Annotated in this window: 33 protein-coding genes, 3 tRNA genes, 3 rRNA genes and 2 pseudogenes; 31 read left to right on the forward strand and 10 right to left on the reverse strand. The window is 43.6% G+C overall.

The genetic code is table 11. The annotated features are described in order from the left end of the window. The 3 genes and pseudogenes from F557_RS22545 to F557_RS0102000 form a co-directional block, all read right to left on the reverse strand. A pseudogene (locus tag F557_RS22545) lies at window positions 1-188 on the reverse strand (hypothetical protein); the annotation flags it as partial. Window positions 189-291: 103 nt separating this feature from the next. Next, window positions 292-438, reverse strand: coding sequence for a hypothetical protein (locus F557_RS22095; protein ID WP_019000589.1), 147 nt, complete (start codon window positions 436-438; stop codon window positions 292-294). Then, a complete protein-coding gene (locus F557_RS0102000) occupies window positions 435-1,541 on the reverse strand; it encodes a response regulator (RefSeq protein WP_026297694.1) in 1,107 nt (368 codons plus the stop codon). Before F557_RS0102000 ends, F557_RS22095 begins: the two co-directional genes overlap by 4 nt. 1,222 nt (window positions 1,542-2,763) lie before the next feature. Between F557_RS0102000 and F557_RS0102005 the strand changes: the two genes are divergently transcribed. The 5 genes from F557_RS0102005 to lptB all read left to right on the forward strand — a co-directional run bounded on the left by F557_RS0102005 (window position 2,764) and on the right by lptB (window position 6,233). Beyond that, window positions 2,764-3,738 (forward strand): KpsF/GutQ family sugar-phosphate isomerase, encoded by a 975-nt coding sequence (locus F557_RS0102005; RefSeq protein WP_019000591.1) that lies wholly within the window; start codon window positions 2,764-2,766, stop codon window positions 3,736-3,738. Next, the gene (kdsC, locus tag F557_RS0102010; RefSeq protein WP_019000592.1) at window positions 3,738-4,286 is read left to right on the forward strand and encodes a 3-deoxy-manno-octulosonate-8-phosphatase KdsC; all 549 of its coding nucleotides are present in this window, start codon (window positions 3,738-3,740) and stop codon (window positions 4,284-4,286) included. The genes F557_RS0102005 and kdsC overlap by 1 nt, the downstream gene beginning before the upstream one ends. Further along, window positions 4,283-4,885: an LPS export ABC transporter periplasmic protein LptC gene (lptC, locus tag F557_RS0102015; protein WP_019000593.1), complete on the forward strand. Its 603-nt coding sequence runs from the start codon at window positions 4,283-4,285 to the stop codon at window positions 4,883-4,885. Before kdsC ends, lptC begins: the two co-directional genes overlap by 4 nt. Continuing rightward, window positions 4,854-5,384: a lipopolysaccharide transport periplasmic protein LptA gene (lptA, locus tag F557_RS0102020; RefSeq protein WP_026297696.1), complete on the forward strand. Its 531-nt coding sequence runs from the start codon at window positions 4,854-4,856 to the stop codon at window positions 5,382-5,384. The genes lptC and lptA overlap by 32 nt, the downstream gene beginning before the upstream one ends. A 120-nt stretch (window positions 5,385-5,504) precedes the next feature. Next, window positions 5,505-6,233, forward strand: coding sequence for an LPS export ABC transporter ATP-binding protein (gene lptB, locus F557_RS0102025; RefSeq protein WP_019000595.1), 729 nt, complete (start codon window positions 5,505-5,507; stop codon window positions 6,231-6,233). A gap of 113 nt (window positions 6,234-6,346) precedes the next feature. Here the strand turns inward: lptB and glyS are convergent, their stop codons facing one another. From glyS to F557_RS0102040, 3 genes are all read right to left on the reverse strand, one after another. Continuing rightward, entirely contained in the window at window positions 6,347-8,410 is a 2,064-nt protein-coding gene (gene glyS, locus F557_RS0102030) for a glycine--tRNA ligase subunit beta (RefSeq protein WP_019000596.1), read from the reverse strand. A gap of 2 nt (window positions 8,411-8,412) precedes the next feature. After that, a complete protein-coding gene (gene glyQ / locus F557_RS0102035; protein ID WP_019000597.1) occupies window positions 8,413-9,342 on the reverse strand; it encodes a glycine--tRNA ligase subunit alpha in 930 nt (309 codons plus the stop codon). Window positions 9,343-9,532: 190 nt separating this feature from the next. After that, window positions 9,533-9,763: a sulfurtransferase TusA family protein gene (locus tag F557_RS0102040; RefSeq protein WP_019000598.1), complete on the reverse strand. Its 231-nt coding sequence runs from the start codon at window positions 9,761-9,763 to the stop codon at window positions 9,533-9,535. A 440-nt stretch (window positions 9,764-10,203) separates the two neighbouring features. Between F557_RS0102040 and F557_RS0102045 the strand changes: the two genes are divergently transcribed. From F557_RS0102045 to F557_RS0102070, 6 genes are all read left to right on the forward strand, one after another. Continuing rightward, window positions 10,204-11,742: ribosomal RNA gene (locus F557_RS0102045) — 16S ribosomal RNA — on the forward strand. A gap of 96 nt (window positions 11,743-11,838) precedes the next feature. After that, window positions 11,839-11,915: transfer RNA gene (locus F557_RS0102050), tRNA-Ile, on the forward strand. A gap of 27 nt (window positions 11,916-11,942) precedes the next feature. Beyond that, window positions 11,943-12,018: transfer RNA gene (locus F557_RS0102055), tRNA-Ala, on the forward strand. 257 nt (window positions 12,019-12,275) lie between these two features. Beyond that, a 23S ribosomal RNA gene (locus tag F557_RS0102060) occupies window positions 12,276-15,127 on the forward strand. Between the two features lie 81 nt (window positions 15,128-15,208). Beyond that, window positions 15,209-15,323, forward strand: a 5S ribosomal RNA gene (gene rrf, locus F557_RS0102065). Together the 16S, 23S and 5S rRNA genes with 3 tRNA genes alongside form the textbook arrangement of a ribosomal RNA operon. A 15-nt stretch (window positions 15,324-15,338) precedes the next feature. Then, window positions 15,339-15,415, forward strand: a tRNA-Asp gene (locus F557_RS0102070). Between the two features lie 105 nt (window positions 15,416-15,520). On the opposite strand, the gene F557_RS18440 is transcribed toward F557_RS0102070, so the two are convergent. Beyond that, window positions 15,521-16,105: a histidine phosphatase family protein gene (locus F557_RS18440; protein WP_019000599.1), complete on the reverse strand. Its 585-nt coding sequence runs from the start codon at window positions 16,103-16,105 to the stop codon at window positions 15,521-15,523. Between the two features lie 94 nt (window positions 16,106-16,199). On the opposite strand from F557_RS18440, the gene F557_RS0102080 reads away from it, so the two are divergent. Both F557_RS0102080 and F557_RS18445 read left to right on the forward strand, forming a co-directional pair. Beyond that, window positions 16,200-17,252 (forward strand): phytoene/squalene synthase family protein, encoded by a 1,053-nt coding sequence (locus tag F557_RS0102080; RefSeq protein WP_019000600.1) that lies wholly within the window; start codon window positions 16,200-16,202, stop codon window positions 17,250-17,252. Between the two features lie 14 nt (window positions 17,253-17,266). Beyond that, the gene (locus tag F557_RS18445) at window positions 17,267-18,025 is read left to right on the forward strand and encodes a thiol:disulfide interchange protein DsbA/DsbL (protein WP_084761379.1); all 759 of its coding nucleotides are present in this window, start codon (window positions 17,267-17,269) and stop codon (window positions 18,023-18,025) included. Window positions 18,026-18,125: 100 nt separating this feature from the next. Here the strand turns inward: F557_RS18445 and F557_RS0102090 are convergent, their stop codons facing one another. Beyond that, complete coding sequence (locus F557_RS0102090; RefSeq protein ID WP_026297697.1) at window positions 18,126-19,070, reverse strand: acetyltransferase; 945 nt, start codon at window positions 19,068-19,070, stop codon at window positions 18,126-18,128. 370 nt (window positions 19,071-19,440) lie between these two features. Here F557_RS0102090 and F557_RS0102095 point away from each other — a divergent pair, with 370 nt between their 5' ends. From F557_RS0102095 to F557_RS0102175, 17 genes are all read left to right on the forward strand, one after another. Continuing rightward, the gene (locus F557_RS0102095) at window positions 19,441-20,370 is read left to right on the forward strand and encodes a branched-chain amino acid transaminase (RefSeq protein ID WP_019000603.1); all 930 of its coding nucleotides are present in this window, start codon (window positions 19,441-19,443) and stop codon (window positions 20,368-20,370) included. 117 nt (window positions 20,371-20,487) lie between these two features. Next, window positions 20,488-22,338, forward strand: coding sequence for a dihydroxy-acid dehydratase (ilvD, locus tag F557_RS0102100; RefSeq protein ID WP_019000604.1), 1,851 nt, complete (start codon window positions 20,488-20,490; stop codon window positions 22,336-22,338). A gap of 86 nt (window positions 22,339-22,424) precedes the next feature. After that, complete coding sequence (gene ilvA / locus F557_RS0102105; protein WP_026297698.1) at window positions 22,425-23,963, forward strand: threonine ammonia-lyase, biosynthetic; 1,539 nt, start codon at window positions 22,425-22,427, stop codon at window positions 23,961-23,963. After that, window positions 23,941-24,366 (forward strand): hypothetical protein, encoded by a 426-nt coding sequence (locus F557_RS0102110; RefSeq protein WP_019000606.1) that lies wholly within the window; start codon window positions 23,941-23,943, stop codon window positions 24,364-24,366. Before ilvA ends, F557_RS0102110 begins: the two co-directional genes overlap by 23 nt. A 393-nt stretch (window positions 24,367-24,759) precedes the next feature. Then, complete coding sequence (locus F557_RS0102115) at window positions 24,760-26,031, forward strand: uroporphyrinogen-III C-methyltransferase (protein WP_019000607.1); 1,272 nt, start codon at window positions 24,760-24,762, stop codon at window positions 26,029-26,031. Between the two features lie 27 nt (window positions 26,032-26,058). Continuing rightward, complete coding sequence (locus F557_RS0102120; protein WP_019000608.1) at window positions 26,059-27,231, forward strand: heme biosynthesis HemY N-terminal domain-containing protein; 1,173 nt, start codon at window positions 26,059-26,061, stop codon at window positions 27,229-27,231. A 49-nt stretch (window positions 27,232-27,280) separates the two neighbouring features. Further along, window positions 27,281-29,728 carry a class I adenylate cyclase gene (locus F557_RS0102125; protein WP_019000609.1) on the forward strand — a complete coding sequence of 816 codons (2,448 nt, stop codon included), beginning with the start codon at window positions 27,281-27,283 and terminating at the stop codon, window positions 29,726-29,728. Between the two features lie 42 nt (window positions 29,729-29,770). Continuing rightward, the gene (lptM, locus tag F557_RS0102130) at window positions 29,771-29,956 is read left to right on the forward strand and encodes an LPS translocon maturation chaperone LptM (protein WP_019000610.1); all 186 of its coding nucleotides are present in this window, start codon (window positions 29,771-29,773) and stop codon (window positions 29,954-29,956) included. A 90-nt stretch (window positions 29,957-30,046) separates the two neighbouring features. After that, window positions 30,047-31,291 (forward strand): diaminopimelate decarboxylase, encoded by a 1,245-nt coding sequence (gene lysA, locus F557_RS0102135; protein ID WP_019000611.1) that lies wholly within the window; start codon window positions 30,047-30,049, stop codon window positions 31,289-31,291. 36 nt (window positions 31,292-31,327) lie between these two features. Further along, entirely contained in the window at window positions 31,328-32,155 is an 828-nt protein-coding gene (dapF, locus tag F557_RS0102140) for a diaminopimelate epimerase (protein WP_019000612.1), read from the forward strand. 69 nt (window positions 32,156-32,224) lie between these two features. Further along, on the forward strand, window positions 32,225-33,193 hold the full coding sequence (locus F557_RS0102145; RefSeq protein WP_019000613.1) for a tyrosine-type recombinase/integrase: 969 nt from the start codon (window positions 32,225-32,227) through the stop codon (window positions 33,191-33,193). Between the two features lie 33 nt (window positions 33,194-33,226). Then, the gene (locus tag F557_RS0102150; RefSeq protein ID WP_157617727.1) at window positions 33,227-33,937 is read left to right on the forward strand and encodes an HAD family hydrolase; all 711 of its coding nucleotides are present in this window, start codon (window positions 33,227-33,229) and stop codon (window positions 33,935-33,937) included. 138 nt (window positions 33,938-34,075) lie between these two features. Continuing rightward, window positions 34,076-36,211, forward strand: a complete 2,136-nt coding sequence (locus F557_RS18450) for an ATP-dependent helicase (protein ID WP_019000615.1) — start codon at window positions 34,076-34,078, stop codon at window positions 36,209-36,211. Window positions 36,212-36,623: 412 nt separating this feature from the next. After that, window positions 36,624-37,232 (forward strand): TetR/AcrR family transcriptional regulator, encoded by a 609-nt coding sequence (locus F557_RS20880; RefSeq protein ID WP_019000616.1) that lies wholly within the window; start codon window positions 36,624-36,626, stop codon window positions 37,230-37,232. A 42-nt stretch (window positions 37,233-37,274) separates the two neighbouring features. Further along, window positions 37,275-38,267 carry an aldo/keto reductase gene (locus tag F557_RS0102165; RefSeq protein ID WP_019000617.1) on the forward strand — a complete coding sequence of 331 codons (993 nt, stop codon included), beginning with the start codon at window positions 37,275-37,277 and terminating at the stop codon, window positions 38,265-38,267. A gap of 62 nt (window positions 38,268-38,329) precedes the next feature. Continuing rightward, a complete protein-coding gene (locus tag F557_RS0102170) occupies window positions 38,330-38,848 on the forward strand; it encodes a flavodoxin (RefSeq protein WP_019000618.1) in 519 nt (172 codons plus the stop codon). A gap of 133 nt (window positions 38,849-38,981) precedes the next feature. Next, window positions 38,982-39,971: an aldo/keto reductase gene (locus F557_RS0102175; protein ID WP_019000619.1), complete on the forward strand. Its 990-nt coding sequence runs from the start codon at window positions 38,982-38,984 to the stop codon at window positions 39,969-39,971. A 728-nt stretch (window positions 39,972-40,699) separates the two neighbouring features. Here F557_RS0102175 and F557_RS0102180 read toward each other — a convergent pair. Both F557_RS0102180 and F557_RS0102185 read right to left on the reverse strand, forming a co-directional pair. Continuing rightward, on the reverse strand, window positions 40,700-41,083 hold the full coding sequence (locus F557_RS0102180; RefSeq protein ID WP_019000620.1) for a hypothetical protein: 384 nt from the start codon (window positions 41,081-41,083) through the stop codon (window positions 40,700-40,702). Between the two features lie 86 nt (window positions 41,084-41,169). Next, window positions 41,170-41,538 carry a hypothetical protein gene (locus F557_RS0102185; RefSeq protein WP_019000621.1) on the reverse strand — a complete coding sequence of 123 codons (369 nt, stop codon included), beginning with the start codon at window positions 41,536-41,538 and terminating at the stop codon, window positions 41,170-41,172. A gap of 186 nt (window positions 41,539-41,724) precedes the next feature. Between F557_RS0102185 and F557_RS22550 the strand changes: the two are divergent. Continuing rightward, a pseudogene (locus tag F557_RS22550) lies at window positions 41,725-41,904 on the forward strand (lipase chaperone); the annotation flags it as partial.

Raw genomic sequence — 41,904 nt, forward strand, 5'->3', positions numbered from 1 at the left:
GCTTCAGTCTGCTTCTGAATGGTTGAAGTCTGCTTCTGAATGGTTGAGGTCTGCTCTTGAATGGTTGAGGTCTGTTCTTGAATGGTTGATGTAAGTTTTTCGATTAACGAGTAAAGGTTGTCCAGTTTGGAAGGAGCAGTATCGTGCTGATTAGCAGGAAGATTGTTATTTGTGATCTTCGCTTCCATTGCAAATTCCTTCAACACATCCCGATTTTTGTGTGCGATATGGTACGGATTCACCAGCACTTTTGTCAAGAATCCCTGAAGCCTTAAAAAGACGGTTTAAGACCTAATACTTAACTTCCATAAAGCTGTTCCACACCTTCACTGTGTAGTTTGTATCCAGGACGACCACACCAACATTAATATCCTGAATTATGGAGAGTAAACGGTGAATATCCCTGAGTTCTGAAATGTCTGATTTTTGGGGGGTCATTCTGAAAACTCCATGAGCTGCATAACTTTTTTAACAGTGTTATCAGTAAACAGCATATCAAGTCGTACGGTCATTCCTTGTCCCTTAACGTCAAAATTGAACTCTACGGAAAGAATATTCCCGTCCTTGTAGGTCGGTGAGGCAATGTTATAGGGCATAAAAGGATCTTCAGGCTGTTCCTGATTTTCGTCTTCTTTTGCTGTTTTTGCGGGATCATCTCCTCTGATAAATGATTCATCAATCAGAATGTTCGGAACTAGTGCGGGGTGTGTGGTTCTGATTACAGTATTAAACTGAGTAGCCAAAACTCTGATAAGAGTACCCGAGATCAATCCGGCCAGATCGATCATAATGCCGACTTTTTCTTCGTATGTGGTTTTAGCGTCGCATACCAAGTGTGCATAATTATTCATGTCTTCAGGAGAGAAATAGAGAAGATTTTCTCCGAGTACTCCATCTCCTACAAAGCCTTGACTGACAATGATATGATTTTTCTGGTTGTCATTATCTCTCATGTTAAGCCAGTGAACGATATCCCGAGTTACTTCTATACCTTTTTTTAGTTTTACATCCGGAACAGGCATGGTAATGAAGAGATTCAGTATTTCTGCCATTCTACTAGCTGTTACACCGGCGGCTATGTTTAGTTTTTCGCGGAGAGAATCAAAAATATTGCTACGATCCTGTCTTTCGGAATCCGTTTCAACAATCTGTACGGTTTCGGTATCGTTGGGATCCATAAGACCGTAGTTTGTAAGAAGATCGAGCAGCTTGTTCTTATCCAAAGGCTTGGGGATAAATTCAAGCACGTTTTCGTAGCTGAGGATTATTTTTCTGGCTTCGGGCTGGATGTCGGCACTGACAACAATGGTCATGATGTTTATATGTTCGTTTTTTATGGCCTCAAGAACCTGATATCCATCCATTCCTGGCATGGTAAGATCCAGGAAAAGAAGCTCTCCCTTGTGTTCTCTCAGACACTCCATTGCTTCCAGCCCGTTACCAGCCTGGTAGAGATTGTTAACCAAAGACCTTGGCAGAGTTCTGATGAGCTGTTTGCGTGCGAAGCTAGAATCGTCACAAACAATGACATCTAGGGACATAAAGAAATTCCTTAATACTCGACAAACTACTGGGTGATGGCTGTTATTCGCATTTTCTGTGAGAAATCAAAAACCGTTTTTATGCAGTGAGCAGGAAATGAACGGCCTATTCCCGGGAGATCATTCTTGTTTTCGTTTGCGGAAGGTAGAAACAACAGGATAATCGATACTATTTTAGACTATCGGAGAGTGTTATCAGTTGATCGTATGATGGGTGAAATTCAAATATGTGAACTTAACTCATTTTTTCAATCGTGATGATAATAATGATACATGAAGGTCTTTGATCTATTTTTTAGATATTGAACAGTATCATGTCGTTAATTATGAAAGAAAGTGTCACTGTGAATGAATAAAAACGACGGCCGCTAAGTCTCATTCAGAACGTAGCTTCCCATAAAGAAGTGTTGACACGGATCTTTTTCGGGAAATTCCATTACAGCCCACTCTTTTTTCAGGTTCGCTAAACCCAAATTTCCTGTAGTTTCTGGTAACTACATCTAGTTCTGCATCACTACGGCATACTTTAAGCTGATTACTTTTATATCGATCGCTAATTTTGCTTTGCATGCTCAGTACTTCATTATTTCATTATTTGTTCTGGCTTTGGCGATGTCATGTCTGATGATGATCCATACTGGTTTTTGCCAGCAACTGAAGAGTCCCGTTATAAATCTCATCGCTCAAACTGTGAGGATTGTTTGATCTTTCAACGACCAGATGATATCTAGCATACTGGTTTAGTGGGCTCTTCTGATGTCATTGTCGCTGTCGGCAGATGTTGTCGATGACCAGATAACCTATTATTCTTTGTATCAGTTATTTTCAGATGATCTTTTATGTGGCAGAGGTACTTCCGAGAAACGAAGCTACAAGAAAAACATCGGTTTTGAAGTATGATTTTATTGTTTGTAATGTTTATTTTGATCTGACTAGGTTTCATATAGCTGCTTTAAAAAGCCACGGTCTAAGTATTGTTGCTCTTCTTTCGAAAAGCTCGAAAGGTGCGGATTTTTGGCTATGACACAACTTGTTCCTTGATCCATACGTAACTCATATATGCTCCTTAATTCTGCTCTGGAAGAAAGTTCTGACATGTATTCAAACTGTCAGACTTACTACCTATTTATGGGATCTGTTTAACCAACCATTGGGTGATTTAAGGTAAAATAAACCGGAGTGTTTTTCAGCATACAAATGATCCGAAAAGGAGAGAAGGGTTTTGTCTATCGGTGCTTTTAATTTTGAAGATATTGCTCGGAATGTTATAAACGAAGAGATTTCGGGGCTCAGACAGCTTCATTCGGAAATAGATCACAGTTTTACGGAAGCCTGCAATATTATTCTGGAATGTCCTGGAAAAATTGTTGTTACGGGAATGGGGAAATCTGGGCATATTGGTTCTAAAATTGCGGCTACTTTGGCTAGTACAGGGACACCTTCTTTTTTTGTTCATCCGGGAGAGGCTAGTCATGGCGATTTGGGCATGATAGACAGTGAAGATGTTGTAATAGCCATTTCAAATTCTGGAGAAAGCGGAGAGGTTATTCAAATTCTTCCTGTTCTTAAAAGACGAGGTATTGTTATTATCGGGATGAGCGGTAATCCTGACAGTACGCTTGCAAGGTATTCCACGGTTCATCTCAGCTTTCATGTGGAAAGAGAGGCTTGTCCTTTGAATTTAGTCCCAACCACCAGTACAACAAGTACTTTGGTACTTGGAGACGCTCTGGCAGTGGCTCTTCTTGAAGCTAGGGGGTTTACGGCAGAGGATTTTGCACTTAGTCATCCAGGAGGAGCATTAGGAAGAAAGCTCCTTACAACCTGTGCTGATGTTATGCATTCCGGTGATGATTGTCCATGTGTATACATAGATGGAACCATCAAGGATGCCATTTTTGAGATGACCTCCAAAGGGTTGGGAATGTCTGTGGTTATCGAAGAAGACGGAACTCTTTATGGCATTTTTACCGACGGTGATTTAAGAAGAGCATTTGAAAGGATGCTGGATGTGACTACACCGCTCCGTAAAATAATAAAAAAAGGGTGTCTTACTGTGAAAAAGGAAACATTAGCTGCGGAAACGGTCAGGATAATTCATACCAGAAAGGTAAATTCCCTAGTTGTGGTTGATGACAGTAACAGACCTCTGGGGGCTTTTAATATTCACGATTTACTTAATAAAGGCGTTATGTGATGCATCCTACTTTGTACAGTCCGGTTTCAGATGATTTTTATGAAAAACTTACACGGATTCGTTTTCTTTTTTGTGATGTTGATGGAGTGTTGTCTGACGGAAGTGTGTACCTGACAAATAGCGGGGATGAAATTAAGGCTTTTAATGCTAAGGACGGTTATGGGTTAGTAGCTCTCCAGCATGCCGATGTCAAAATCGGGATAATTACTGGCAGACAATCAATACTTCTTGAACGAAGAGCTGGTGAATTAGGAATAGACTATCTTGCTCAGGGAGTTAAAGATAAGATTTCGGAAATGAGGAAAATGCTACATAACTTAAATATTGAAGCTGTGGAATCTGCCTATATAGGTGATGATGTTCCTGATATTCCGGTGATGAATATGGCTGGGGTTTCTTTTTGTCCAGGAGACGGACATCCTCTGGTGAAAGCTACGGCTGATTATGTTTGTACAATGAACGGTGGAAAAGGGGCGGTACGAGAAGTCTGTGATTTAATTATGCAGGCTCATGGAAAGCTGGAGATCCCCGGGGTTGCATCGGTATGATGAAATATGCAAGTCTTGTTGTTCTGACATTGTTTTCTTATTTTTGTTACCATTGGTATTCTGTTAAAAAGGATGCTGTGGATCCTGAAAAAACAGAAGCGCAGCCCAATTTTATCGCTAAAAATTTCACAACATACAGATATAATCAGCACGGCTACCTTTACGAGATTATACATGCCGATCATGCTGAAACTTATATAAGTGCTGATTTAATTGAGATGACTTATCCTTCGCTGACATACTATCCAGCTAGGGATCTTTCTTCAAAAAAAGTTATAAAGAATCAAAAAAATATTCAAGAAAGCGATTATTGGCATATTAAAGCGGAAAGCGGTAGTTTTAACAGTAAAGACAGTATAAATCTCAGAAAAAACGTTAAGGTTCAGAATCATGGTGTTGAAACACTGATTAGCAGTATTGAATCTGATTATCTGGAGCTTGATTTTACCACTAATGAGGTTAGAACACCGGAGATGGTTTATATTAACGGAAAGGATTTTTCCAATAGTTGCAAGGGGTTAAACGGAAATCTTGATACAAAATATTTCGAACTTATGGAGGACTGCCATGCGATTTATACCGGTACTGTTAACAGGTAGTTTGGTTGCGTTTATTTCTTCAAATGCCTATTCCAAGCAGTCTGATTTCAAGGAACCTATAAGTGTTAATTCGGATCGTCAGATAGCAGAGCTCGCAGAGAACAGAGTAACCTTTATGGATAATGTGGTTATTACCCAGGGAACCATAAAAATCAAGGCTGATAAAGTTGTGGTCACAAGACTTCCTGCCGGTGATGTGGATAAGGTCACTGCCTATGGAAATCTGGCATCATTTGATCAGATTATGGATAATGGAAAGCCGATACATGCCGAGGCCAAAACTATTTCCTACACTATTAAAACTCAAGATATCACTCTGTCTTCACATGCGTTTATTCAGCAGGAAAATTCCAAATTGTCCAGCGATATTATCTCCTATAACGTTAAAAAAGAGGTGATGGAGGCAAAGAGTAACGAATCCACGGGCGGTCGTGTTACTACTGTTTTTATCCCGGATCAGCTTAAAAAGCAAATTGAGGCAACAAAGAAAAACAAATAACGTAAAGATGCGGCTTTACGGTGTCAACTGTGATGAAAAATTACAGTTACAAGAACTTCAGAATGCTGCTTTTGCATGTTTCAAGCGGCGGTCATTTATATAAGGTGATGGGATTTTTTCATGTCAACGCTGAGAGCAGAACATTTATTTAAACAGTTTAAGACACGGGTTGTTGTTAATGATGTTAGTTTAAGTGTCAAAAGTGGAGAAATTGTCGGTCTTCTTGGTCCTAATGGTGCGGGAAAAACCACCTCATTTTATATGATTGTCGGCATTATTAAAGTCGATGACGGGCGGGTGTTTATTGATGATGCAGAAATAACACATAAGCCTATGGATAAAAGAGCTTTAGCTGGGCTAGGATATCTTCCTCAGGAAGCGAGTATTTGGAGGAAGTTAACAGTTAAGGAAAATATTATCGGAGCATTAGAGCTTAATAAAAATGTAAAAAGCAGGGATGAAAGACGTAAGCGAATGAAGGATCTTTTGTCTGAATTTAGAATTGAGCACATTCGGGACAGCCTGGGAATGAGTCTTTCTGGAGGGGAAAGGCGCCGAGTGGAAATAGCTAGAGCCCTGGCGTCAGATCCTCAGTTTGTATTGCTTGATGAGCCGTTTGCTGGTGTAGATCCAATTTCTGTTGGGGAAATTAAAGGTATTATAAAACAGCTTAGAGAACGAGGGATTGGTGTATTGATTACTGATCACAATGTTCGGGAAACATTGGATGTCTGCGAGAGAGCCTATATTGTGAATCAGGGAAAACTGATTGCTTATGGAAGTCCGCAGGATGTTCTGAACAATGAGCTGGTCAAAAAGGTATATTTGGGGGAGAATTTTTCAATTTGATATTCTTTTGTGTTCAAACATAAAACACATTGCAGAAAAAAGCCACACTCTTGAGTTTTTTCGGTGTGGCTTTGTTGTTTTTGCTTTAAATCCGAATCAGAACTTAGACAGTACTATTTCTGAAGCAGGGAAATATCAGCGATATGAGTAAATAGTTCGCTGAGTCTTTTAAGAAGAGCTAAGCGATTTTGACGGATTTCCGGATTTTCATCGTTGACCATCACCTTCTCAAAGAAATCGTCAACAGGCTTTTTGATTTGTGAAAGATGAGTCAGAGCATCCTTGTAATCGCCTTTGTCAAACAGACTATTAACATCTGTGCTCACCTTATCAATGGCCGCAGATAAAGTTCTTTCTTCGTCGTTAACCATTAGTTCGGTTTTAAAAGCTGATACGGTACCGGCTTTGGAAAGAATGTTACCTACCCGTTTATTAGCTTCAGCTAGTGAGTTTGACTCAGGAATATTCTTGAACTCTTGTACAGCCTTGATACGCTTGTCAAAGTCAAGAAGATTTGTAATCCTTCTGGAAAGCACGGATTGTATAACATCTGTTCCAACTCCCATATCTTGATAAAAAGATTTGAATCTGGCTAGAACATAATCAACAACGTCATTAACGGTGTTAGGATTTGTGAGTTTAGATCCGAAAAGTTCTGTTGCGTATTCAACAAGCTCTTTGATATCGAAGTTTAGTGATTTTTCAACTGCAATTCTGATAAGGCCGATGGAAGCTCTTCTGAGGCCATACGGATCCTTATCCCCCTTAGGAATCATATTTACTCCGAATATCCCTGTCAGCGTTGTGACCTTTTCGGCAATGCTTAATGCCTGAGATACCGGATTATTCGGAAGCTCATCTCCGGAAAACCTAGGTAAATACTGATCACTGAGTGCCTGAGCAACTTCTTCAGGTTCTCCGTCAATACGGGCGTAATGCATTCCCATTATCCCTTGTGTATCGGTGAATTCAGTCACCATATTGGTCACAAGATCGCATTTTGAAAGAATGCCGGCACGTTTGGCGTTAGCTTGATTGGCACCTATAATTTGAGCAATTTTGGCTGCAAGCTCAGCAACAATTTCAGATTTCTCTGCAAGAGATCCCAGCTGCTTTTGATAAGTAACAGATTTAAGACTGTCAAAACGGGAGAAAAGAGACTGCTTTTTATCTGTATTGAAGAAAAATTCTGCATCTGAAAGTCTTGGTCTTACCACCCTTTCATTACCTGCAATAACAAGTTCCGGATGCAATGATTGTATATTGCTGATAAATATGAAATTGGGAAGCAATTTTCCATCACGGTAAACTGGGAAGTATTTCTGGTCCCCCTTCATTGTGTGTACTAGTGCTTCTGCAGGAACTTTTAGGAATTTTTCTTCAAATCTGGCAGTGAGAAGAACCGGATACTCAACAAGAGATGTTACTTCATCAATAAGATCTGGATCCATATCGGCAATACCACCGATTTTATCGGCTTCTGACTTGATTGCAGCGGTAATCATTTCTTTTCTGCGATTGTAATCGGCTATTACCATTCCCTTGCATTCCAGAAGTTCCGGATATTCATCGGCTGAAGAAAGATCAAATTCCGGAGTTCCCATATAACGATGTCCTTTTATGGTACGTCCTGACTGTAGTCCCAGTATCTCCCCCGGTATAACATCACTTCCGAAGAGCATGGTAAGAGTGTGCACTGGTCTTACAAAGAGAACATTGCTCGATCCCCAGTGCATCAGCTTTGGAACAGGAAGTTTGGAAAGAGCTTCCTGAACAAATCCGGGGATCAGGGACACTGTTTTGGCACCATGTTCAACAGTACGGTATACTAGCCATTCTCCTTTTGGAGTGGATATTCTGTCGGCTTTGTCGATGGAGATGCCATTAGACTGAGCCCATTTAAGTCCTACATTGTTAGGGGTTCCGTCGGAATTGAAAGCAGCCTTTACTGATGGCCCTTTTTTCTCAACAGGGGTGTCTGGCTGCTGTTCGTCAAGATTGATAATTTTTACGGCCATTCTTCTAGGCGTCGCGAACCAGAGAATATCACCGTGAGATATGTTTGCGTTATCGATCAGTGCTGCAAAATTATCTCTGAAAGACAGAGCAAGCTTTGAGAGAGCCTTGGGAGGCAGTTCTTCAGTACCAAGTTCAACTAGTAATGTTTTTGCAGTCATTTTTATGCCTTGTTATGTTTGTTTAAAATAGGAAATCCCAAAGCTTCGCGTGCTGCGTAATATGCTTCGGCAACGCCTTTTGAAAGCTCTCTAATTCGGAGAATGTACCGCTGTCTTTCAGTAACAGATATGGCATGTCTGGCATCAAGTAGGTTGAATGCATGAGCAGCTCGCAGAATCCTCTCGTATGCGGGAAGTGGTAAGGCGGTTTTGACCTTTTGAACGTCTAAAAGAGACTGACATTCCTTTGCGCTCTGATCAAACAATCTGAACAGAAAATCTACATCTGCGTACTCAAAATTGTAGGTAGACTGTTCTACTTCATTCTGATGGAATACGTCACCGTATGTCACAGTACCATTAGGTGTTTTTGCCCAAATGAGATCGTACACATTATTGACTCCTTGGATGTACATGGCCAGACGTTCAAGCCCGTAGGTAACTTCTCCGGTTACAGGAGCACATGGAAGTCCTCCAACCTGCTGGAAATAGGTGAACTGAGTTACTTCCATGCCGTTAAGCCAAACTTCCCATCCAAGTCCCCAGGCTCCAAGCGTGGGATTTTCCCAGTTGTCTTCAACGAACCTGATATCATGAACGGACGGGTCAAATCCCAATTCCCTCAGGGATCCAAGATACAGATCCTGAATGTTGTCAGGAGAAGGTTTTAATACAACCTGAAACTGAAAGTAACGTTGAAGTCTATTGGGATTTTCTCCATAACGTCCGTCAGTAGGCCTTCTTGAAGGTTGTACATAAGCACAAAAATGTGGTTCCGGTCCGATTGCCTTAAGAAACGTCATGGGATGAGAGGTTCCGGCGCCTACTTCCATGTCGAAAGGTTGTGCGAGCATACATCCCTGTCGGGACCAGTAATCCTGAAGAGTTAGGATTAACCCCTGAAATGTCTTGATATCATATGTGTTGGACATCTGAAGATCCTTGGAAACTTTTATCCTGAAAAAGTTGTATAGTCTAAATGATGATCATAAAGACTCCGGAACACTGAAAAAAGTGCTCCGTTTTGAGTTAGCCTATTTTACTCATGTTTGGCTGATTTTGCACTAATAGCTTTAATAACGCCTTGTATCTTATGACGTGACGGGATTTGTTCGAGGGTAGTTATGGCTTTCTGATTTTGAAGAAGAATAAAGTTCCTTTTTCGGTTGTTGCGATTTTGTGATCTTCCAGTACGTATCCCAGGTTTTTACATAGTAATGAGAAATCGCGTTGGGTTGAAGGATCATCAGCGGTGATTGTAATTGCATCGCCGGAATGCAGTACTCGCAGTTCCCTTCTAACAATCATGAGAGGTTCTGGACATCTGAGACCGACTGTATTGATTTCTTTCATCTTGAAGTGTTCTTTTCTTTTTCAGTAGCAGTTCCTGAAAAATATGCTGTTAATTGAGTAAAAACTGTCATACATACAGTCTACTACTTATTAAAGTAATACTGAGGTCTGAAAATGTAAACAACATCTGATTATATGATGCTGTGAGTATAAATGATTAAAAAACGACCAATACCTGATTAAAAAACACTCAATTTGAGCTTTTGGATAAAAAAAACTGATTTTTTTTGTAATAACGCTTGACAGAAAAATAAAAAACTATAAAATTCCGCTCACTTGCTCAGCACGAGCAGAAAGTTCTTTAACAAACAGTTTAGACAATCTGTGTGGGCACTCGGCAGGAATTATCGGAAGGCTAAAAAAGAAGTCTCGATAATAGGAACTGCAGAGTGAACAACAAAACAGTTAAATTCATTATTGAGCAAAAGAAACAAACTTTTGAATTGAAGAGTTTGATCATGGCTCAGATTGAACGCTGGCGGCAGGCTTAATACATGCAAGTCGAACGGTAGCAGCAGGAAAGCTTGCTTTTCTGGCTGACGAGTGGCGGACGGGTGAGTAATACCTGGGAAACTGCCTATAAGAGGGGGATAACACCTGGAAACGGGTGCTAATACCGCATAAACCCTGAGGGGAAAAGGATGGGAAACCATGCGCTTATAAATGTGCCCAGGAGGGATTAGCTAGTTGGGGAGGTAAAGGCTCACCAAGGCGACGATCTCTAGCTGGTCTGAGAGGATGATCAGCCACATTGGGACTGAGACACGGCCCAAACTCCTACGGGAGGCAGCAGTAGGGAATATTGCACAATGGGGGAAACCCTGATGCAGCCATGCCGCGTGTGTGAAGAAGGCCTTCGGGTTGTAAAGCACTTTCAGCGGGGAGGAAGCTGAAGTTCGAACAGGGCAGAAAGCAGACGTTACCCGCAGAAGAAGCGCCGGCTAACTCCGTGCCAGCAGCCGCGGTAATACGGAGGGCGCAAGCGTTAATCGGAATAACTGGGCGTAAAGCGCACGCAGGCGGTTATGCAAGTCAGATGTGAAATCCCAGCGCTTAACGTTGGGCGGTCATTTGAAACTGCAAGACTAGAGTACTATAAGGGGAGCTGGAATTCCAGGTGTAGCGGTGAAATGCGTAGATATCTGGAAGAACACCGGTGGCGAAGGCGAGCTTCTGGATAGTAACTGACGCTCAGGTGCGAAAGCGTGGGGAGCAAACAGGATTAGATACCCTGGTAGTCCACGCTGTAAACGATGTCAATTAGGAGTCTAGTCCGAAGAGGCTGGGTTCCGCAGCTAACGCTTTAAATTGACCGCCTGGGGAGTACGGCCGCAAGGTTAAAACTCAAATGAATTGACGGGGGCCCGCACAAGCGGTGGAGCATGTGGTTTAATTCGATGCAACGCGAAGAACCTTACCTGAACTTGACATATACGATGATCTGTCTGAGAGGATGGAGTACCCGCAAGGGAATCGTAAACAGGTGCTGCATGGCTGTCGTCAGCTCGTGTCGTGAGATGTTGGGTTAAGTCCCGCAACGAGCGCAACCCTTGTTCTTTGTTGCCAGCGCGTAAAGGCGGGAACTCAAAGAAGACTGCCGGTGATAAACCGGAGGAAGGCAGGGATGACGTCAAGTCATCATGGCCCTTACGTTCAGGGCTACACACGTGCTACAATGGTTTGTACAGAGGGAAGCGAAGTCGCGAGACGGGGCAGATCTCAGAAAGCAAATCGTAGTCCGGATTGGAGTCTGCAATTCGACTCCATGAAGTCGGAATCGCTAGTAATCGCGAATCAGAATGTCGCGGTGAATACGTTCCCGGGCCTTGTACACACCGCCCGTCACACCATGGGAGTGAATTGCACCAGAAGTAGTTAGCGTAACCGCAAGGGGCGCGATTACCACGGTGTGGTTTATGACTGGGGTGAAGTCGTAACAAGGTAACCATAGGGGAACCTGTGGTTGGATCACCTCCTTAACAGGAAAAGCGTCTGATAAATTGTTGCTGAATGTTCACACAGATTGTTTAAACGGGGTTAGAGAAGCATCAGGTTCCGGTCGGAAAACCTTGAGTGGGTCTGTAGCTCAGCTGGTTAGAGCGCACCCCTGATAAGGGTGAGGTCGATGGTCCGAGTCCATTCAGACCCACCACGCAAGGAGAGACGGCGGAAGGGAATTGGGGGTATAGCTCAGCTGGGAGAGCACCTGCTTTGCACGCAGGGGGTCAACGGTTCAATCCCGTTTACCTCCACCAGGGGACCTGAAGAGAGAAACCAGAGTAATTGCGGTTCAAGAGAGCTGAAATTACTGCGGTTTTTCACGACTGCAAGTTCTTTAAAAATTTAATCAAGCTGAAAATCAAAAAGAGTTCAAACAAGCAAGTGTCTTGGAACTTTTTGGCGTAAACAAATGTTACGAAACTGAGCTGAAAGAAGTTCAGGATCTTTGTTTAAGAATACGGCGAAGGGAAGAAAGGAAGGGGAACCCCTGACAGACTTTCCGGGGTTGTATGGTTAAGTGAAGAAGCGTGCATGGTGGATGCCTTGGCAATAAGAGGCGATGAAGGACGTACTAACCTGCGAAAAGCCGCGGTAAGCTGGTAAGAAGCGTAAAAGCCGCGGATGTCCGAATGGGGCAACCCGACACAGAAGTGTCATTCCGAAAGGAAAGCGAACCGGGAGAAGTGAAACATCTCAGTACCCCGAGGAAAAGAAATCAACCGAGATTCTCCAAGTAGTGGCGAACGAACGGGGAAGAGCCCAAAATCTCTGCATGTGCAAGCCGAAATGTCTGGGAAGGCATACGAAAGAGGGTGACAGTCCCGTAGGCGGAAGCGGGTGCAGGGTGAAAAACGAGTATGGCGGGACACGTGGTATCCTGTCAGAAGATGGGGGGACCATCCTCCAAGGCTAAATACTACTTATTGACCGATAGTGAACAAGTACCGTGAGGGAAAGGCGAAAAGAACCCCTGTGAGGGGAGTGAAAAGAATCTGAAACCGTGCACGTACAAGCAGTGGGAGCCCGAAAGGGTGACTGCGTACCTTTTGTATAATGGGTCAGCGAGTTGCTTTCAGTGGCGAGGTTAACCGAATAGGGGAGCCGAAGGGAAACCGAGTATTAACTGTGCGCTGAGTCGCTGGGAGCAGACCCGAAACCTGATGATCTAACCGTGGGCAGGATGAAGGTAAGGTAACACTTACTGGAGGTCCCGACCCACTAGTGTTGCAAAACTAGGGGATGACCTGCGGTTAGGGGTGAAAGGCCAATCAAATCAGGTGATATCTGGTTCTCCCCGAAAGCTATTTAGGTAGCGCCTCAATGGATAATTGCCGGGGGTAGAGCACTGTTTCAGAAAGGGGCCCAGCCAATGGGTTTCCGATTTGATGCAAACTCCGAATACCGGCAAGGAAGAAATTGGGAGACAGACGGCGGGTGCTAACGTTCGTCGTCGAGAGGAAAACAATCCAGACCGCCAGCTAAGGTCCCGAAGTCAATGTTAAGTGGGAAACGAAGTGGGAAGGCATAGACAGCTAGGATGTTGGCTTAGAAGCAGCCATCATTAAAAGAAAGCGTAATAGCTCACTAGTCGAGTCGGCCCGCGCGGAAGATGTAACGGGGCTAAACATTGCACCGAAGCTGCGGAATCGCAGAAATGCGGATTGGTAGGGGAGCGTTCTGTAAGGTGAAGAAGGCATACCGGAAGGAGTGCTGGAGCTATCAGAAGTGCGAATGCTGACGTGAGTAACGATAATGCGGGTGAAAAACCCGCACGCCGGGAGACCAAGGGTTCCTGTCCAACGTTAATCGGGGCAGGGTGAGTCGGTACCTAATGATAAGCTGAAAAGCGAGGCAGATGGAAAATCGGTTAATATTCCGATACTGGCATTAGCTGCGAAGGAGGGACGGAGAAGGCTAGGTGCGCCTGCTGTTGGATGCAGGTGAAAGGATGTAGTTCCGGCGCGTACGAAAAAAGGCGAGCTGAAGGATGAGATCTGAGAGGATTGCACTACGGTGCGAGAAGGCATTGATGCCAGGCTTCCAGGAAAAGCTTCTAAGCTACAGGCTAATGCGAGCCGTACCCGAAACCGACACAGGTGGTCGAGTAGAGAATACCAAGGCGCTTGAGAGAACTCGGGTGAAGGAACTAGGCAAAATAGTACCGTAACTTAGGGAGAAGGTATGCTGACGAAAGTGAAGGACTGCGCGTCCGGAGCAAGAGTCAGTCGCAGCGAAGAGGTGGCTGGGACTGTTTAACAAAAACACAGCACACTGCGAACACGGAAGTGGAAGTATAGTGTGTGACACCTGCCCGGTGCTGGAAGGTTAAATGATGATGTCATCGCAAGAGAAGCATCTGATTGAAGCCCCAGTAAACGGCGGCCGTAACTATAACGGTCCTAAGGTAGCGAAATTCCTTGTCGGGCAAGTTCCGACCTGCACGAATGGTGTAACCATGGCCACGCTGTCTCCACCCGAGACTCAGTGAAATCGAAATTGCTGTGAAGATGCAGTGTACCCGCGGCTAGACGGAAAGACCCCGTGAACCTTTACTATAGCTTGACACTGAACATTGAGTACATTTGTGTAGGATAGATGGGAGACAGAGAAACCTGTACGCCAGTATGGGCGGAGTCGACGTTGAAATACCATTCTGATGTGCTTGGTGTTCTAACTTCGGAAGGAGGACAGTGTCTGGTGGGTAGTTTGACTGGGGCGGTCTCCTCCCAAAGGGTAACGGAGGAGCACGAAGGTTGGCTAATCACGGTCGGACATCGTGAGGATAGTGCAATGGCAGAAGCCAGCTTAACTGCGAGACAGACGAGTCGAGCAGATGCGAAAGCAGGTCATAGTGATCCGGTGGTTCTGAATGGAAGGGCCATCGCTCAACGGATAAAAGGTACTCTGGGGATAACAGGCTGATACCGCCCAAGAGTTCATATCGACGGCGGTGTTTGGCACCTCGATGTCGGCTCATCACATCCTGGGGCTGCAGCAGGTCCCAAGGGTATGGCTGTTCGCCATTTAAAGTGGTACGCGAGCTGGGTTCAAAACGTCGTGAGACAGTTTGGTCCCTATCTGCCGTGGGCGCAGGAAGATTGAAGGGGATTGCTCCTAGTACGAGAGGACCGGAGTGAACGAACCGCTGGTGAGAGGATTGTAATGCCAATTGCATAGTCCGGTAGCTAAGTTCGGGATCGATAACCGCTGAAAGCATCTAAGCGGGAAGCGAGCCCTGAGATGAGTCTTCCCAGACCTTGAGTCTGTAAGGACCGTCAGAGACGATGACGTTGATAGGTGAGGAGTGGAAGCGTTGCGAGGCGTGGAGCGGACTCATACTAATGATCCGAGAGGCTTAACCATACAACGCCCGGAAAGTTTGGCGCTTGCGGGTTTGAACGGAAGAAGTGATTTGAGGCGAGATTAAATTTTTAAACCGGATTGCCTGATGAAGATAACGTTCTGGAACCACCTGTATCCATTCCGAACACAGAAGTGAAACGGAACAGTGCCGATGGTAGTGTAGCATTCGCTATGTGAGAGTAGGTCATTGTCAGGCATTAAAATCAAGCACGGAGCGGTAGTTCAGCTGGTTAGAATGCCTGCCTGTCACGCAGGAGGTCACGGGTTCGAGCCCCGTCCGTTCCGCCACTCATACAGCGGGGTACCTCAGGGTACCCCGTTTTTCTTTTATTTCAATTTGTTAAATTCGATCTATTGCTACATATTCAATTAATGACTGATGTGAAGTAACAGTTATATAATTCTCATAGTCTCGCAGTTTTTAATAGTTTTTCCACGATGTTTCGCATTAAAAATATTCATGAGTCTAAAGCTGTCAGCTTCTGGATAAGCAAGTACTATTCTTATAGCTTCCATAAATTGGCCGTGGGTAAAAATCATGATGGTGTTCTCAGATCTACCTTTTGCTTTTGTGATAAGTTTTCTGACCCTTTCTATCATGTCAGAAAATGATTCTGCCCCGTCCCCGTCCCGGTATTCCGGATCCATCTTTTCCCAATATGACAATACCCACGTTTTTCTTTCTTCAGGGGTTGTGTTGAAGCATTTTTTGGGACTGAGGTAGGTGAATTCCTGAATATCAGGCCATTCTGTTGTGGGGGTTTTCGGAAATTTCAAAGATAAAGGTTTTGCGGTTTCTTTAGTTCTTGGATATGTACTCCATACGATAAGATCGGGGGCCTTCGTAATTCCTTCGGCGAATTCTAGGGCCTGTTTCCGACCGTAATCAGTCAGATTGTTTCCTGCAGGACTGGTGGTTCTCCTTCCTGCATTACCAATGCTTTCGGCATGTCTGACAAGAATGATTTCTTTTTTCATGATAACTCCTGTTTACGAATTATGTTGCTGATTATACGCTTTACATTGGTATTTTTTGTATAATCCTATCCTTAGTTGTGGGAGAGGAGGAGCTATGAAGTCATTATCCATATCAGAACAGAATAAGCATCTTGCAGGCGTTTCCAGAACGTTTGCTCTGACAATTCCTTGTCTCCCAAAGGATCTGAGAGACTGGGTTGGTAATGCCTACCTGCTTTGCCGAATAGCAGATACTATTGAAGATGATCCGAAGATGGATATGGACTGCAAAAAAAAGTATCTTGCTGAATTTGCCGGAATTCTTTCTGCACCTGTCCATGTTGAGGAATGGACTATGGAGATCTTCTCTCTTATAAAGGAATCGGCTACGGAAGCAGAGAGTCAATTGATGGCAGATATTCCTTTGGTTGTAGGACGATATTGTTCATATTCTGCTGCGGTGCAGAGAATCATAAGGAGAGGTATTACCATTATGTGCAAAGGAATGGGACAGATTGAAAGGTGGAGCAAAATTGATTCTTTGGACGAAGTCGATCATTATTGTTACAGTGTTGCTGGAGTTGTTGGAGAAATACTAGTAAATCTTTTTGCTGAACATTCCCCGACTATAAAAAAGAGACTTTCTAAATTGTCTCCATTGGCTGTTTCTTTTGGAGAGGCTTTGCAGCTTACAAATATTCTTAAGGATGTCTGGGATGATGCTAAACGTGGGGCTAGGTGGCTTCCAATTCCATATAGCGACACAGATAAGCGTTTAGAAGCTACTAGAAAATATTCATGTGTTGCATTCGGACACACTATGCAGGCACTTCAGTTTATAAAGCTTATTCCACGTACGGAAAGAGGTATTCGCAGGTTTTGTCTTTTAGCTTCCGAGATGGCGGTAATGACGTTGAGAAACATTTATGAAAATCCGCTTTTCAGGGAACCAAAGGAGATTAAAATCAGTCATAGAGATGTGAAAAACTGCTTTATGGTTACCACAGTATGTGCTAGCAGCAATTTTCTACTTAATATTGTTTTCAGCCATCTGGCAGGAAAAGAGATGAAGCCCGAATTCAGGGATCCTGTTGCCCTCATGAATAAGGTGAGTTTTTGGGAATCAAAAAATACTGCAGAGTGCAATTATGATTCCTGTAAGGACTGATATAGGAGTATAAAATGTTTTTTAAGCCTGTTAAATTGACGTTGTGCGCACTTGTTGCCGGTTTGTCATTTTGTGGAAACATTGGATATGTGCTTGCTGGAGATGATGAAGTGCAGGAACAAAAAGCTCCTGATTTCTATGCTACTCCGGATGAACTTAGGAGTGCAGCTGCGAAGGTAACAAAGCAATTCAAGGAAGGTGTGAACTACAAGATTATTCCGGGAATGAAGATTTCGGATCATAAGATTGTCACTGAGTACTTCTCTTTTTACTGCGGGCACTGCCATGCCTTCTTGCCGATGATCCGTCAAGTTCGCGATGCGTTGCCCGATGATGTGGAATTTATGCAGAACCCGGTTCATTATCTTGGTGGTCCGATGGGACCTGAGCTTCAGAAAGCATATGCAGCATCAGTAAATCTCAATGTTTCTGAAGCCTTTGTTACTAAGCTTGATGATGAGATATTCAATAAGCAGAAGATTCCTCAGAATCATGATGATGTTGTGAAAGTGTTTGAGGAACTTGGTGTTCCGGCACATACCTTTGAAGCGCAGTATAAATCATTTCCGGTAAACACTATGTCTGGTCAGTATCGTCAGAATACCGAAGATGCGAAAATTCAGGGGGTTCCTGCAGTGGTGGTAAATGGTAAGTATATTATTGTAGCCAAGGGGGTTGATGGTATTGCAGAATATTATGCTCTGGTTAAATATCTTCTTGAGCTTGATGATCATGGACAGGATTCTCAAATAAAGGCAGAAAAGTCCGAATAGGACAATATCAAAAAAAGTTAAAGCCCGGGAGCCGGGCTTTTTCTATTTGATATAAGATTCTTTGGCACAAAATGCCATTTTCGCAAGGAATGAGCTTAATCTAATCTTTGTTTTTGATGATGTTATCTGGATTTGTACTGGAGCATACCGCTTTTTCATTTTTTTTCATTTCTGATATTTTCTCATCCTTCTCTTGCCACAGATTTTTGAGCCACAGGGTAAAATGCCTTTTAAACTGTTTGTCGGTGAGATAACTGCCACGAAGATCATCTGTTATTTTGATTTCGTTAATACTGATGCATATTTTTTTGAGGCGCCCTTCAAGAAATGACCGAAAAGGTGTGTCCGGATTATCTGGATAGTTGAGAGTAACATCAAGAATTTTGTTGAACTGATTTCCCAGACTCTCAATAGCTATGGCTATAGTTGTGGGTTTAGTTTGCATCAGATTTTTGTACGGGGAATTGGAAAGTGCTCTTTTTTCAGGGGTAAAACGGGTTCCCTCCGGAAAAATCACCATCATTGTTGGCACTCCAGAAAACTTTTTGCAGGCTTCTCTTGATGTTTCAATATCTGTGAACCTTTTGTCAGGATGTTTAAGGAGGTACGCCCTAGAATATCTTCTTAAAAACGGCATGTCCAGTCCCCAGCAGGCAAGTCCTACAAAAGGAACGAAAAGAAGAGAATGCTTCAGAAAAAACTTGGGTACAGGTCGCAGATCTGCAAGTACTGCAGCCAGCACCAGAGTGTCAAGCCAGCTGATATGGTTTGAAATCAGAATATAAGAATCCTGAAATTCAGGATGGATAGCTATGTTTCTTACCCATTCGGTACGGTTTGTGATTCCCATGATACCGCGAATGCGGTAGAGCCACCATCGCATGCACCTGTTTGCCGCTTTGATAAAAAATTTATGACAGTTTCCGAAAAACAGGATCCTGACACAGGCTACGATGCAAATGGCAAACGATACCATTGCGGTACAGACGATAAGAAGAAACAGGTTAACCCCAATCTTTAGCCAAGCCGGCATAAAACTTAACATATAAGGCCTCATTTGTTTGAGATATATTTTACCGGAGTTAGCAGTCGTTGTGTAAATTTAGTGACGCCATTCAGATGGATAAGCAAGCAAGTTATTTTGATAAAAATCGTAGATGTTGCATACCTGTGCAAAAAAGATGGTAAACCATATATGTTTCGCTTCTATTGTTGTAAAATGCACGGTGCGTGACTTGTTTTATGCGGTGTTTGTTTTCATGAATTCCGGGCCTGTTTTTCTGATACTCCCGTTGAATCGAGCCGTATAGTTCCCGAAGTTTGGCGCCGGGATTGGGTCAGGCGGACTTATATACTGCTTGATTATTGAAAAGTTTTTTACCTGAAGCAGCAGGGTTATGTGAGTAGGTATTACTATGGCTGGTAAAGAAATTACTAAGTTTATCTGGTTCAATGGCAAGTTTGTTCCATGGGAAGAGGCGAAAGTCAGTGTTATGACTCATGCTCTTCATTACGGTACTGCAGTTTTTGAGGGGATCCGGGCGTATAAGACCAATAATGGTACTGCTGTTTTTCGGCTTAAGGAGCATATGCAGCGTTTCCGTAATTCCGGACACATATACCGAATTGAGATTCCGTACACTGTAGACCAGCTTTGTGAAGCAGTATGTAATACTATTAAGGAAAACAATGTGGATTCAGGCTATATTCGTCCGCTTTCTTTTATTGGGGATGTTGGTCTTGGGGTAAAACCTCCGAAGGATGCGGAAATAAATACCATAATAGGCATTGTTAAATGGGGCGCATATCTCAGCGAGGAAGGAATGAAGAGGGGGGTTTCCGTAGGCGTTTCCTCGTGGCGGCGTCTTGCTCCGGATACTATTCCCACAGGAGCAAAGGCCGCAGGCAATTATCTGTCCTCTCTTCTGATTTCAAACGAAGCTAAGGAGCACGGCTATGACGAGGGTATTGCTCTTGATGTTAACGGATATCTCTCTGAAGGTTCTGGTGAAAATATTTTCCTGGTGAAGGACGGAGTTCTTTATACAGCTCCTATTACTTGTGGTCTTCTCCCCGGCATAACCAGAGATACCGTAATTAAGCTGGCTAAAGACAGGGGCTACCAGGTTCAGGTTGAACAGATACCAAGGGAGGCCCTTTATCTTGCTGATGAAGTATTCATGACAGGTTCAGCAGCCGAGATCACTCCGGTTCGTGCGGTTGATGGTTATGAAATCGGTTCTGGATCTCGTGGTGTGATTACAGAAGATCTGCAGAAGGCTTTCTTTGGACTTTTCAGTGGCGAAACTGAAGATAAATGGAACTGGCTGTATCCCGTGAAGTAACGGGACATTGTTCGGTTTTTTGTGACAGTTTGAAGCCAAAAGCTTTTTATACAGGCTTTTGGTTTTTGTTATTTAGATTTCGATGTGAAGTCAAAATTACTAATCAGGAGAATACAAATGCCAAAATATCGTTCCAGTGTGACATATGAGGGAAGGAACATGGCCGGAGCCAGGGCTTTATGGCGTGCCACGGGTATGAAGGATGGTGATTTCGGTAAACCTATTATTGCTGTTGCCAATTCCTTTACTCAGTTTGTTCCGGGTCATGTACATCTTCATGATATCGGACAACTCGTGGTAAAAGAAATTGAAAAAGCTGGCGGGATTGCAAAAGAATTCAACACCATTGCCGTTGATGACGGTATTGCCATGGGACATACGGGCATGCTTTATTCTCTTCCCAGCCGTGAGATTATTGCGGACAGTGTTGAGTACATGTGCAATGCTCACAAGGCGGATGCTTTGGTTTGCATATCAAACTGTGACAAGGTTACACCGGGAATGCTTATGGCGGCCATGCGTTTGAATATTCCGACTATTTTTGTTTCCGGCGGTCCTATGGAGGCCGGAAAAACAGAGAAGCCTGTTGGAGGTCGTACCAAGCTTGATCTTATTGACATTATGGTGATGGCTGCAGACAAGCATATTACTGACGAAGAAGTTAATGAAGCGGAAAATTTTGGGTGTCCCACATGCGGTTCTTGTTCAGGAATGTTTACCGCGAATTCCATGAACAGTCTTACGGAGGCTTTGGGATTGTCGCAGCCAGGTAACGGTTCGTTAGTGGCAACTCATGTTTTCCGGAGGGATTTATTTGTAAATGCCGCTCGCAGGATTGTAGAAATGTCCCGTGCATGGTATGAGCATGATGATGCTTCGGTGCTTCCCAAATCAATTGCTACCAAGGATGCATTTGAAAATGCCATGACCTTGGATATTTCCATGGGGGGCTCTACTAATACCGTACTTCATCTTCTGGCGGTGGCACAGGAGGCTGGTGTTGATTTTACAATGAACGACATTGACAGACTTTCCAGAAAAGTGCCTCATATCTGTAAGGTTGCGCCATCCACGTCTAAATATCATATGGAGGATGTGCACCGGGCCGGTGGTATTATGGGAATTATGGGAGAACTGGATCGTCAGGGGCTTATTCATCAGGATACCCGTACGGTGCTGGGAATGACAATGAAGGAACAGCTGGATAAATATGATATTCTCAGAAATCCCGACGAGGCTGTTTCCAAACTGTACAGTGCAGCTCCCGGAGGAAAAGTGACTATTGCCCCATTCTGTCAGTCTTGCACTTATCCGGATCTGGATCTTGATCGGAATCAGGGATGTATCAGAAACCGGGAGCATGCATATAATCTCGACGGGGGGCTGGCAGTGCTTTACGGTAATCTGGCAATAAACGGCTGTATAGTTAAGACTGCTGGAGTAGATTCCTCTATTTATAAATTTTCTGGTCCTGCTGTGGTTTATGAGAGTCAGGAAGAGGCGGTTGACGGCATTCTTAATGGCGGAGTAAAGGCAGGGGATGTGGTTATTATTCGTTATGAGGGACCAAAAGGTGGGCCCGGCATGCAGGAAATGCTATATCCTACTTCGTATCTGAAATCAGTTGGTCTTGGGAAGGATTGTGCTCTGATTACTGATGGCCGTTTTTCTGGAGGTACTTCGGGGCTTTCCATTGGCCATGTTTCTCCCGAAGCGGCCAATCAGGGTAATATTGGTCTCATCAGATCAGGGGATATTATTGACATTGATATTCCAAACCGCAGCATCAGCATCAGGATATCGGATGAGGAGCTTAATTCACGTCGGGAGCAGATGAATGCACAAGGAGACAAAGCATGGAAGCCACTTAAGAGAGACCGTGCTGTTTCTGGTTCTCTTAAGGCCTATTCAGCTTTGGCCGCATCTGCTGACAAGGGCGGAGTGCGCGATCTTGGAAAACTGAGCTGATTAAGTATTTTGTGAATTTATTGCAACTGTGAGCAGTTAAATGGGGCAGGGTGGTCCCCTGTCCGTATATTAAGGATATATATAAAATGGAACAACCGACACCGGAACAGTATTTAAGAAAGATACTGCTATCTCCAGTATATGAAATAGCAAAAATCACTCCTTTGCAGAGAATGGACAAAATGAGTGAGAAGCTAGGGATTAATGTTCTCCTTAAGCGTGAGGATCGGCAGATAGTTCATTCCTTCAAGCTTCGTGGGGCCTATAACAAGATTGCAGGTCTTTCAAAGGAAGCTCTGGCACGGGGGGTCATTGCTGCGTCTGCGGGGAATCATGCGCAGGGAGTGGCTCTTACAGGAAATCGTTTGGGAATCAAGGCTACTATTGTTATGCCTAATTCCACGCCGGATATAAAAATAGATGCAGTGCGAAGATTTGGAGGAAATGTGGTTCTTTTTGGATCCACATTTGACGAGGCATATCAGGAAAGTAAACGTCTCGCTGATGTTAATGGCTATACTCTGATCCCTCCATATGATGATCCTGATGTGCTTGCTGGACAGGGAACAATTGCTCAGGAAATCATTAAGCAGAACAGCCATATTACACATGTTTTTGTACAGGTAGGTGGAGGTGGTCTTGCCGCCGGAATGGCTGTTTACATTAAGCAGATCAGACCAGATATAAAAGTCATTGCCGTTGAAGCAGAGGGCAGTGCCTGTCTCAAAGCCGCTCTGGAGGCCGGAGAGCCAGTGACTCTCGACAAGGTTTCTCTCTTTGCAGACGGAGTTGCTGTAAAAAGAATCGGTGATGAAACATTCAGAATACTTAAGGACAATGTTGATGATATAGTACTCTGTTCAAATGATGAAATTTGTGCGGCAATGCGGGATATTTTTGATGATACCCGCGCAATTTCCGAGCCGAGTGGGGCTTTGTCACTGGCCGGCATTAAAAAATACATGCAGGCCCATCCCGATCTCAGGGGGGATCCTGATGTTACCATGGCCGCAATTCTTTCGGGAGCAAATCTTAAATTCCATACTCTTAGATTTGTATCTGAACGTTGCGAGGTAGGTGAACGTGCAGAAGGAATCCTGTCTGTAAAGATTCCTGAAAGAAAAGGGGCCTTTCTTGAGTTCTGCAAAAGACTTGGCGGACGTTCGGTAACAGAATTTAATTATCGTTATGCGGATCCTGAAGAGGCCAGAATTTTTGTCAGTGTTCATCTGACAAACGGAGATGAGGAGCTGAATTCCATCATTGAAGGGCTCCGTTCCGGAGGTTATGAGGTTACTAATATGACCGATAACATTCTGGCAAAGAACCATGTTCGCTATATGATAGGGGGGCACCCTCAGAAAACTCTTTCCGAAAGAGCCTATGTGTTTGAATTTCCGGAGGTTAAGGATTCCCTTTTAAGATTTCTGGAAACTCTTGGAACCAGATATAACATTACCTGTTTCCACTATCGAAACAGGGGAATGGAGTTTGGCAGTGTGCTCTGCTGTTTTGAACTGACGGATAGGGATATTGAAGTCTTCAACAGGCATCTTGAAGAGTTAAACTATGACTGCCACGAGGTTACTCAGGATTTGTCATATGTTCAGTTCCTTAACCCGTAGGATTTCCCTGGCTGTATGCGGTATTCTTGTTGTGGATGCCGTTTATGCCGGTTCAGACATACTGTCTACCTGGAAACTTACAGAACACCTTCCGAATCGTATCAGATTTGTGAGGGACGGAGCAAGTTTGACGGTAGCTTTTGATACAGAAGCCAAGAAGCATTTCAGTGCAGCCAGAGCTTACGCCCAGGCTCTGATGGAATCTTTTCATGGGAGAGATCTGAGACCTCTTCCGTCTGTAAGAGGATGGGAATTTTCCTTTGCCGGTACTTTGGGGTGTGCTCTGGCAGTAGCTGATGACAATGATCGTTATACAGTAACAATTCTTTGCGGTTCGGCTCCAAGGGAGGAACTTTTGGAACTGTTGACCATTGCGGAAATGCAGCTTTCCAGGAAGCAGTGAACCCCAGAAAATTAAACTGGCAGGAGTTTTCTTCCTGCCAGTCTTTGGCGGTTTCGGCTTTTTACGAGGTGAAGACTTCGAATTTGGTCTCTTCCGGCAGTTCTTTCGATGAGTAGTCATATTGGATTCGTCTTTCGAATGCTCGTACATTTCCATTTGCCACTAAATGATATTTCCAACTTCTCTGATGCATAATGTTTCGGTATGCTAGTTTTCTTTCTGCGTAATTGGCGTTTTTTATGTGGTTGTAAGGAAGGAGAAGAGGTAGAAATTCTTTTCATTTTTAACCAACGTACGTAGCTTCTAAGATGGAGAGTGTCAGGTGGCAAAATCTCCCCCTACAGATCATTGGTTTGTTATAATGCTCATATTATCTAAAGGTAGAAACCATCTATGAGTGAGAAAAAAGAAATTATCGAAAATGAACTGGAAAATGCAATATCGGCATCAGCACAGTCAGATATGCAAACATCTGAAACTGTTACTACGGAGATTGAAAGTTCCTCATTTAGTATCTCGGATGAGATGGGTAAGGCAAACAGTGAATACTCCGACTCTGACGTTGTAGATGACGGTGTAGTTAATAAGAATGATGGTGTCAGTGTTGCGTTGCTTGAAAAGTCGGTTAAGCGTCTTAGGAACGGAATGCTGGTTGGAGCAGGTCTGGGAATTCTAGTTGTCATTTTTATGGGGGGGCTTTGGATTCAGAATGCAGAGCTTAATAGGCGTCCCGTTCCCAAAAACTATGATAGTGCCATAATCGAAATCAGAACGGAGAATCAGGAATTACAGAATCAGCTGAATAGAATGCTGTCCTCTGTTAAGAATGAATTTCAGTCTGATATACGTTCCTCAGAATCCAGAGTAATTGGACAGGTTAATAATCTTAGAAGGGAGCAGGAACGTATTTCTCAGGATTTAAGAGAACTAAGAGACCGATCTGGTAGAAAATCTCCCGATGAAGTATGGCAGCTTTATGAGGCAGTGTTCCTGATAAATATAGCAGATCGTAAGGTTCTGGCGGATCAGGACTATGTTACTGCCAGAACACTTTTGCAAAATGCCGACGAATTGATAAAAGGTCTTGACGACCCTCGAGCCAGGGATCTTCGTGCCTCGTTGGCAAAGGACATTAATGTTTTGGGCAATATGCCGCGCCTTGATAGAGAAGGCATGATGCTTCGTTTGCAGGAACTGGTAGACAATGTGTCGCTTTTTCCTCTTAAATCACTGAAGACCATCGTGACGGAAAAACGCGATAGGAAGGGGGTTTCCGAAGACTTTTCCGAGTGGCGTCAAAATCTTATGAATTCAGTGGAAGATTTTATGGAAAGCTTTATCACTGTGAGAAAAAAACAGCCGGAAGATCCTGAACTTATGGACTTCAGCAACGAAGCTTTTCTCAGAGAAAATATCAAAAGCTACTTTCTTACTGCTCAGGTGGCATTTTATCGTGGAGAAATTTCTCTTTTTCAGAAGAGTCTTGAGAGGGCGGATTTTCTGATTGCCAGATATTTTGATAATGCTGACAAGGTGGTGATGAATACCAGAGAGCAGATTCGTAATTCTCTTGTCCCGATGAAAAATGTTACTCCCCCCACACATCTCGAAAGTCAGGTTACCATGCGCAATTACCTAAAGCTGACTGACGAGAAAGAGCAGTAATGCTGGATTATAATAATAGGGGTATAAATGATTAAGTTTATTACCATACTGGTGCTGATAGTTGTTCTTCTTTTTCTTGCCCCGATGCTTTCCGGAAACCAGGGCTTATTACATATAGAAATTGCTTCGTATGTTATAGAAACCAGTGTGGCAGCCGGCATTGTCATGCTTTTGGTTTTTATGCTGCTTTGTTATTTGGCATTAGGTATTCTGGGATGGGTTTTTGGGGTAAAGGGCGGGCTTTTGTCTTGGTTTAATGAATCACGTACACGTTCCGCGGACAGAAAACTCCTCAGGGCTCTCAGATCCTATCTTGTCGGAGATTTTAGACAGGCTCAGGATTGGGCTGAAAAATCATTGAAGTGGTCATCTGTGCCTGAATTTTCAAGGCTTTTGGCAATAGCCGGAGGCTACCAGAGTGGAGACATGGAGCGGGTGATTCGAGGGCATGATTTAGTTAACAATAAAAATGTTGATGATGCTTTTGCAGTATGTCTGTTCAAAGCTCAGACATTCATCAGCAAAAAAGAGTGGAACAGTGCTCTCCGCATTGCAGAGGCTTTGCGAAATACCAATAAAAATAATCACTTAGTTAACAGGGTGTATTTCGATGCGCTAGTAGCTTTGAATAAGCATGCGGAAATAGAAGAAAACCGTGATCTTTTTACCAAGGAGGGGTTTCTTAATAATAGTAATTACTATAATCTTATTTCTGGTCGTATAATAAAGGAAATTAAATATCTTAATGATATTCGTATCCTGAGACAGATGATGAAAGATTTGCCCCGGGATATTTCTGCACGGGAGGAAGTTGTCTTGGCATTCGCAGAACGGCTTTTTGAACTTGGCGATAGTGAGCGTGCCTTTAAGATGACAGAGTCTCTTATCAGAGGTACTGAAAACAGAGAGACAGTCCTTGCAGATATTGCATCCTGGCGCACAGGAGATCGGCGAATTCTGGAACTTCTTGATGAGCTTGGCGGTGAAGAACGTTCCTTTAATTATTTGGCGGCAAGAGCTAATATGCACCTCGTTATGAATGAAACTGAAAAAGCTCGTGAGCTGTATGATGTGCTTGTTCGAGAGGCTCCTCGCCCTCTTTATTACATTAAGCTTGGAGAGTGTTTTCAGAAAACTGGCAGAACTGAACAGGCTGCAGCGTTTTATCAGGAGGCTGCAAAGCTTACTTATCTGGTATAGTACAGGAATGTATAGACTGGCAAATCTGAATTTTGGATCTTGATCTGATATGGATTTTGATTATTCCCGCACTAAATTATATGAGCACCGCTATCTGGAACATAATAAGGCCCGAATTCAGCGCGCGCTTTCCATGATGAGCTCCAAATGTCAGGAGTTTTTTAACCTTGTGCCGGTTCTTCTCCATTACAATCATCTGGCAGTACCTTCATACGTGGATGATTCACCTGATGGAACGGTTGTTCCACACGGTATCAAGGGATTCGAACTTACGCAGGAGCAAATGTCGTACATTTCGTCGTTGAGCGGCAGTTCCGGTTTTTATTCGATAATTTCTCGTGACGAATCCATTCTGGCTCTGTATTGTATGGGCAGCACCTCATCTATTGGTCAGGAGCCGAAATCTGATATTGATTATTGGGTTTGTGTTTCTCGACATATGAGTGCTGAAAGGATTGCTCTTCTTGAGAAAAAATGTGAAGTAATCCGTCAGAAAGCAGCGGGAGAGGGGGTGGAGATCAATCTGTTCATTGTCAAGGAGGATCAATTTACTAATCCGCATAATGATCAGCATACGGATGAGGAAAGCTGTGGCAGTGCGCAGAAACTTTTTCTTCTTGATGAATTTTATCGCAGTTCTGTATATCTAGGGGGACAGAAACTGGTGTGGATGCTTGTTCCCAAGAAGTATGAAAAAAATTATAACCAGTACGTAGAAGGCCTTTTTAAAAATCGTATTATCAAGAAGGACGAGTGGCTTGATCTTGGCAGTGTCGGAAAAATACCGGTGGATGAGTATTACGGTTCGGCACTATGGCTCCTTTACAAGGGGATTGATTATCCGTTTAAAGCGGCTCTCAAAATCATGCTGATGGAAGTTTACAGTTCCGAGTATCCTAATACTGAGCTTCTATCTATACTCATAAGGGATTCTATTCAGAATAATGATAGTTATGTTCCGGAAATGGATTCCTATTACAGATGTTATCTTAAGATTGCACAATATTTGAAAACACAGAATGATTCACAGAGAGAATATCTTTTGAAGCTGTGTTTTTATTTCAAAATCTCTGCCGGTCTGAAAGCCGTTTCAGACTGTGACATTAGGGCAGAGCGTAAAAAAATGTTTTACAGTCTTCTTAGAGAATGGAACTGGACTGAAAAAGAGCAAACTTTCATTGATGAAAGGTTTCGCTGGCATATAAATGATGTGCGCCGGGTGTACGCCATTCTGTTTGAAAGCATGATGAGAAGTTATAGGGCTCTGCTTAATTTCGGTCTCAGAAACAATATAAAGGATGCCATCAGATTCCGGGATATCAGAGTATTAAGCCGTAAGCTCTATACTGCCTTTGACACATCTCCGGGAAAAATTAAGATTTATAACCTTAACATTGGTCAGATTTCCCCAGAAAGCAATGTTACCTTTGTTGAGGTAGGTAATTCAGAGGTGTGTCGTAACGGCTGGTATGTATATGCACTGAGACGTACGGATCAGGTGATCATCAGTCAGAATAAACCTCTGGCTTTTTTCCCTGATTTAGGTTCGGCCATTGTAGAGTGCTGGATCAACGGCATGATATCGCCTAAAACATCCATAAACGTTCATTCAGTAAACAGGCTGCTTACAGGTGAAAGAATTCACCTGTTTGTAAGAGATCTTTCCAAGGCCTTTCCGCAAATATCGTGCAAAATTTCTCATGATGAATTGTTAAAACCTGAAATGGTTCGGGAAGTGGCGGTGTTTGTAAATCTTGAGAAGGATCCTGCTAGCGATCTGATGCATAAGGGGGAGGCTAATCTCAATGTTTCTAATATTTTTTCAGCAGGCAGTAGAAAAGTTTCCTTGGTTGGTTCTGTAATAATGGTTCTGAGAACATCATGGAATCAGTTTTTTGTAAACAGCTATACGGAAACAGACACCAATCACTGTATTACAGATTTTGTAAAGGATGTGGGCAGGTTTTTTCACAGAAAGGAGCATTCCACAAAGTCTTTAATGTTTTTTCAGTATGGTAATGAACTTGAGGTTTACATCAGGGCTGGGATGCTAGAGGTTCTGGAAAAGATAAAAAACTGTATAAACTATCCTGATGAAGGAGGGTTCAGAGTTAATATCACGGGCAATGATTATGTTATTTCCTGTAATTACCAAGGGCTCTCGGTGACATTGGGAGAAAATGAGATTCCTCCGGATCCGAAAGATATTCCGGAGGCTGTACTTAATAGTGTTACAACAGGCCTGGAGCAGTTCTTTTTTCAGGAAGTGGAGCAGGGAATCTGGGATATATTCAATTCTGACAACGAACGTCATATCAAGATATACCGAAAATTTACCGGCAATATTACGGAACTGGTATTGGACATAAACAGACATTATGCCAAGCTTCTTGATAATGATAACAACAGATATGTCAGATGTCGTCAGTATTTTAATCTTCCCCAATATTACAGAGTATCCGGTGATGGATGTAGTATAACTCCTTTGGCGGTTTAGTTATTTGACAGCGTTTTTTATGGAACGGAGATTCCCGTGAAGATGAAAAAGAAACTTCTGTTTATTATGATGTTTTCAACGGTGTTAATTTTCGGGTGCGGACTCAAAGGGGGACTTTATCTTCCAGAAGAGGGGAAGTCTGACAAGGTTTTGAATTCCGATAATGATAATACTGCCGTACCCGCTGTTGAGAAGGAGGAGGCTTCATTTGCGGGGGCTCGAAAATAAGCTTTCTGAAAAATTTCTTGAAGTAATATCTGATAAAATACCTCTTCGTGTAATTATCAGTTTATCGGGGTTGTCCCCGGAGGGTATCTAATGGAATTTTTTTCGCGAAATGATAATGGTTCAATGATGGCAGAGGATGTTTCGGTTTCATTTTTGGCCCGGCAGTATGGAACCCCTCTGTATGTCTATTCAGAAAAGGCGCTCAGGGAGCATTTTTCCGAATTTGAGCAAAGTGCTGGCGATTTTCCTCATCTGATTTGCTATGCTGTTAAAGCAAACAGCAATCTCTCCATACTCCGTCTTATGGCTTCTCTTGGAGCCGGATTTGATATTGTGTCTGGCGGTGAACTGGCTCGGGTTATTAAAGCAGGGGGAGACCCTGCTAAAGTGGTTTATTCAGGGGTCGCCAAAACTGAATCTGAAATTTCCGCTGCTCTCAATGCCGGCATTCTTTCCTTTAACGTGGAATCTGAAGCTGAAATGGAGCGGATTAGTAGGGTGGCGGTGTCCGGGAATACAACGGCCAGAATTTCTGTCAGAGTAAATCCAGATGTTGATGCCGGGACACATCCTTATATTTCCACCGGACTTAAAACCAATAAGTTCGGAGTTCCTGTGGAAAGGGCCTTCAATCTTTACAAAAGGGCTCTGGAACTTCCTGGAATTAAGATTGTCGGAATTGACTGTCATATTGGATCTCAGCTAACAAGTCTGGCACCTTTTGAAGATGCTTTAGATCGTATTGTTATGCTTATTACACGGCTCAAGAATGAAGGTATTGTTCTTGAGCATATTGATGTTGGTGGCGGACTTGGTGTTGTATATAACGATGAAGTTCCGCCATCAAGAAAGTCTTATATGGATGTGATTATTAATAAGATAAGAGGGTTGAATATTAAACTGATTTGTGAACCTGGAAGATCCATGGTTGCCAATGCCGGTATTTTAGTGTCTCGTTGTGAATATCTCAAGGAAGGGGAAACTGTTAATTTCTGTATTGTAGATACTGCAATGAATGACATGATCAGGCCTTCTCTTTATCAGGCCTGGATGAAAATTGAAGAAGCTGAGATGAATCAAAATGCTTCTGACGCAGTTTACAATGTTGTTGGTCCGGTGTGTGAGACTGGTGATTTCCTTGGAAAGGATCGGCATCTTCAGGTTGCCGCCGGAGATTATCTAGTGATGCAGGGAGCCGGTGCCTATGGTTTTTCAATGTCGTCCAACTATAATTCCAGGCCTCGGGCTTGTGAGGTAATGGTATCTGGCTCAGATCATCGTATTATCCGCAAAAGAGAGACTATTGAGGATCTTTGGCGAGGGGAAGAACTCTGATCGTTTTCAGACGAATGTCGAATCAAGGAGTTTATGATGCTGGTCCATTTTTCAAAAATGGAGTGTCTGGGGCAGGATTTTATGGTCATGGATGCTGTGACCGAAAAGATTTTTCCCGTGGCAGAAAAAATTCAAAAATGGGCTCAGCGTTGTACAGGAGTTGGATTTTCTGAATTCGCTCTGGTGGAACCTCCGTACGATCCGGATACAGATTTTTACTTTCGGGTGTTTAGTGATACCGGCCAGGAGAGACAGCTCAGCGGGCATGCCTCTCTGGCTATGGGACGTTTTGTGAGGGATCGCAGACTTATAAACCGTCCGAGCATCAGAGCAGGATATAACGGAGGGATTATTGCGCTAGATGTCGCTGATGAGAATGTCATTTCCGTGAATATGGGAAGACCTGTGTATGATCCCATCAGATTGGGCTTCAAAACAAAAAAGCAGGAAAAAACTTATATATTGGAAAACGGAAAGTCAGGGATTCTCGTTTCGGTTGTCGGACTCCCAGAGGTTCATGTTGTGGTGGAGTCGCGGGAAATTACCAGTGCTGATATTACCGGTATTGGGAAGTCTTTGTCGGCTTCAGAACGTTTTACTGAAGTTCCTGCCATTGATTTTATGGAGATTGTAAATAATCATGAACTGGTTTTCAGAGGCTATCGTCATAATAAGGGCGAATGCGCATCTTCTGGAACCGGCGGTGTTGCAAGCGCCCTGGTTGGCGTTATGCACAAAACACTGGAATCTCCGGTAAAAATTAATTGTTCATCCGGTACAGAGGAGGTTGTGATAACTGCAGACGGTTCTGTTTCACTTTCTGCCCAGGTGAATTTTGTATTCAGCGGAATGGTTGAAATATAGAGCGCTGGAATCCGGTAGTTTTCATCAAAATTTATATTTTTGTCCGTAACTTTGTTCGGGGAATATAAAATGACATTAGATGATAAAGACTATTATCTGAACAGTCCTTTTTCTAAAGAGGTTAGTGATTTTTTGCAATACCTTGCTTTGGAACGTAATTACAGTGATAAAACTGTTGAATCTTATAGACTTTCCCTTAAAAGGGCGGTACTCGAGATTCATCATTTCTACCCGGAAATAAACTCTTGGAATGATGTTACGGATACTTGCATTCGAAAAGTTATAAGAACACTGGACAATCTTAATGATCCTTCGAAAAGAATGTCAGGGAGATCGAAGGCTCATTTTCTCAGTGTTTTAAAAAGCTTTCATAAATACCTCCATGAACAGGGGCGTATTTCCAGCGATTTTGTTTCCAATATTGAATCCCCCAAATATGGTGTCAGACTTCCGGAATATCTTACAGAAGATCAGTTTAACGAGCTTATAAAACTTCCGGATTCTCCGGAGCCTCGAGATTATCGTGATAATGCAATTATGGAATTGTTGTTTTCTAGCGGTCTCCGGGTAGCAGAAGTGGTATCCCTATTAATTGATGATGCTGATATGTCAAGAGGGATGCTCCATGTTGTAGGAAAGGGGAATAAGGAAAGATTTGTTCCCTGTGGCGAGTATGCTTTGCGGGCTCTTAAGCGTTGGTTTCGTGTCAGGGATACCTATAGTCCGCAGTGCAGTAATATATTTGTTAACCGTTTTGGAGCACCGCTAACAACCCGGGCTGTACAGATTATGATAAAGAAGAAAGGATTGGATAATGCATTGCCAATTCAGCTTCATCCTCATAAGCTGAGGCATTCGTTTGCAACGGAAATGCTGAGAGGTGGTGCGGATATAAAGGTTATTCAGGAACTGATGGGACATGCCTCAAGCAATACCACAGGGGTTTATCTCCATTTGGGAATTGGAGATTTAAAAAAAGTATACGATCAGTGTCATCCTCTTGCATTACTTTGCAATAACGGAGAAGATGGTGAATAGTATATTAAAAATAATAGTTCTTAAGTTTTGAAAATGATATTTTTTAAATCATTTAAAAAACCTCGGATTGTGTGTTTTGATCTCGATGATACCCTTTACGATAATACTTTTCCAATCTCTTATGCGGAGCAATATATGCTTGAGGCTATTGGGGAGCGTTATCTTGGGGGGGATGTTCTGTCCCCGAATAGTTACACTGAAATTAAAAATATAATTATCGATCGATGTCCGGAAATCAAAGATGACGTGTCCATGGTTAGGTATTTTGCCTACAGGCATATTTTGGATAATTATGGTTATGAGAGAAAACAGTCAGCATCTATTGCTGGTAGTCTGGTAGATGAATTCATCAAAGTTCGTTCCAGAATAAATGTTCCTGAAACATCATTGGAAACTTTGCGTATATTGGGAAGATACTATCATCTAGTGGCTTTATCAAATGGTAATGCCGATATGAATTGTACCAGCCTAAGAAATTGTTTTGAGAATATATGGATGCCGATATCTGGAATATCTGCAAAACCTGCACCGGATCTGTTCATAATTGCTTCAAGTTATTACCGTGTGGCGCCGAATGAAATGCTTTTTGTTGGTGATGATCCGCAAAATGATGTTTACGGGGCTGTTAGATTCGGATGTCAAATGTGCTGGCAAACGCAATATAGAAAGCCAGCTAATGAACTTATCGTTCTTCCTCACGTTATGATTTCAAATATCCGGGAGCTTATAGATCTGCTACTATAATTTCCGTATGCGTATGAAATTGTTATTGCAATTATCAATTTGGCCATGTAAGAAAATTGTTCCACGTGGAACAATGGTTCCTGTCGAGCTTGGATATTGCTCTGTATTTTTTTTTGAAATTGATGGGACTCATGTCATATGAAAAACTCTGAACAGCGTATCATCGATGGGTTAAATGAGGAGCAAAGAGAGGTCGTAACTGCTCAAAGACAGAATATTCTGGTCTTGGCTGGGGCTGGCACAGGAAAGACTCGGGTACTAGTTTCAAGAATTGCATATCTAGTAGAACACTGTGGAGTTGATTCCAACAGAATACTGGCTGTTACTTTTACAAATAAGGCTGCTAGGGAAATGCGAGAACGTCTTATTGGACTGTTGGGAGAGTACAGTGTTCGCAGACTTTGGGCTTATACTTTTCATACTGCGTCCTCGCATATTCTTAGAAATTTTGCTGAAGAGGCAGGGCTTACCAGAAATTTCACCATAATAGATACATCCGATCAGTTGGCGCTGGTAAAACGGGTGATGCAGGATCTTAACTTGCCTGCAGATATTTGCGTCAATGGTATTCGGTATAATTCCCGAAATTACTTGCAGAAGATTATGGATGAGAAATCTCGTGGTCATCGACCAGGAATGGAGGGGAGCAGTATTCTTCCCTGTTTTTATGATGTCTATGCACTCTATCAAACAAGGTGCGATAAAAGCGATCAGGTGGATTTTGAAGAACTAATTTTACGTACATGCGAACTCATTGAGAGCAATCCTCAGGTCAGGCATTATATTCGTTTAAAATTTCAAGAGATTCTGGTGGATGAATTTCAGGATACCAGCAGTCTTCAATATCGGTGGCTAAAACTTGTAAGCGGTATTGAAAATTTGGATCCCGGAAAGCACCCGGCAAATGTTTTAATTGTGGGGGATGATGACCAGTCAATATACGGCTGGAGAGGTGCGGCCGTGGAAAATATGTTTTATTTTCAGAAAGAGTTCTCTCCGGTGAAACTTGTTAAACTGGTGCAGAACTATCGTTCTACAAAGGCAATTCTTAGTAATGCCAACAGTCTGATAAAAAACAATAGTAAACATGTAGCAGAAAAGACGCTTATTACTCGTAACCCCGATGCCACAATGGTTAAACTGATGGAATCCTATGATAGTAGTGATGAAGCTGATGAAATTGCAAAAATTATCAGAAAACTGATAGATAATCTTAAAAAGGATCCATCTGAGATTGCGGTACTTTATAGAACAAATGCCCAGTCCCGAATGATAGAAAAAGCGATGGTTGAATATGGTGTTGATTACAATATATATGGAGGAGCCAGGTTTTTTGACAGGGAAGAGATAAAAAATACTTTGGCCTATCTCAGGCTGATTGTCAATCCTGAGGATAACATCTCATTCAACAGAATTGTAAATGTCCCCTCCAGAAAAATCGGAAAGGTTACTCTTGGAAAAATAGAAGCCCTGAGACGTGAGTTTGGTATTAGCATGTTTAAAGCGGCGGAGATGTATGCCCTTAAAAACAAATCCCGGTCTCTGCAGAACTTTATTGAGTTAATACATGTTTTTAGTGCTAGGGTGGCAGAAAGTCCAAAGAACATGGATGATATTGTGAGATTTCTGGAGAGTGTTATTGAAGATAGTGGATTAGGGACATATTACAGAGAGAAATCTGCTATGGATGATGCTGATAGCAGTAATGACAGATTCGGAAATATCGAAGAGTTAATAAGCGATATTTCAGGAAGAGACTATGACGAGCTGTCAGACCAAGGTTTTGATAATGCAGGTGAAGTACTGGAAGATGGGAAAGAGATCTCGAAATCTCGAAATACTGATGACAATTCAGTCCCTGAAAACAAAAAGATGAAGTATACGATCGCCGATTTTATTCAGATATATTTATCATCGGCGGCTTTAATGCCTAGTTCCGAACTTTTGAAAAGCGAGGAAGATAGTGCTGTTAACCTGATGACAATTCATTGTTCCAAGGGGCTCGAATTTGAGGTGGTTATTATTGCCGGATTTGAAAAGGGATTACTGCCCTTGGAGCGTTATTCCAGTATTAAAACGGACCAGAATGCACATATCGAGGAGGAGCGCCGACTCGCATATGTGGCAATCACCAGGGCAAAAGAGCTCCTCTTTTTATCATGTGCCAACTGGCATTCCTCTTATGACGGGCAGTATCCTACAGGCCCAAGTCCTTTTACATATGAGCTTGACAGTTGCAGTATTGATACGGATATGAATTTTCTTGATGCTTGAATAGGTTTTTACAAAGAGGGAATGCTACTGTAAAACGGAAATGGAACACGAGATAAGCGCAATCAGCACAGTAAACAGTGATTTTGTGTTTTCTGTTTTTCTTTGAATACGGGGGGGCACTTAGGGGTGTAATTTCCACCCTTAGTTCTCAAATTCTAGATCCTTAAAAGTCAGACAATCTCAAAAAAAATAGCGCTGAAACGACATTTTGATCATCGACTGCTCATCTGGCAGTCGATAAGGATGACGGGTTCTCTGTACTTCGAAAATTTCCATTACCTACGGTCAAATCAGGTACCTGACTTTTAACCTGTTTTATTCTGAAAAAATGTGACATTGGTGACAAAAATGACTAAAAGTCAATGACCGTTAGTCAGTGAAATATATAATGGAGAATGAAAGGAGTTCTTAAATGGCTACCAGAAAAGAAAATGCTCAGAAAACCCGGGAAAAGCTTCTGAAAGCGGCGGAACTGCTTTTAAGCGAGAAGGGCTTCGGCGCACTTTCGGTGGATGAGATTACCAGACAGGCCGGAGTTGCCAAGGGGACATTCTATGTTTATTTCAGCCACAAAGAGGACGTGGTTACGGAGATTTGCAGAGGATACTTTTCAAGTATTGCAGATCAGGTTTCCGGAATGCGGGATGTCTCCATGGCTACGCGTCTCAGACTTTATATGCGGGAGTTCATGGCGGCGGTGGAAAAGTATGGTATTCACATCTGCCGTGAATGGATAAGAAGTACGGTGGATCCGGAACATCCCGGAGAGAATGTTGACAACTCCAAGTGGGCCTTCGATGTGGAAATGCTGCGGGGCATTATCAGGGACGGGATAACTCGAGGAGAGCTCCGGAAGGACACTCCGGCGGATCTTTTGGCTTATCTTCTGATTTCGCAGCTGTACGGGATGATGCTCTCCTGGTGCATGTCAGACGGTGTTTTCGAGCCTCTTGAATGGAGTGATCTTTTTTCCGATGCGGAGCTGGAGGCTATTCTTAAGCCGTATCTGACAGTATCCTGAAGTTTGTTTTGGGCGAAGTTACTTACTAGCAAGGAATATATCATGAAATATGTAAAGCTTGGAAAGTCAGGGATGGACGTGTCCCGTATCTGCCTCGGGTGCATGAGTTTCGGAAAGCCCGGACAGGAGAATGGAGTTTTTCCGTGGGCCAAAGATTATGACGGTGCGAAGGAGATTTTTCGGGAGGCTGTGGAGCAGGGGATTAACTATTTTGATACTGCCAATGTTTACCAAAACGGCACTTCCGAGGAGATAATCGGCAGGCTGATCAGGGATTTCGACTTGGATCGGGACGAGATCGTGGTGGCCACCAAGGTTCATTTTGCCATGCGGGAAGGAAAACCCAATGGCGCCGGCCTTTCCCGCAAGAATATCATGACCGAGATTGACCATTCCCTGAAGAGACTCGGTTTGGATTATGTCGATCTGTATCAGATACACCGTTTGGATCATGACACTCCCATGGAGGAGATCATGGAGGCTCTTCATGATGTGGTGAAGTCAGGCAAGGCCAGATATATCGGTGCGTCTACCATGTTTGCCTGGGAATTTGAACGTCTTAACCAGATTGCTGAAAGACATGGCTGGACTAAATTTGTTTCCATGCAAAACCAGTACAACCTGATATATCGCGAGGAGGAACGCGAGATGATGCCGCTCTGTGCCGACCGCGGCATTGCCGTGGTGCCATGGAGTCCTCTGGCAGGTGGCAGAACCGCTCACCCCTGGGGCACGGTCACTGCAAGAAACAGCGTGGACAGGGTTTCTCCCATGGTATGGGGCAGCACTGATGCGCAGGACAGGCCGGTGGTAGACAGGCTTGAAAAGGTGGCTGCGAACCTGAGTTATTCCATGGCTCAGGTTTCTCTGGCCTGGATGCTGTCCAAGCCATATGTTACCGCTCCTATAGTAGGGGCCACTTCCCCGGTTCATATAAAAGAAGCAGTGTCTGCCATTGATATCACGCTTTCTTCGGAAACCATAAAGGAGCTGGAAGCCCTCTATGTGCCTCATATAAAGACAGGGGTCTTTTAGTCAGGGAATTTTGTTGGGCATATCCGGGGCTCTGGCGGGGTTTCCGGTCTTAAGGACTTAACATGAGCAGAAATCTGATTATCTATTATTCAAGAAGAGGGCAGAACTACGTCGGAGGTTCCATTGTGAATCTTGCCCGGGGCAATACGGAGCTTGTGGTCGGTTATATTGCGGATGCGGTGGGAGCGGATCTTTTCGAGGTGGTTACGGTAAAGCCCTACAGCGAGGACTATACCGCCTGCACGGAGGAGGCAAAGGCCGAGCTCCGCAGCCATGCCCGCCCAGAGCTCAGGAATTATCTTTCGGATATTTCCGGATACGATCGCATTGCGGTGGCCGGCCCCTGCTGGTGGGGCACCTATCCCTGCGGTGTATTCACTCAGCTGGAAAAGCTGGATTTCACCGGAAAGAGGGTGTTTCCTCTGATGACACACGAGGGCAGCGGCCTCGGCAGGGCGGTTCGGGATCTAAGAGACTGCTGCAGGGGCGCGGATATCGGTGCCGGACTGGCTGTCCGGGGATCCGAAGCGCTTGACGCCAGGGAGACGGTTTCTGCCTGGGCGAGGCAGCATCTGGCATAGCGCCGGTGGTGGCTGGTCCTGTCGCTGGCAGATCCCATCAGGTGTTTTAAGATTCCCGGAAAGAAAATGGTGAACAGATCTGGGCATCATATCTCAGCTATTCGGCAAGGAAACAACTAACAGGAGTCTAAAAATGGAATATGCAAAGCTTGGCAGCACCGATATCTCGGTTTCCAGACTGTGCGTCGGCTGTATGTCCTACGGACAGCCGTCTGAAGATTTTCACATGTGGACTTTGGATTATGACCGGAGCCGGGAGATGATAGCCTGTGCCTGGGATCTGGGAGTGAATTTCTTTGATACTGCCAATGTTTACTCCTTTGGCAGCAGCGAGGAATATCTGGGCCGGGCCGTCAGGGATCTTAAAATTCCCCGGGATCGGATAGTGCTGGCGTCCAAGGTTTACTTCAACGAGGGGTTTCTGTCCAAGGAGGCTATTCTGCGGGAGATAGACGGCACGCTTAAACGTCTCGGCACAGACTATCTGGATCTCTACCAGATTCACCGTTTTGACTACAGCACGCCGCCTGAGGAATTCATGGGTGCTTTGAACAGTCTTATCAGGGCCGGGAAGGTACGGGCCATCGGAGCCTCGGCAATGTTCGGATATCAGTTCCATAACCTGCAGATTATCGCTGAACGGAACGGCTTTGCCGGATTTTCCACCATGCAGAATCACTACAACCTGCTTTACCGCGAGGATGAACGGGAACTAATTCCGATCTGCCGGCAGTACGGTGTGTCCCTGATTCCGTATTCTCCTCTGGCGGGCGGTCATCTCTCGAGAAGGGAGTGGGATTCAGATTCTCTCCGAAGCGCTTCCGACAGGGTGTCCAGGCAGAAGTACGACCAAGCCCGGGAAAACGACACGGAGATTACTGAGAGAGTTTATGCCCTGGCGGAAAAGCGCGGTGTGTCCATGACCGAGATCTCCCTGGCCTGGCTCCTGCATCGGGGAGTTGCTGCTCCCATTGTGGGCGCGACAAAGCCGTGGCATTTTGAAGCGGCTGTGAAAGCTCTGAGCCTTAAGCTGGACGAGGAGGAGCTACGTTCTTTGGAGGAACCATACAGGGCCCACGAGGTGGTAGGGGCACTGTCCAGTAACATAACCTTAAGCAAATAACGGCAACTGAAAACAGCGCTTGCCAACTGTTTTCCGGATATGAACAGAGGTTCTTATCTGTGATTGAACTTCGAGGATTCGGCAGAGCTATTGACGTTGCCTGAAAAGTTCCTTCATGCTTGTGGTTATAGAAGGAGTCTTTTTCGGATCATTTCCAGGCGGAAAGGATTCCTGAATGGCATGCAATTGAAACAAAACAGCTCACGGGTTAAAGTGCTGTTTTTCTGACCGGAAAATGCTTCTGGAATATGATTTTTATAACGACAAAGTCCATAACAACAGAACCTTTTATGCATCATCCAATTAAAAATTATAGGCACTGTTGTCATAGTGAGCAAACCACAAACAGATCAAGTAATGTATTTAAATTTCCTTATCGTTGCAAGACGCGATGAATCATGTTTTTGGGCAGTAATGAGTCATTTGAGTTTTAATTAAATCATCTAACAGCAAAAATATCTATTCTCATTATTTATGAACTCAAGTTTCCCACATCAATAACAAGGGCTATTCTTTGCTCTCAAAGGCTTGCCCTTACAAAAATTAGATCCCTTGACAAATCTGCTATTTTATGCCGCTCGCACCAGATCCTTCATGTCTGAATTTAGCCCCATTATAAAATTCTGGAAGAATTCCCCTTGTTGTCGAAACCAATCATTGAGTATTGCATTGACTATTGCATATGCCTCCTCTACTTTCCCTTCTTTGGAAATTTAGTGAGGTAGTGACTAGCCTTTGAGGTAATTAGTGACTCCCTTTTCGATTTCTCTCTCTTTTTCGAGCCGGAGTTTTACCTCTTCGGTGTATTTGCTTTGGGTGCCACGCAGCTTCTCTTTGATCGTTTTCAGCTGCTGTTTTGTTTCGTCAAACCGCTGTTTCAGGTTTTCGTGCGCCTCCTGCTTTCTTGCCAGCCCCCGCTGAACGCTGCTGGCAGATCCTCTGGACGGATTTTCCCAGTCATTAAGCCGGCTTTCGAGTTCTTTGCAGCGGGAAGTAAGAGAGGCAGCCTTTTTAGTAAGCCGACGGACATCTGCGGCCTTCCTGCCGTATTCTGAAATTGCAATCCAGCGAGAGCCGTTAAAATCTATTGTTTTTGGCTGAATGCTCATCATGTTTTCACTTCCCGAACATACGATGACCGCGGACAGTCGAATGCGGAGATGTAAAAAAACTCTCAAACTGCCGGATGTTCCGGCTGTTATTCGTTAGGCTGAGATTTTTCGGCATCAGCCATTTTGCCGAGAATAGCCCTATACTTCTTATCCAAAGCGGCGTATGAGGCCTTCAGCTCGTAGAGTTCCTTCAAAAGCCGGAGAATTTCCTCGCCTCTTTCCTTGACAGTGCGCGGCATCTTGTAATCCTTCTCGTAAGGTTCCGGAACATACTCCTTCTTAAGCCGTTTGTTACGGTTGTCAGTAGGTTCGATTTCCCCGGTTTCAGGATTAAACCTTCCAAGCAGTTTCCGTCTGCAGATCTTCTTCTTGTTAACGGGATCCCAGGTGCCGAGATTTTCATACGCGTAAATGACACCGGATTTCTGTTTTACGTAGGTGATATTGCCTGCCATGACAGCCTCCTAAAATGACCTTTGTTATCTATATGGGACAATAACCCATATAGAGGTAAATGTCAACAAAAATTTGGTATTAGGTCTTAAACCTTCTTTTTATGGCTTCGGGGATTCTTGACAAAAGTGCTGGTGAATCCGTACCATATCGCACACAAAAATCGGGATGTGCTGAAGGAATTTGCAATGGAAGCGAAGATCACAAATAACAATCTTCCTGCTAATCAGCACGATACTGACACTTCCAAACTGGACAACCTTTATTCGTTAATCGAAAAACTTACATCAACCATTCAAGAGCAGACCTCAACCATTCAAGAGCAGACCTCAACCATTCAGAAGCAGACTTCAACCATTCAGAAGCAG

It is taken from the genome of Succinimonas amylolytica DSM 2873 (assembly GCF_000378405.1).
GTDB classification, from domain to species: domain Bacteria; phylum Pseudomonadota; class Gammaproteobacteria; order Enterobacterales; family Succinivibrionaceae; genus Succinimonas; species Succinimonas amylolytica.

Excerpts from the sequence above, each read along its gene's own strand:
- F557_RS0102090 (WP_026297697.1), bottom strand. The coding sequence starts at position 19,070 with ATGTTAAGTTTTATGCCGGCTTGGCTAAAGATTGGGGTTAACCTGTTT.
- ilvA (WP_026297698.1), top strand. The coding sequence starts at position 22,425 with ATGGAACAACCGACACCGGAACAGTATTTAAGAAAGATACTGCTATCT.
- F557_RS18450 (WP_019000615.1), top strand. The coding sequence starts at position 34,076 with ATGAAAAACTCTGAACAGCGTATCATCGATGGGTTAAATGAGGAGCAA.
- F557_RS0102115 (WP_019000607.1), top strand. The coding sequence starts at position 24,760 with ATGAGTGAGAAAAAAGAAATTATCGAAAATGAACTGGAAAATGCAATA.
- lptC (WP_019000593.1), top strand. The coding sequence starts at position 4,283 with ATGATGAAATATGCAAGTCTTGTTGTTCTGACATTGTTTTCTTATTTT.
- F557_RS20880 (WP_019000616.1), top strand. The coding sequence starts at position 36,624 with ATGGCTACCAGAAAAGAAAATGCTCAGAAAACCCGGGAAAAGCTTCTG.
- F557_RS18445 (WP_084761379.1), top strand. The coding sequence starts at position 17,267 with ATGTTTTTTAAGCCTGTTAAATTGACGTTGTGCGCACTTGTTGCCGGT.
- F557_RS0102180 (WP_019000620.1), bottom strand. The coding sequence starts at position 41,083 with ATGATGAGCATTCAGCCAAAAACAATAGATTTTAACGGCTCTCGCTGG.
- F557_RS0102185 (WP_019000621.1), bottom strand. The coding sequence starts at position 41,538 with ATGGCAGGCAATATCACCTACGTAAAACAGAAATCCGGTGTCATTTAC.
- F557_RS0102110 (WP_019000606.1), top strand. The coding sequence starts at position 23,941 with ATGTTCAGTTCCTTAACCCGTAGGATTTCCCTGGCTGTATGCGGTATT.
- ilvD (WP_019000604.1), top strand. The coding sequence starts at position 20,488 with ATGCCAAAATATCGTTCCAGTGTGACATATGAGGGAAGGAACATGGCC.
- F557_RS0102170 (WP_019000618.1), top strand. The coding sequence starts at position 38,330 with ATGAGCAGAAATCTGATTATCTATTATTCAAGAAGAGGGCAGAACTAC.
- F557_RS18440 (WP_019000599.1), bottom strand. The coding sequence starts at position 16,105 with ATGAAAAAAGAAATCATTCTTGTCAGACATGCCGAAAGCATTGGTAAT.
- lptM (WP_019000610.1), top strand. The coding sequence starts at position 29,771 with ATGAAAAAGAAACTTCTGTTTATTATGATGTTTTCAACGGTGTTAATT.
- glyQ (WP_019000597.1), bottom strand. The coding sequence starts at position 9,342 with ATGTCCAACACATATGATATCAAGACATTTCAGGGGTTAATCCTAACT.
- F557_RS0102175 (WP_019000619.1), top strand. The coding sequence starts at position 38,982 with ATGGAATATGCAAAGCTTGGCAGCACCGATATCTCGGTTTCCAGACTG.
- F557_RS0102120 (WP_019000608.1), top strand. The coding sequence starts at position 26,059 with ATGATTAAGTTTATTACCATACTGGTGCTGATAGTTGTTCTTCTTTTT.
- lptA (WP_026297696.1), top strand. The coding sequence starts at position 4,854 with ATGCGATTTATACCGGTACTGTTAACAGGTAGTTTGGTTGCGTTTATT.
- F557_RS22095 (WP_019000589.1), bottom strand. The coding sequence starts at position 438 with ATGACCCCCCAAAAATCAGACATTTCAGAACTCAGGGATATTCACCGT.
- lptB (WP_019000595.1), top strand. The coding sequence starts at position 5,505 with ATGTCAACGCTGAGAGCAGAACATTTATTTAAACAGTTTAAGACACGG.
- F557_RS0102150 (WP_157617727.1), top strand. The coding sequence starts at position 33,227 with ATGATATTTTTTAAATCATTTAAAAAACCTCGGATTGTGTGTTTTGAT.
- F557_RS0102040 (WP_019000598.1), bottom strand. The coding sequence starts at position 9,763 with ATGAAAGAAATCAATACAGTCGGTCTCAGATGTCCAGAACCTCTCATG.
- lysA (WP_019000611.1), top strand. The coding sequence starts at position 30,047 with ATGGAATTTTTTTCGCGAAATGATAATGGTTCAATGATGGCAGAGGAT.
- F557_RS0102165 (WP_019000617.1), top strand. The coding sequence starts at position 37,275 with ATGAAATATGTAAAGCTTGGAAAGTCAGGGATGGACGTGTCCCGTATC.
- F557_RS0102145 (WP_019000613.1), top strand. The coding sequence starts at position 32,225 with ATGACATTAGATGATAAAGACTATTATCTGAACAGTCCTTTTTCTAAA.
- glyS (WP_019000596.1), bottom strand. The coding sequence starts at position 8,410 with ATGACTGCAAAAACATTACTAGTTGAACTTGGTACTGAAGAACTGCCT.
- F557_RS0102000 (WP_026297694.1), bottom strand. The coding sequence starts at position 1,541 with ATGTCCCTAGATGTCATTGTTTGTGACGATTCTAGCTTCGCACGCAAA.
- kdsC (WP_019000592.1), top strand. The coding sequence starts at position 3,738 with ATGCATCCTACTTTGTACAGTCCGGTTTCAGATGATTTTTATGAAAAA.
- F557_RS0102080 (WP_019000600.1), top strand. The coding sequence starts at position 16,200 with ATGAAGTCATTATCCATATCAGAACAGAATAAGCATCTTGCAGGCGTT.
- F557_RS0102125 (WP_019000609.1), top strand. The coding sequence starts at position 27,281 with ATGGATTTTGATTATTCCCGCACTAAATTATATGAGCACCGCTATCTG.
- dapF (WP_019000612.1), top strand. The coding sequence starts at position 31,328 with ATGCTGGTCCATTTTTCAAAAATGGAGTGTCTGGGGCAGGATTTTATG.
- F557_RS0102095 (WP_019000603.1), top strand. The coding sequence starts at position 19,441 with ATGGCTGGTAAAGAAATTACTAAGTTTATCTGGTTCAATGGCAAGTTT.